This window comes from Staphylococcus sp. CoH_129_LAB_1, assembly GCF_058191515.1.
The window spans coordinates 1-57,671 of sequence record NZ_JBXWKZ010000003.1; the positions used below are offsets into that span (position 1 = coordinate 1).

At 32.8% G+C, this 57,671-nt stretch carries 56 protein-coding genes, 1 pseudogene and 1 riboswitch (1 of these 58 running past the window's edge); of the genes and pseudogenes, 37 read left to right on the top strand and 20 right to left on the bottom strand.

What is annotated here, in order from left to right; translation table 11 throughout:
* Positions 1–298 precede the first annotated feature (298 nt).
* Complete coding sequence (locus AC2FB1_RS01595; protein ID WP_490673528.1) at positions 299–1,465, bottom strand: hydroxymethylglutaryl-CoA synthase; 1,167 nt, start codon at positions 1,463–1,465, stop codon at positions 299–301.
* Positions 1,466–1,577: 112 nt separating this feature from the next.
* Here AC2FB1_RS01595 and AC2FB1_RS01600 point away from each other — a divergent pair, with 112 nt between their 5' ends.
* A complete protein-coding gene (locus AC2FB1_RS01600; RefSeq protein ID WP_490673529.1) occupies positions 1,578–2,732 on the top strand; it encodes a thiolase family protein in 1,155 nt (384 codons plus the stop codon).
* 1 nt (position 2,733) lies between these two features.
* The gene (locus tag AC2FB1_RS01605) at positions 2,734–4,011 is read left to right on the top strand and encodes a hydroxymethylglutaryl-CoA reductase, degradative (protein ID WP_490673530.1); all 1,278 of its coding nucleotides are present in this window, start codon (positions 2,734–2,736) and stop codon (positions 4,009–4,011) included.
* 69 nt (positions 4,012–4,080) lie between these two features.
* Here the strand turns inward: AC2FB1_RS01605 and AC2FB1_RS01610 are convergent, their stop codons facing one another.
* Positions 4,081–4,515 carry a CHAP domain-containing protein gene (locus AC2FB1_RS01610; protein WP_490673531.1) on the bottom strand — a complete coding sequence of 145 codons (435 nt, stop codon included), beginning with the start codon at positions 4,513–4,515 and terminating at the stop codon, positions 4,081–4,083.
* Positions 4,516–4,732: 217 nt separating this feature from the next.
* Positions 4,733–4,948, bottom strand: coding sequence for a sterile alpha motif-like domain-containing protein (locus AC2FB1_RS01615; RefSeq protein ID WP_490673532.1), 216 nt, complete (start codon positions 4,946–4,948; stop codon positions 4,733–4,735).
* Positions 4,949–5,176: 228 nt separating this feature from the next.
* Between AC2FB1_RS01615 and cidR the strand changes: the two genes are divergently transcribed.
* From cidR to ptsG, 5 genes are all read left to right on the top strand, one after another.
* Positions 5,177–6,061, top strand: coding sequence for a cidABC operon transcriptional activator CidR (cidR, locus tag AC2FB1_RS01620; RefSeq protein WP_490673533.1), 885 nt, complete (start codon positions 5,177–5,179; stop codon positions 6,059–6,061).
* A gap of 186 nt (positions 6,062–6,247) precedes the next feature.
* Positions 6,248–6,637 (top strand): CidA/LrgA family protein, encoded by a 390-nt coding sequence (locus AC2FB1_RS01625; RefSeq protein ID WP_490673534.1) that lies wholly within the window; start codon positions 6,248–6,250, stop codon positions 6,635–6,637.
* 2 nt (positions 6,638–6,639) lie between these two features.
* Entirely contained in the window at positions 6,640–7,326 is a 687-nt protein-coding gene (locus AC2FB1_RS01630; RefSeq protein WP_490673535.1) for an LrgB family protein, read from the top strand.
* A 50-nt stretch (positions 7,327–7,376) separates the two neighbouring features.
* Positions 7,377–9,116 (top strand): pyruvate oxidase, encoded by a 1,740-nt coding sequence (locus AC2FB1_RS01635; RefSeq protein WP_490673536.1) that lies wholly within the window; start codon positions 7,377–7,379, stop codon positions 9,114–9,116.
* Positions 9,117–9,410: 294 nt separating this feature from the next.
* Entirely contained in the window at positions 9,411–11,438 is a 2,028-nt protein-coding gene (gene ptsG, locus AC2FB1_RS01640; RefSeq protein ID WP_490673537.1) for a glucose-specific PTS transporter subunit IIBC, read from the top strand.
* Between the two features lie 56 nt (positions 11,439–11,494).
* Here the strand turns inward: ptsG and AC2FB1_RS01645 are convergent, their stop codons facing one another.
* Positions 11,495–11,701, bottom strand: coding sequence for a hypothetical protein (locus AC2FB1_RS01645; RefSeq protein ID WP_490673538.1), 207 nt, complete (start codon positions 11,699–11,701; stop codon positions 11,495–11,497).
* 471 nt (positions 11,702–12,172) lie between these two features.
* Positions 12,173–13,225 carry a zinc-dependent alcohol dehydrogenase family protein gene (locus AC2FB1_RS01650; protein WP_490673539.1) on the bottom strand — a complete coding sequence of 351 codons (1,053 nt, stop codon included), beginning with the start codon at positions 13,223–13,225 and terminating at the stop codon, positions 12,173–12,175.
* A 205-nt stretch (positions 13,226–13,430) separates the two neighbouring features.
* Between AC2FB1_RS01650 and AC2FB1_RS01655 the strand changes: the two genes are divergently transcribed.
* Positions 13,431–13,757, top strand: coding sequence for a thioredoxin family protein (locus AC2FB1_RS01655; RefSeq protein WP_490673540.1), 327 nt, complete (start codon positions 13,431–13,433; stop codon positions 13,755–13,757).
* A 53-nt stretch (positions 13,758–13,810) separates the two neighbouring features.
* Here the strand turns inward: AC2FB1_RS01655 and AC2FB1_RS01660 are convergent, their stop codons facing one another.
* Positions 13,811–14,773: an L-lactate dehydrogenase gene (locus AC2FB1_RS01660; protein ID WP_490673541.1), complete on the bottom strand. Its 963-nt coding sequence runs from the start codon at positions 14,771–14,773 to the stop codon at positions 13,811–13,813.
* Positions 14,774–14,935: 162 nt separating this feature from the next.
* On the opposite strand from AC2FB1_RS01660, the gene AC2FB1_RS01665 reads away from it, so the two are divergent.
* The gene (locus AC2FB1_RS01665; RefSeq protein WP_490673542.1) at positions 14,936–15,913 is read left to right on the top strand and encodes an alpha/beta hydrolase fold domain-containing protein; all 978 of its coding nucleotides are present in this window, start codon (positions 14,936–14,938) and stop codon (positions 15,911–15,913) included.
* 47 nt (positions 15,914–15,960) lie between these two features.
* On the opposite strand, the gene AC2FB1_RS01670 is transcribed toward AC2FB1_RS01665, so the two are convergent.
* Positions 15,961–16,260, bottom strand: coding sequence for a hypothetical protein (locus AC2FB1_RS01670; protein WP_490673626.1), 300 nt, complete (start codon positions 16,258–16,260; stop codon positions 15,961–15,963).
* Between the two features lie 339 nt (positions 16,261–16,599).
* Between AC2FB1_RS01670 and pgsB the strand changes: the two genes are divergently transcribed.
* From pgsB to AC2FB1_RS01725, 11 genes are all read left to right on the top strand, one after another.
* Entirely contained in the window at positions 16,600–17,757 is a 1,158-nt protein-coding gene (gene pgsB / locus AC2FB1_RS01675; RefSeq protein ID WP_490673543.1) for a poly-gamma-glutamate synthase PgsB, read from the top strand.
* 1 nt (position 17,758) lies between these two features.
* Positions 17,759–18,211, top strand: coding sequence for a poly-gamma-glutamate biosynthesis protein PgsC (gene pgsC / locus AC2FB1_RS01680; RefSeq protein ID WP_002488291.1), 453 nt, complete (start codon positions 17,759–17,761; stop codon positions 18,209–18,211).
* A 23-nt stretch (positions 18,212–18,234) separates the two neighbouring features.
* Positions 18,235–19,305 (top strand): CapA family protein, encoded by a 1,071-nt coding sequence (locus AC2FB1_RS01685; RefSeq protein WP_490673544.1) that lies wholly within the window; start codon positions 18,235–18,237, stop codon positions 19,303–19,305.
* Positions 19,295–19,456, top strand: a complete 162-nt coding sequence (locus AC2FB1_RS01690; RefSeq protein WP_490673545.1) for a hypothetical protein — start codon at positions 19,295–19,297, stop codon at positions 19,454–19,456. Before AC2FB1_RS01685 ends, AC2FB1_RS01690 begins: the two co-directional genes overlap by 11 nt.
* A gap of 1 nt (position 19,457) precedes the next feature.
* Positions 19,458–21,056 (top strand): gamma-glutamyltransferase, encoded by a 1,599-nt coding sequence (locus AC2FB1_RS01695; protein ID WP_490673546.1) that lies wholly within the window; start codon positions 19,458–19,460, stop codon positions 21,054–21,056.
* Between the two features lie 190 nt (positions 21,057–21,246).
* On the top strand, positions 21,247–22,728 hold the full coding sequence (xylB, locus tag AC2FB1_RS01700) for a xylulokinase (RefSeq protein ID WP_490673547.1): 1,482 nt from the start codon (positions 21,247–21,249) through the stop codon (positions 22,726–22,728).
* Positions 22,729–22,971: 243 nt separating this feature from the next.
* Positions 22,972–23,265 (top strand): sugar ABC transporter permease, encoded by a 294-nt coding sequence (locus tag AC2FB1_RS01705; protein WP_490673548.1) that lies wholly within the window; start codon positions 22,972–22,974, stop codon positions 23,263–23,265.
* A 390-nt stretch (positions 23,266–23,655) separates the two neighbouring features.
* Positions 23,656–24,699 (top strand): PTS sugar transporter subunit IIC, encoded by a 1,044-nt coding sequence (locus tag AC2FB1_RS01710; protein ID WP_490673549.1) that lies wholly within the window; start codon positions 23,656–23,658, stop codon positions 24,697–24,699.
* 2 nt (positions 24,700–24,701) lie between these two features.
* Entirely contained in the window at positions 24,702–25,388 is a 687-nt protein-coding gene (locus AC2FB1_RS01715) for a serine dehydratase beta chain (protein ID WP_490673551.1), read from the top strand.
* 12 nt (positions 25,389–25,400) lie between these two features.
* Entirely contained in the window at positions 25,401–26,303 is a 903-nt protein-coding gene (gene sdaAA / locus AC2FB1_RS01720; RefSeq protein WP_490673552.1) for an L-serine ammonia-lyase, iron-sulfur-dependent, subunit alpha, read from the top strand.
* Between the two features lie 139 nt (positions 26,304–26,442).
* Positions 26,443–26,646, top strand: coding sequence for a hypothetical protein (locus AC2FB1_RS01725; RefSeq protein ID WP_490673554.1), 204 nt, complete (start codon positions 26,443–26,445; stop codon positions 26,644–26,646).
* 51 nt (positions 26,647–26,697) lie between these two features.
* Here AC2FB1_RS01725 and AC2FB1_RS01730 read toward each other — a convergent pair whose 3' ends face one another.
* Positions 26,698–27,195, bottom strand: a complete 498-nt coding sequence (locus AC2FB1_RS01730) for a GNAT family N-acetyltransferase (RefSeq protein ID WP_490673555.1) — start codon at positions 27,193–27,195, stop codon at positions 26,698–26,700.
* Positions 27,196–27,342: 147 nt separating this feature from the next.
* Between AC2FB1_RS01730 and srtA the strand changes: the two genes are divergently transcribed.
* Together srtA and AC2FB1_RS01740 are read left to right on the top strand one after the other, a co-directional pair.
* On the top strand, positions 27,343–27,948 hold the full coding sequence (gene srtA, locus AC2FB1_RS01735; RefSeq protein ID WP_490673556.1) for a class A sortase SrtA: 606 nt from the start codon (positions 27,343–27,345) through the stop codon (positions 27,946–27,948).
* Between the two features lie 177 nt (positions 27,949–28,125).
* A complete protein-coding gene (locus AC2FB1_RS01740; protein WP_490673557.1) occupies positions 28,126–28,935 on the top strand; it encodes a Cof-type HAD-IIB family hydrolase in 810 nt (269 codons plus the stop codon).
* Between the two features lie 88 nt (positions 28,936–29,023).
* Here the strand turns inward: AC2FB1_RS01740 and AC2FB1_RS01745 are convergent, their stop codons facing one another.
* On the bottom strand, positions 29,024–30,016 hold the full coding sequence (locus AC2FB1_RS01745; protein WP_490673558.1) for a D-lactate dehydrogenase: 993 nt from the start codon (positions 30,014–30,016) through the stop codon (positions 29,024–29,026).
* A gap of 317 nt (positions 30,017–30,333) precedes the next feature.
* Between AC2FB1_RS01745 and AC2FB1_RS01750 the strand changes: the two genes are divergently transcribed.
* The 3 genes and pseudogenes from AC2FB1_RS01750 to AC2FB1_RS01760 all read left to right on the top strand — a co-directional run bounded on the left by AC2FB1_RS01750 (position 30,334) and on the right by AC2FB1_RS01760 (position 33,496).
* The gene (locus AC2FB1_RS01750; RefSeq protein ID WP_490673559.1) at positions 30,334–31,002 is read left to right on the top strand and encodes an NAD(P)H-dependent oxidoreductase; all 669 of its coding nucleotides are present in this window, start codon (positions 30,334–30,336) and stop codon (positions 31,000–31,002) included.
* A gap of 127 nt (positions 31,003–31,129) precedes the next feature.
* Entirely contained in the window at positions 31,130–32,623 is a 1,494-nt protein-coding gene (locus AC2FB1_RS01755) for an aldehyde dehydrogenase family protein (RefSeq protein WP_490673560.1), read from the top strand.
* Positions 32,624–32,824: 201 nt separating this feature from the next.
* Positions 32,825–33,496: pseudogene (locus tag AC2FB1_RS01760) on the top strand (PhnD/SsuA/transferrin family substrate-binding protein).
* A gap of 32 nt (positions 33,497–33,528) precedes the next feature.
* Here the strand turns inward: AC2FB1_RS01760 and AC2FB1_RS01765 are convergent.
* Both AC2FB1_RS01765 and AC2FB1_RS01770 read right to left on the bottom strand, forming a co-directional pair.
* Positions 33,529–34,335, bottom strand: a complete 807-nt coding sequence (locus tag AC2FB1_RS01765) for a VOC family protein (protein WP_490673561.1) — start codon at positions 34,333–34,335, stop codon at positions 33,529–33,531.
* Positions 34,336–34,462: 127 nt separating this feature from the next.
* Positions 34,463–34,744, bottom strand: a complete 282-nt coding sequence (locus AC2FB1_RS01770) for a GNAT family N-acetyltransferase (protein ID WP_002448625.1) — start codon at positions 34,742–34,744, stop codon at positions 34,463–34,465.
* 180 nt (positions 34,745–34,924) lie between these two features.
* Here AC2FB1_RS01770 and AC2FB1_RS01775 point away from each other — a divergent pair, with 180 nt between their 5' ends.
* Positions 34,925–35,881, top strand: coding sequence for a metal ABC transporter solute-binding protein, Zn/Mn family (locus AC2FB1_RS01775; protein WP_490673562.1), 957 nt, complete (start codon positions 34,925–34,927; stop codon positions 35,879–35,881).
* A gap of 63 nt (positions 35,882–35,944) precedes the next feature.
* On the opposite strand, the gene aldA is transcribed toward AC2FB1_RS01775, so the two are convergent.
* The gene (gene aldA, locus AC2FB1_RS01780) at positions 35,945–37,369 is read right to left on the bottom strand and encodes an aldehyde dehydrogenase (protein ID WP_490673563.1); all 1,425 of its coding nucleotides are present in this window, start codon (positions 37,367–37,369) and stop codon (positions 35,945–35,947) included.
* Between the two features lie 79 nt (positions 37,370–37,448).
* A complete protein-coding gene (locus AC2FB1_RS01785; RefSeq protein WP_490673564.1) occupies positions 37,449–38,534 on the bottom strand; it encodes a YkvI family membrane protein in 1,086 nt (361 codons plus the stop codon).
* 282 nt (positions 38,535–38,816) lie between these two features.
* Between AC2FB1_RS01785 and AC2FB1_RS01790 the strand changes: the two genes are divergently transcribed.
* On the top strand, positions 38,817–40,601 hold the full coding sequence (locus tag AC2FB1_RS01790; RefSeq protein ID WP_490673565.1) for a cation:proton antiporter: 1,785 nt from the start codon (positions 38,817–38,819) through the stop codon (positions 40,599–40,601).
* Positions 40,602–40,657: 56 nt separating this feature from the next.
* Here the strand turns inward: AC2FB1_RS01790 and AC2FB1_RS01795 are convergent, their stop codons facing one another.
* The 7 genes from AC2FB1_RS01795 to AC2FB1_RS01825 form a co-directional block, all read right to left on the bottom strand.
* A complete protein-coding gene (locus tag AC2FB1_RS01795; protein ID WP_490673566.1) occupies positions 40,658–42,622 on the bottom strand; it encodes a fructose-1,6-bisphosphatase in 1,965 nt (654 codons plus the stop codon).
* 145 nt (positions 42,623–42,767) lie between these two features.
* Positions 42,768–43,379, bottom strand: coding sequence for an undecaprenyl phosphate transporter UptA (uptA, locus tag AC2FB1_RS01800; protein WP_490673567.1), 612 nt, complete (start codon positions 43,377–43,379; stop codon positions 42,768–42,770).
* A gap of 114 nt (positions 43,380–43,493) precedes the next feature.
* Positions 43,494–44,492, bottom strand: a complete 999-nt coding sequence (locus tag AC2FB1_RS01805) for a HesA/MoeB/ThiF family protein (protein ID WP_490673568.1) — start codon at positions 44,490–44,492, stop codon at positions 43,494–43,496.
* Positions 44,492–45,259 (bottom strand): thiazole synthase, encoded by a 768-nt coding sequence (locus AC2FB1_RS01810; protein WP_490673569.1) that lies wholly within the window; start codon positions 45,257–45,259, stop codon positions 44,492–44,494. Before AC2FB1_RS01810 ends, AC2FB1_RS01805 begins: the two co-directional genes overlap by 1 nt.
* A 1-nt stretch (position 45,260) precedes the next feature.
* A complete protein-coding gene (gene thiS, locus AC2FB1_RS01815) occupies positions 45,261–45,461 on the bottom strand; it encodes a sulfur carrier protein ThiS (protein ID WP_017175036.1) in 201 nt (66 codons plus the stop codon).
* A complete protein-coding gene (gene thiO, locus AC2FB1_RS01820; RefSeq protein WP_490673570.1) occupies positions 45,445–46,560 on the bottom strand; it encodes a glycine oxidase ThiO in 1,116 nt (371 codons plus the stop codon). Before thiO ends, thiS begins: the two co-directional genes overlap by 17 nt.
* Positions 46,553–47,143: a thiamine phosphate synthase gene (locus tag AC2FB1_RS01825; RefSeq protein WP_490673571.1), complete on the bottom strand. Its 591-nt coding sequence runs from the start codon at positions 47,141–47,143 to the stop codon at positions 46,553–46,555. The genes thiO and AC2FB1_RS01825 overlap by 8 nt, the downstream gene beginning before the upstream one ends.
* A gap of 68 nt (positions 47,144–47,211) precedes the next feature.
* A riboswitch (TPP riboswitch) is annotated at positions 47,212–47,321 on the bottom strand.
* 347 nt (positions 47,322–47,668) lie between these two features.
* Here AC2FB1_RS01825 and AC2FB1_RS01830 point away from each other — a divergent pair.
* The 10 genes from AC2FB1_RS01830 to AC2FB1_RS01875 form a co-directional block, all read left to right on the top strand.
* Positions 47,669–48,949, top strand: coding sequence for a pyruvate MFS transporter (locus tag AC2FB1_RS01830; RefSeq protein WP_490673572.1), 1,281 nt, complete (start codon positions 47,669–47,671; stop codon positions 48,947–48,949).
* A 177-nt stretch (positions 48,950–49,126) separates the two neighbouring features.
* Positions 49,127–49,411 carry a putative quinol monooxygenase gene (locus AC2FB1_RS01835; protein WP_490673573.1) on the top strand — a complete coding sequence of 95 codons (285 nt, stop codon included), beginning with the start codon at positions 49,127–49,129 and terminating at the stop codon, positions 49,409–49,411.
* A 91-nt stretch (positions 49,412–49,502) separates the two neighbouring features.
* The gene (locus tag AC2FB1_RS01840) at positions 49,503–51,440 is read left to right on the top strand and encodes an FUSC family protein (RefSeq protein WP_490673574.1); all 1,938 of its coding nucleotides are present in this window, start codon (positions 49,503–49,505) and stop codon (positions 51,438–51,440) included.
* Positions 51,441–51,512: 72 nt separating this feature from the next.
* Entirely contained in the window at positions 51,513–51,926 is a 414-nt protein-coding gene (locus AC2FB1_RS01845) for a DUF2188 domain-containing protein (protein ID WP_490673575.1), read from the top strand.
* A gap of 155 nt (positions 51,927–52,081) precedes the next feature.
* A complete protein-coding gene (locus tag AC2FB1_RS01850; RefSeq protein WP_490673576.1) occupies positions 52,082–52,783 on the top strand; it encodes a GTP pyrophosphokinase in 702 nt (233 codons plus the stop codon).
* A gap of 123 nt (positions 52,784–52,906) precedes the next feature.
* Positions 52,907–53,782 (top strand): alpha/beta fold hydrolase, encoded by an 876-nt coding sequence (locus AC2FB1_RS01855; RefSeq protein WP_490673577.1) that lies wholly within the window; start codon positions 52,907–52,909, stop codon positions 53,780–53,782.
* A gap of 91 nt (positions 53,783–53,873) precedes the next feature.
* Positions 53,874–54,596 (top strand): MerR family transcriptional regulator, encoded by a 723-nt coding sequence (locus tag AC2FB1_RS01860; protein WP_490673578.1) that lies wholly within the window; start codon positions 53,874–53,876, stop codon positions 54,594–54,596.
* 117 nt (positions 54,597–54,713) lie between these two features.
* The gene (locus AC2FB1_RS01865; protein ID WP_490673579.1) at positions 54,714–55,394 is read left to right on the top strand and encodes a GntR family transcriptional regulator; all 681 of its coding nucleotides are present in this window, start codon (positions 54,714–54,716) and stop codon (positions 55,392–55,394) included.
* A gap of 22 nt (positions 55,395–55,416) precedes the next feature.
* Positions 55,417–56,955 carry a gluconokinase gene (gntK, locus tag AC2FB1_RS01870; protein ID WP_490673581.1) on the top strand — a complete coding sequence of 513 codons (1,539 nt, stop codon included), beginning with the start codon at positions 55,417–55,419 and terminating at the stop codon, positions 56,953–56,955.
* 44 nt (positions 56,956–56,999) lie between these two features.
* On the top strand, positions 57,000–57,671 hold the 5' end (the start) of the coding sequence (locus AC2FB1_RS01875; RefSeq protein ID WP_490673582.1) for a gluconate:H+ symporter. The gene runs 684 nt beyond the window's last position; 672 of the gene's 1,356 nt are visible here — the first part of the coding sequence; the start codon lies at positions 57,000–57,002; its stop codon lies beyond the right edge, outside the window.

Here is a 57,671-nt window from a genome sequence, read left to right on the forward strand (position 1 = left end):
TATTCAAAAAATTAAAATTGAACGGTTTAGTTAAGTAATGCTTATTTTATTTGTAAATGCTTGACTAATCGTAGGAAATATAGGAGTGGGGCAGAATTTTTTTGAATTTATTGTTCTTTAGGATCTAACTTGCATTAGGCGTCGACTTTCTTTATGAAAGTCTCTATGTTGGGGCCCATTGAACAATTGATTCATATACATTTTCAATTCAGACCTCGACTGACAACATATTAAAAATGCCTGAGACACTTCACACATTATGTCCCAGGCTTACTTATTAGTATTTGATTGATATAAATTATTCAGGAGTATGGTAGTATCTAATATCATCTTCGATATTTTCTAAGTAAAAGATATCTTTGTCTTCTTCTATGTTTTCAGCTTCGTGATCGAATGATAAATCATCAAAACGTTTGAAGAAAGATTCATATTCTTCTACCGATACTTCTTGACGCTCATTTAATAAAGCTTGATGTGCTTTTTTATCTAAGTGTTGTTCAAACCCTTCCACTACTGTTGCACTAAAGAATTCTCCCACAGAACCTGAACCATAACTAAATAATCCAATCGTTTGCTCTGGCTTTAATGTTTTATTTTCAAGTAATGAAATTAAACTTAAATAAAGGGAACCAGTGTATATATTACCTACATAACGATTATAGTATACAGCATCTTCATAACCAGAAGTTAATCGTGCTTGAGTTGTTTCGTCAGTATCATTAATGATAGAGTCTAGTGCTTTTTTCCCCATTTTTGTAAAAGGTACATGGAAACATAATGATTCAAAGTCAGATAAGGATTTAGATTCACGACGTTTGTACTCATTCCAACTTTCTTGGAATGATTCAATATATGCATCTTTTGATAATGTGCCTGCAACAAGTGGATATTTATGACCAGTTGGTCTCCAGAAATCATACACATCTGCTGTATAAGCAACAGCATCATCATTTAATTGTAAAATACGAGGATGATGTGAAATTAACATTGCAACTGCTCCAGCACCTTGTGTAGGCTCACCACCTGACTCGATACCATAACGTGCTGTATCACTTGCAATAACTAATACTTTTTCGTTAGGACGCTTTGCAAGATAATCTTTAGCAAGTTGAATTGCAGGAGTAGCTGCATAGCAAGCTTCTTTCATTTCAAAACAACGTGCAAAAGGTTGGATATTTAATAAATGGTGAATTTGAACTGCTGCAGCTTTAGCGCTGTCAATGGCAGATTCAGTAGCAACGATAACCATTCCAATATGTTTTTTATCTTCTTCTGATATAATGTCTTTAGCAGCATTAGCTCCCATTGACACGATATCTTGAGATACTGGACTTACTGCCATTTGTGTTTGTCCAATCCCAATTAGAAATTTATTTGGATCAACTTGACGAGCTTCTGCAAGCTTCGCCATGTCTACATAGTATTTAGGGACATAAAAATTGATTTTGTCGATACCTATACTCACAGGCATGTCATCCTTTCGAATAATCTAATTTTAACAATACATTACTCTGTATTTTACCAAAATAAATTACTAAAATACAAATATATATATACTACATGCAAGGAGATAAAGAATGAAACAAATCGCTATTGTAAGTGCTAAAAGAACGCCGATTGGCAGATATAAAGGGAAATTGAGAAATTATTCAGCTGTTGAACTAGGTACAACAGCTTTAAAAGGAGCTATTGAATCGATTGATATCGATCCAGCTCTTATTGAACAAGTTATATTCGGAAATGTCTTACAAAGTGGTGTAGGTCAAAACTCTGCACGACAAATCGCTATTAAATCAGGCATTCCTGAAACAACTCCGGCAATGACGATTAATGAAGTATGTGGTTCAGGACTTAAAGCCATTATTTTAGGTAAACAATTGATTCAATTGGGAGAAGCTAAAGTCGTTGCTGTTGGTGGTGTTGAAAGTATGACTCATGCACCTAAACTTATTTTAAATGAAGGACAAGACCCTGTAGAAAGTTTTATGCATGACGGATTAACAGATGCTTTCCATCATGTTCCAATGGGGATTACTGCTGAAAACATAGCAGAGAAATATAATGTAACACGTGAAATGCAAGATGAGTTTGCTAACCGCTCTCATGCTAAAGCTGCAAAAGCAGTTGAGGAAGGTAAATTTGATAATGAAATTATAAAAATGTTAGATGCTGAAGGTAATGAAATGACTTCTGATGAAGTTATAAGACCAAATAGTAGTATTGAAAAACTATCTACTTTGAAAACAATATTTAAAGAAAATGGTACAGTTACTGGTGGTAATGCCTCAAGTATTAATGATGGATCATCTGCACTTATCTTAATGGAAGTGTCATTTGCAAAAGAACATGGATTTGAAATTCTGGGCATAGTAGGAGATTATGCTGAAATAGGTTGTGACCCACAATACATGGGATATGCACCATTTTATGCAGTAGAAAAATTATTAGAAAAGACACATCTACACATTAATGATATTGATATTGTAGAAATGACAGAAGCATTTGCAGCTCAAAGTATACCTGTTAAGAATCATTTAAAAATTCCTGATAACATTTTAAATATTTATGGTGGCGCTATTGCTTTAGGACATCCTATTGGTGCAAGTGGGGCACGACTTGTTACAACACTTGTGAATGCTTTAGAACAAGAACATCAACATACAGGCATCGCAACAGCTTGCATTGGTGGAGGACTAGGTATTGCTTTAATGATTGAAAAAGGAGCACATTAATATGAAAAGTTTAGATAAAAACTTTCGTCATTTATCACGAGAAGATAAATTACAACAATTAGTAGATTATGGGTGGTTAGATGAAGCGAATTATCAAACATTATTAAGTAATCCACTCATTGATGAAGAAGTAGCAAATAGTCTCATCGAAAATGTCATTGGTCAGGGTACTTTACCAGTCGGCTTATTACCTAAAATGATTGTAGATGAGAAAGAATATGTGGTACCTATGATGGTTGAAGAACCATCAGTTGTTGCTGCTGCGAGTTATGGAGCGAAACTTATTAACCAAACTGGTGGTTTTAAAACTATAAAAAGTGAAAGATTGATGATAGGACAAATCGTATTTGATGATGTTAAAGATACAGAAGACTTAACACAACAAATTCGAAAACGAGAAAATCAAATTAAACACATTTCAGACGAAGCCTATCCTTCTATCGTTCAACGCGGTGGAGGTTATCGTGGTATTGATATAGATGCTTTTCCTAATGAACAGTTATTGTCTCTTAAAGTATTTGTTGATACTAAAGATGCAATGGGTGCAAATATGCTTAATACTATTTTAGAAGCAATAACAGTATATTTGAAAAATGAATTAACAAATCAAGAGATATTAATGAGTATCTTATCTAATCACGCAACGTCTTCTGTTGTACGGGTAGAAGGTGAGATCAATATCAAAGATTTAAATCGTGGTGATTATTCTGGTGAAGAAGTAGCTAAGAGAATGGAACGTGCGTCAGTGCTTGCACAAGTCGATATTCATAGAGCAGCAACGCATAATAAAGGTGTAATGAATGGTATACATGCAGTTGTTCTGGCTACTGGTAACGATACAAGAGGTGCTGAAGCAAGTGCTCATGCTTATGCAGCACGTGATGGTCAGTATAGAGGTATTGCTACGTGGAAATATGATAAAGCACGTGGACGACTTGTTGGCACAATTGAAGTGCCGATGACTTTAGCTATTGTTGGTGGAGGAACGAAGGTATTGCCAATTGCGAAAGCTTCTTTAGATTTACTTAACGTAGAGTCTGCTAGAGAATTAGGACATGTAGTGGCTGCAGTAGGTTTAGCACAAAACTTTTCCGCTTGCAGAGCTCTTGTTTCAGAAGGTATTCAAAAAGGTCATATGAGTTTACAATATAAATCATTAGCTATTGTTGTAGGCGCTAAAGGTGAAGAAATTGCAAAAGTTGCAGAGCAACTTAAACAAGAACCTAAAGCAAATGCCAAAACCGCAGAACGTATTTTAAAAACAATACGCCAATCTTAAAAAAGTCATGAAATTTAGAAATAGAATCTACTCCATTTCTAAATTTCATGACTTATTAGTTTATGTCAATTAGTAAATGTAATTGTAATTACGTGCAGCAGATGCACTAATATAGCGCGTACCATATGCAAGTGGACGATTATAGTTATATTCTGAAACAAGAATTTTTCCATTACTATAAACACGTTCAACGATAGCCACATGACCATAATACCCTGCAGTTGATTGCATAATTGCGTAGCGCTTAGGTCTATGTCCTGTTCTATAACCAGCACGTTGAGCTCTATAGTACCAGTTTTTTGCATTGCCCCATTGATTTGAAACAGGTTTACCTAATTGAACACGACGTTTATATGCCCACCAAGTACATTGATATTTACCATAATAGTTATAACCAGCTGCTTCAGAAGTATGTATATGTTCGACATTTTGATATGTGTAAGTTCCAGTAAAAATAATTGTCGTAGCGAATATTAGACGTAAGATTAATGTTTTAATTTTCATTAAGCTCTCCTCAAAAATTAAATAATTTAAAATCTAAAATAATAATATTATTTAAAAAGTTGCAATACAATATAAGATACAAATTATACAAATAAATGTAATACTTCTGAAATATAAGTAATATATTGTAACTAAACTTTTGCATAAGAAAAGGCGCCACAAGGACGCCTTAGTGAGATGATACTTCCATGTAATGTATAACTACATTTTATTGAAATCATACATTTGTGAATTGGTTAAAAACAGCTAATGCTCTTTTAACACTAGTCACCGGTATGTTTTCAGGACACGGATTTGTACGAAAATATAGCAATATTTCGCTTTGGCTCTTCACATCTTTAGGAAAAGTGTTATCTTGATTAATCCAATTTACCAATTCACCTAATGGTGTGTCATCGCCTATAAAATTTTGCATAAATTCGTAAAAGCTCAATTCATCACCTCATATTCACTTGAGCCGAGTTTGATTATAACATTTTTTACAATTTGAAAATATAGTTTTGTTTTATTTATATGAAAAATAATTTATTTATAAATATTATTTTTCTATAAAGTATATATATTTAAGCACACTTTTTATAAGATTGAGAAGTGAGGAATTTACATTTTCCTTACAAAAATAATGTATAATAAAATCAAAATATTTTAAGAAGGTGAGCAATTGGATATCAAGCATATGAAATATTTTATGGAAGTTGTAAATCAAGGCGGTATGACGAATGCTTCTAAATCTTTATATATTGCTCAACCAACCATAAGTAAAGCAATAAAAGATATCGAAAATGAATTGAATATGCCTTTATTTGATCGACAAAAACGTTATTTAGTTCTGACGGATGCTGGTAAAGTTTTTTACAAAAAATGTGAAGAAATTCTAGCTTTATACGATAACATTCCAAATGAAATTAATGGCTTGCTTGGTTTGGAAACAGGTCATATTAATATTGGAATGTCGGCAGTGATGGATATGCAACAGTTTATTAATATTTTAGCGGAGTTTCATAAATTATATCCGAATGTTACATATAGTCTTAATGAAAGTGGTGGTAAATCAATTGAAAATCGTTTGATTAACGATCAAATTGATATTGGTATTACGACTATTCCAATTGATGAGAATAATTTTGACTATGTGCCTTTATATAGAGAAGACTTAAGGCTTATAGTTAGTGAAGAACATAAGTTAGCTAAACGTTTATCTGTCACTATGGCTGATTTGAAAAATGAAGACTTTATATTATTCAATGAGGATTTTTATCTTAATGATAAAATTATAGCTGCTGCAAAAAATGCTGGTTTTATTCCAAATACAGTATCCAACGTATCACAATGGAACTTTATTGAATATTTAGTAATAGGGCGATTAGGCGTTAGTATTTTACCAGAACATATTGCTAATATGTTAAAAGATAAGGTCAAAAGTATAAAAATCAATGACTCAGGTATGAGATGGGAACTTGGAGCAATTTGGAAGAAAGATAAACTTTTAAGTTATGCAACTTCTAAATGGATAAAATTCATGACAGAAAGATTAGAAAAAAAGTAAATAACTCGTCTTGTTACAAATAGTGAGGTTTCTCACTATTTATTTTAAAAGCGGTTCCATAGAAAATAGCTATAAGTTATATATAAAATCAATATTTTTATAATCAGTCATTATAGATTACAATTTTGAATATAGACTAAAAAATTCGCTGTAACAAATTCGACAAATTTATGGAGGTCAGTCGTTTTGAAAAAAGCATTAAATATTATAGAAATTATTTTTCAAATCGCTTTGGTGGTAGTGCTTAGTATTGTAGGCTCACTGTTGCAAAAATGGCTACATATACCATTAGCGGGAAGTATTATCGGTATGATATTATTTTACATTTTATTACATTTTAACATTATTCGTGTTGAATGGGTTTCTAAAGGGGCCGACTTCTTATTAACCACAATGGTCTTCTTCTTTATTCCTTCAGTTGTAGGAATTATGGATATTGTTTCTAATATCACTACTAATTATATTGTTTTCTTCCTCTTGATTATTATTGGTACAAGTTGTGTGGCACTTGTTTCTGGATATATCGCTGAAACAATGTCCAAGAAAAAACCTCACGTTAAGAAAGGAAATCATTAAAAATGGATATATTAAAAGGCGTTTTAATGATATTATTAACTGTTGTAATGTATAAACTTGCTCAAAAATTACAACAAAAATATAATAACCCATTATTGAATCCAGCATTAATCGGTTCACTTGGAATAATTATTGTTTTACTTTTAACACGACAAAACTATGATGATTACATGATTGGCGGCCAATGGATTAACCATTTATTAAATGCCACTGTTGTATGTCTTGCTTATCCACTTTATAAAAATAAAGATAAGATTGCAGAAAATATTAGTGTCATTTTTTCAAGCGTCATGGCTGGCGTCATACTTAATTTTGTGTTAGTGTTTACTTCGTTAAAGTTATTAGGTTTCTCAGAAGAGACAATCGTAACTATACTACCTAGATCTATCACAGCTGCTGTAGGAATTGAAGTTTCTCAAGAACTTGGAGGCACAGATACAATTACAGTACTGTTTATCATTACTACAGGATTAATAGGTAGTATGATGGGTTCAATGCTACTTAAGGTTGGTCATTTTAAAACATCAATCGCGAGAGGTTTAACATATGGAAATGCATCACATGCTTTTGGAACTGCAAAAGCGTTAGAACACGACATCGAATCTGGCGCATTCAGCTCAATTGGAATGATTTTAACAGCAGTTATTAGTTCAATTCTTATTCCAATTATGATTAAGTTGTTTTACTAAAGGGAATACAGAAAGAAATTGTATATTTAGGAAAGGGGCTATTTAATCAAATGGCGAAGATTAAAGCAAATGAAGCATTAGTTAAAGCACTACAAGCTTGGGATATTGATCACTTATGGGGAATTCCAGGTGACTCAGTTGATGCAGTAGTAGATAATTTAAGAACAGTTCGAGATACTTTCAAATTCTATCATGTACGTCATGAAGAAGTTGCAAGTTTATCAGCTGCAGCATATACAAAATTAACAGGTAAAATTGGCGTGGCTTTAAGTATTGGTGGACCTGGTGTTGTTCACTTATTAAATGGTATGTACGACGCTAAAATGGACCGTGTACCTCAACTTATTATTACAGGTCAAACTAATAGTACATTACTAGGTACAAAATTCTTCCAAGAAACTAATATTTCTAAAATGGTTGATGATGTATCAGTATTCCATCATCAAGTTCAAAAAGGTGACGACTTATTTGAAATTACAAATGAAGCGATTCGTACTGCCTATGAAAAACGTGGCGTAGCTGTTATCATTTGTCCAAATGATTTATTAACTCAAAAAATTAAAGATACTACAAATCGTCCAGTAGATACATCTAGACCAGTATTACCAACACCTTCTTATCGTAGCATTAAAAAAGCAGCTAAATTAATTAATAAAAGTAAAAAACCAGTTATGCTTGTTGGTGTAGGTGCACAAAACGCTTCAACTGAATTACAAGACTTCATTGAAGCTGCTAAAATTCCTGTGATTCATACCTTACCAGCTAAAACTGTTTTACCTGATTCACATCCATATAGTGTTGGTAACTTAGGTAAAATCGGTACTAAAACATCTTACCAAACAATCCAAGATGCTGATTTATTAATTATGGCAGGTACTAACTTCCCTTATACAAGTTATTTACCTAAGAAAAATATTAAAGCGATTCAAATCGATACAAATCCAAACGTAATTGGCGAACGTTTCGATATTAATGTTGGTATTGTAGGTGACGCTAAATTAGCATTCCACCAATTAACTGAATCAATTAAACCAGTACCTCGTCGCTCATTCTTAGACAAAACATTAAAACGTAAAGCTGTATGGGATAAATGGATGGAAAAAGACATGAATAATAATAGTGCTCCAATTCGTCCAGAACGCTTAATGAAAGCAATCAATGATTACAGTAAAGACGATGCTGTATTCTCAATTGATGTAGGTACATCAACAGTTTGGGGTACACGTTACTTAGACTTAAATGTAAATAATAAATTCATTATTTCAGCATGGTTAGGTACAATGGGTTGCGGTCTACCAGGCGCACTTGCTTCTAATATTGCTTATCCAGGCCGTCAAGCAATTGCAATTACTGGTGACGGTGCATTCCAAATGGTAATGCAAGACTTTGCAACTGCTGTTCAATACGATTTACCAATGACAGTCTTCGTATTAAATAACAAACAATTATCATTCATTAAATATGAACAACAAGCTGCTGGTGAATTAGAATATGCCATTGACTTCTCTGATATGGATCATGCTAAATTCGCTGAAGCTGCTGGCGGTAAAGGTTATGTATTAAAAGACCCAAGTCGCATTGATGAAATTGTTGAAGCAGCATTAAATGAAAATGTACCAACTGTTGTTGATGTACACGTTGATCCAAACGCTGCACCATTACCAGGTCAAATCGTTAATGAAGAAGCTTATGGTTATGGTAAATGGGCTTACAGATCTATTACAGAAGATAAAGAATTTGATTTCGATAAAGTACCACCAATCTCTGTAGCTGCTAAACGTTTCTTATAAGAAATAGATTCGACACACTGACGAAAGCAATGCTTTTGTCAGTGTTTTTTTTATTTAATTTAGAAATATAAAACGAGAATCAATTAATGGTTTAAAGGTGTAAAGTTGCATTAAAAACAGTATTGAAAACGCTTTGAAAAATGTATATAATTAATTTGTTAAAAAAGAACTGCGTGTTACTATTCAATTAGGCATAAGCAGATATGTTTCCATTATTTTTGTAATAAATAATGGGCTTATTTGCTTATGCTTTTTTAATGCGTAGATAAGATACATAGAAAGGATTGAAATATAATGTTTAAAAAGCTATTTGGACAGTTGCAACGAATTGGTAAAGCATTAATGTTACCAGTAGCTATATTACCAGCAGCTGGTTTATTATTAGCAATTGGAACAGCTTTTCAAGGTGAAGCATTACAACATTATCTTCCATTTATTAAAAATGGAGTGATTCAAAACATTGCGAACATGATGACAGGTGCTGGCGGTATTATTTTTGATAACTTGCCAATTATTTTTGCACTTGGTGTAGCAATAGGATTAGCGGGTGGAGATGGTGTAGCAGCTATCGCAGCATTCGTTGGATTTATTATCATGAATAAAACGATGGGAGCATTTTTAAATGTAACACCGGGACAATTAAGTGATCCATCGAAAGGATTTGCAAATGTTCTAGGTATACCTACACTTCAAACTGGAGTGTTTGGTGGTATTATCATTGGGGCACTTGCCGCATGGTGTTATAACAAGTTTTATAATATTTCGTTACCTTCGTATTTAGGCTTTTTTGCAGGAAAACGTTTTGTGCCAATCATGATGGCAACCACATCATTTATTTTGGCTTTCCCAATGGCTTGGATTTGGCCATTTATTCAAAATGGTTTAAATACATTTAGTACTGGCTTATTAGAGTCTAATACTGGTTTAGCAGTATTTTTATTCGGATTTATTAAACGTTTATTAATTCCATTTGGCTTACATCATATTTTCCATGCACCATTCTGGTTTGAATTTGGTTCTTGGAAAAATGCAGCTGGAGAAATTATCAGAGGAGATCAACGTATTTTTATTGAACAAATACGTGAAGGAGCACATTTAACGTCTGGTAATTTTATGCAAGGTGAATTCCCTGTAATGATGTTTGGTTTACCAGCAGCAGCATTGGCTATTTATCATACAGCTAAACCCGAGAATAAAAAAGTAGTTGGAGGCTTAATGTTATCTGCTGCTTTAACTTCATTCTTAACTGGTATTACCGAACCATTAGAATTCTCATTTTTATTCGTAGCACCATTATTATTCTTTATACATGCAGTACTTGATGGATTATCATTCTTAACATTGTATTTATTACATTTACACTTAGGATACACATTCTCTGGTGGATTTATAGATTTCGTTTTATTGGGAATTCTTCCAAATAAAACACCATGGTGGATTGTCATTCCAGTAGGTTTAGTTTATGCTGTGATTTACTATGTTCTATTTAGATTCTTGATTGTTAAATTTAACTTTAAAACACCTGGCCGTGAAGATAAAAAAGCTGCTGTGACAAATACGTCTGCCAGCCAATTACCATTTGATGTTTTAGATGCAATGGGTGGTAAAGAAAATATTAAACATTTAGATGCGTGTATTACGCGTTTACGTGTAGAAGTTAATGATAAATCTAAAGTAGATGTTGAAGGATTAAAAACGCTCGGTGCTTCAGGAGTACTTGAAGTAGGAAATAATATGCAAGCGATTTTCGGTCCTAAATCTGATCAAATTAAACATGACATGGCACGTATTATGAATGGTGAGATTACAAAACCAAGTGAAACAACTGTGACTGAAGATACATCAGATGAACCTGTTCAATTGGAAGAGATAAAAGAGACAGATATCTATGCACCAGGTACAGGTCACGTTATTCCACTATCTGAAGTTCCTGACAAAGTATTCTCTGAAAAAATGATGGGTGATGGTATCGGATTTGTTCCTGAAAAAGGTGAAATTGTAGCACCATTTGATGGTACTGTTAAAACAATTTTCCCAACGAAACATGCTATTGGCTTAGAATCAGATACAGGAATTGAAGTATTGATTCATATTGGTATCGATACAGTGAAATTAAATGGTGAAGGCTTCGAAAGTTTAGTCAATGTTAATGAGCCAGTTACACAAGGTCAGCCATTAATGAATATAAACTTAGCATACTTAAAAGAACATGCACCAAGTGTCGTCACACCAGTGATTATTACAAACCAAGACGATAAAACATTAACATTCGATAATGTTGATTCAGTAGATCCTGGTCAGCGCATTATGAAAATTAAGTAATAATAATAAAATCTGCCTGTAGCTTAGTCTACAAGCAGATTTTTTATTATACTGTATTACCATAATTCAATAACACTATAAAGAAGAAGTACCACAATAATGATATTAATCACTTTGTAGAGTTGTTGGTAAAATTGATTCATTAATTGTCCAAATAAACTCCATGTGATTGTACCGACAATGCTTGTCACAATTAATAAAATAGAACGAATATAAGTATGTTCATAGTGAGGTGGCATTAATCCAGTTAAAAAATATAGCATCGCTTTTGAATAAGGATGCTTTTAAAAATGGACGATCTAACGCGTTTTGTGCATGCTTAGGTTTAGAAATAAGTACATGATAAGCTAAATATTATAGATACAGTGTACCTATGATTTTCATAATAATAATAAATATATGCGAATGCTTTAATGGTTCTGAAAATAATAAAGACACACATAAAGTAATCACAATACTAATAAATATACCAAAATTAAAAGGTAACGCTTTTAAAAATCCTTTGCGCTGACTTCAAATATCACCATAATTGTATTAGAGCTTGGTGTAAACGACATAGCGGTTAAAAATAGAATATAAGAGAAAATCATAGGTCAACGTTTTATTAGGATAAAGTATATTCTACTATTAAAAAACAAACGATAATTAAAATTTTAGATAATTTAGAAAGGTATAAATTAATAAAATAGAAAAATCTTGGAAAGTAATCTGCACTTTCCAAGATAAATATATAGTTATTTAGTAATATCATTCTCAATTAATAATTTGATAGCTTTATGATCTGTAGCATTTCTAAACAAGTCATAAGCATTTTCAATTTCGCTTAATTTACTGTAATGCGTTACGAGTTGTTCAGGTTGAATAATTTTAGATTTTAGAGCTTCTAATAATTCTTCAGTGGTATTAGCAGAAACTAAACCAGTTGTAACATTAATATTTTTAATCCATAACTTTTCGATATCAAATTGAACAGGTAAACCGTGAACACCCACATTAGCAATTGTTCCATCGACACCAATCAACTTTTGGCATAAATCAAATGTTGCTGGAATACCAACTGCTTCAATAGCAACATCGACACCACGATAATTTATATCTTTTACTTGTTTAATTGCTTCATTCACATTACTAGAATTAATTGTATGAGTAGCACCAAATTTTTTGGCAGTAGCTAAACGATTATTATCTAAATCAATCATAATAATTTTTGAAGGAGAGTAGAATTGAGCAGTTAATAAAACAGATAATCCAACTGGTCCCGCACCTACAATAGCAACAGTACTACCAGGCTTTACTTTTCCTTTTAAAACACCAATCTCATAACCGGTCGGTAAAATATCTGAAAGCATCACGAGTGCTTCATCAGGTAAAGAAGTAGGGGCATGATATAAAGAATTATCTGCAAAAGGGACTTTCACATATTCTGATTGAGTACCGTCAACAAGATGTCCTAATATCCATCCACCACCATTTTCACAATGAGCATAGATTCCTTTTTTACAGTAATAACATTTACCACAAGATGAGATACAAGACACAATCACTTTATCGCCGACTTTGAAGTTATTTACATTAGAGCCAACTGATTCAACAATACCGATACCTTCGTGACCTAATGTTGTATTTTTAGGAACTTCAGGTGTATCACCTTTAATAATATGTAAATCAGTACCACAAATTGTTGTTTTGACCATTCTAATAATAGCGTCAGTACTTTCCGTAATAACTGGTTTTTCTTTATCGACGAGCTTAGCTACGCCAGGTTTTTCATAGATGTAAGCTTTCATGTTGATTCCTCCAATATATTGTGAATTATTTCACAATATATTATATCATTAATTTAATAAGATGTATTTATTTTGAAGATAAAATAATTGAACGATATTTGTTCTTATTTAAAAAGAGGATTACAGATGAAAAAATAAGTGCAACATCGTAAAATAAATATGTATAAGAGAACCAGACTGTTAATTTAAATAAGTAGGTGAAAAAATGACTCAAAATATTGAAAGTATAGAACAATTTCATCAATTTATTCAAACGTATCGATTAGTGGTTATTCATGTTATGCGGAATCATTGTTCTGTATGTCATGCTGTATTGCCACAAATCGAAGATATCGTAAATGACTATCCTGAAGTACATTTTGCTGTTATTAATCAATCAAATGTAGAAGCAATTGCGGGAGAATTATCTATATTTACTGTTCCAGTGGATTTAATATTTTTTGACGGAAAAGAAATGCATCGACAAGGTCGTTTTATCGATATGCAAGATTTTGAGCGTCAATTAAGTTTAATACATGAAAGTTTAGAATAAGTCAAAAACGCCTAAACACGTTAAATTAAAATATTGTGTTTAGGCTTTTTTAATTATTTATTTAAGATTGATTCAATAATAGTATCAGCACGTTGTTGATGCTCTAAAATAATATTACTTGATTGTTTGAAACGAGTAAGCTCGTCATCATCTAATTTTAGTTCAATCACACGATCAGCACCATTACCATTAATTACTGTTGGTGTTCCAATATATAGATGATTTAAGCCATATTCACCTTCAAGATAACTTGAAACATTCATAATCACATTTTTATTAAATAAAATAGCTTCTACAATACGTACTAGACTAAGTGATATGCCAAAATTAGTAGTCCCTTTTCGAACATAAATATCATAACCCACTTGAGTGGTTTGTGAGGCGATAGATTGTTTGAAGGCGGTTTGGTCTACCCCTTTATTTAGTAAATCAAGTACAGTTTCCCCAGCAATTTGAGCATGAGACCAAACAGCTACTTGAGAATCACCATGTTCGCCAATAACAGGAGCATAGACATTTTGTGGGGCAACATCAAACGTACGACTTAAGAAAAATTCGAAGCGGGCTGTATCTAATGAAGTACCTGATCCAATAATTTTATTTTTAGGAAATTGAGATACGCGTTTTACGACATAACTCATAATATCGACGGGATTAGATGGAAGTACAAAATAACCATCAAAACCATGAGCAATGACTTTTTGAATCATAGGCACAAAGATATTTACATTATCTTCTAATAATTTTAAACGTGTGTCGCCTTTATCTAATTTCGCACTTGCACAGATTACGACGATATCAGCATCATTACAATCACTATAAGAACCAAGATGTACATCTACAAACTTATCCCCAAAAGGCGTTGCATGATTTAAATCCCATACATCTGCTTTCGCTTTATCTTCATCAATATCAATAATAGCTAGCTCATCGACTAGTCCTTTAGCTACTATGGCATGTGCAAAAGTAGAACCGACGAAACCACTGCCAATAAGTACAATTTTATTTCGTTTCATGTATCATAACCTACTTTCTTTGTGTAATTTAAAAATTCTGATAATTAATTTTAGAATAGCACTTCTAATAATTTTTTTAAATCTTTAAAAGTGAAATAAGCTATTTACTAAAAGATAATGTTTTTGAGGTATATAATAATATAAAGTATAGGAGGTTAAAAAATGAAAAAACGACTATTAACCGTAGCAACATCTGCTATTCTTGGTACTTTAGCGTATATTAAAGTAAAAGAAAAACGCAGTTATCAAAGTTTTATTACTGAAAAATATATTCGAATGTCTGGAATGAAAAAAACATTCGAAAATATAAATGATGCTAAACAAGCATTAGAAGAAGTTAAACCGTTAACAGCTGGTAAATATGCTGGTACGAATTATGAATTTAAACATCGTGAGCATACTCGAAGTATTAATGGTTCAGTCACATATATTGTTAATGATAAAAGAGAACGTCATCAAGACGTGGTGCTTTATATTCATGGTGGTGCATGGTTCCAAGATCCATTAGAAAACCATTTTGATTTTATTGACCAACTTGCTGGAGAATTGGATGCTCGAGTAATTATGCCAGTGTATCCTAAAGTACCTCATCGAGATTATCGTACAACTTTTGAATTATTAAAAAATATTTATCAAAAAGAAATATTAGAGGTTGAAAATCCAAAACATATGACAATAATGGGAGATTCTGCTGGGGGTCAAATTGCGCTATCCTTTGCACAGTATCTTAAAAAAGAAACATCATTACCACAACCAGGACATATTGTGATGATTTCTCCAGTTCTCGATGCAACATTTAGTAATCCAGAAGCTAAAACATATGAGAAAATAGATCCTATGTTAGGCATTGAAGGCAGTAAATACTTCGTTAAATTGTGGGCTGGCGACACACCGATGGATAATTATAAAATATCTCCAATTAATGGAGACTTAGAGGGACTCGGACGAATATCTATATTTATAGGTACGAAAGAAACGTTATATCCAGATGCATTAAAACTCTCTAAAATGTTAAATGATAAAGGAATTGAGCATGATTTTACACCTGGTTATAACTTATTCCATATATATCCTATTTTCCCATTACCAGAACGTCAAAAGTTCTTCGCACAACTTAAATCTATGTTGGCAATGAAATAATTTTTATGTGACTTGATAATGAAAATAAAAACAGATCCTAATGTTAACTATTCTTTAACGTTAGAATCTGTTTTTTTATTATTAGAAGTCATAGATTGATGGGAAGAAGTGATTCTTTCATTTTCCACCTCTCCACTCATATGTGAAGCACTGTGGTCTACTTTATTTAAGTCTTGATTTGAATCTTTAGAGACATTGTTTATATAACGATGATCAGTATCTAACACAGAATTACTCATGTCATTTCCTTGTAGACTACCAATTAGAATAAATACGAGATAACTAGAACAAGCCAGTAAAACTAAAGCAAGATAAATGCCGACTGCAATTTTAACAGGTTTAGTCATAGGTTTATCCATTTATGTCCTCCTATGGTTATAGCGATATTTACTTATAAATTAACATGAGATGTTTAAGCGAATGTAAATAAGAAGTAAATATTTATCAAGATATACTTAATAAACGGAATGTAATTTAATTTTCAAAAAATAATTCAAATTAATCAATAAAGTTATATCAAAGATATTTATATTATTTAAAAATTTTTATAATTTTATGCTGTTCTTAACAGTATATTTACATTTTTAAAATTGACTAAATATAAAGATGATAGCATACCCTTATTAAAGTGTTTAACCTATTAATTTTAGTGAATTAAAAATATTTTTAAAGAGAGGGCCAATAACTTGATTCTCATTATAATTTGTATCGTTCTGATACTATGGCTTGGAATTAGAGAGAAAAAACGACATACACACCGCCTAGAAAAGATTCCTCTACGAATAAATATTAATGGTATCCGTGGTAAATCCACAATTACAAGAATGGTTTATAGTATTTTGCGTGAAGACCATTATCACGTAATCGGTAAAACAACTGGAACAGATGCAAGAATGTTATATTGGTTTACTGAAAAAGAGTATCCTGTTATTCGAAAACCGCAAGGAGCAAATATTGGCGAACAACGAGATATTGTACAAAAAGTAGTAAAGCAAAAAGCGAATGCCCTTGTAAATGAATGTATGGCCGTAAATCCGGATTATCAAATTGTTTTCCAAGAAGATTTAGTTAAAGCTAATATAGGCGTTATCGTCAATGTTATGGAAGATCACATGGATGTATTAGGTCCGACTCTTCAGGATATTGCACAAGCATTTACTGCGACTATCCCACGAAAGGGAAAATTAGTAGTAATGAAAGATGAGTTTACAGATTTTTTTGCTAAAGAAGCTAAAAAACGTAAAACAGAACTTATTGTTGTAGATAAAAATGATGTACCTGAATCATATTTGAGAAAATTTAATTATTTAGTATTTCCTGACAATGTGGCTATTGCCTTAGGTGTTGCACAAGCAGTAGGTGTCGATAAAGATGTTGCATTACGTGGTATGTTAAATGCACCTCCTGATCCGGGAGCAGTTGAAATTAAGTATTTCAATGCAAATAACACACGAAATGTATTTGTTAATGCTTTTGCCGCTAATGAACCTCAGTCTACAAAAGCTATATTAAATAAAGTGGAATCTTATGATTATCCTTATACAAAAAAAGTAGTCATTCTTAACTGTCGTTCTGATAGAGTAGATCGAACGAGACAATTTGTTGAGAACTTTATCGAAGATGTAGATTTCGATACATTAATTTGTACGGGAAAAAGTACGCAAATGGTTACAGATTTAATGCAACATCTACCTGAAAAGACATACATAAATCTTGAAAATCATGATTTTTCAGATATAGAAAAAGCGATTCTTAGTGAATCACATCAGGCACTCATATTTTGTGTTGGAAATATTCATGGTCCAGGTGGAAAAATAGCAGAATTTATAGAAGGGATAGAATAAAATGATAGGTTCGGAGTTATACTTTTCCCTATTTGTTGGTATTGTATTAAGTTTAATTTTTGCAGAAAAATTTGGGATTAATCCCGCAGGTCTTGTTGTACCTGGTTATTTAGCCCTTATTTTTGATCAACCCATTATGTTACTATCTGTGTTGGTCATTAGTTGTCTCACTTATTTTATTGTTACGTTTGGTATTAGTAGATGGGTCATTCTTTATGGTAGACGTAAATTTGCAGCGATGATTTTAACTGGTATGGTTCTAAAGTTTATTTTTGATTTAATTTATCCACTCACTCCATTTGAAGTTGTGGAGGTTTCAGGTATCGGAGTTGTTATTCCTGGTATTATTGCCAATACCATTCAAAAACAAGGTGTTGTAATAACATTAGCTACGACAATGTTATTAACATGTATTACTTATGTCATCTTGTTCTTATATAGCTTTATTAATTAATCGCGAGCGAGGAGCGCATAATAATGAAAAAGAAAAAACGATTATCAGCGAGCGAATGGTTACTTAAGCAATCGAAACGACATAAACGAAGAAACTTTTTGTATACGTTTATTGTCTTAGTTATCGCAATAGTACTTCTAATTTTTGCTATTCGAGCTGTTAAAGTTGAACCTGTAGAGGCGATGCCACATTCGGGTAATAGTATTAGAAATACATATTTAGGAAATATCACTTTGAATAATGACATCAGAAAAGTCAATTTAAATGACGTTTTTAAAAGTTTAAGACAGCCATTACAACAAAGTGATTTTTCCACAGCTTCTTTATATGTGAACCAATTTTCTAAAAATCCTAAAGAAAATATAAACAAAAACATAGAAAATATTATGTTTCTGAAAAAACAAAATATCAAAAGTGTGAACTTAATTAATAATACGATTGATAATGTACAAGCTCAAGATTTATCTAAAAAAGTCGAAGCACAAACTGATTATAATTTTTTAACTGGCAATGGTTCGAATCCTATTAATAGTAAAACAGTACAACAAAAAGTTAAAAATAAAAAAGTTGCTAATGTTTCTTTCACAGATATTGAATCATATTATGAAGATCCTTTGAAAAATACGACATCGATTAGTTTAGATCCTAAAATTTTTGTACCTTTAATTAAAAATTTAAAAGAAAATAATGATCTCGTTGTTGTCAATGTGGATTGGGGTATTCCTAACGAACGTAATGTCACAGATCGCCAAAAAGCTTATGCTCATGCATTAGTTGATGCGGGTGCAGATGTAATCATTGGCCACAATACAGTTATACAGAAAATTGAGAAGTATAAGCATTCTAGTATTTTTTATAGTTTGGGTAATTTAACTTCAGATGATTTTCTGTCAAAAAATCAAAAAAGTATAGTGGTTCAACATGATTGGGATGGTCAGCATCATCAATTTCAAATCACACCTGTTCGCTCTGCAGATGGAAAATTAACAAAAGATAAAATGAATGGTATAGAGTCAAAACGTTATTACAATAATATTAAAGATAAAACGATTCATCTGAAAGAAAAGAATGGAGGGTATTCTTTTGAATATTAAACAACATTGGTTGCCTATTGTTACGACACTCATTATTATTGTTATTTTATTAATGATTACGTTTGCTAGGACAAATGAAGGTCTCGATAAGTACGAAAAAAATGAATTAAATAAAGCCACGGAGCAATATTTATCTAAAGGGGCCAAGTAGTATGAATATCTATAACAAAATGACACTATCAGTCATTTTAGTGATTACAATTTTAATCTCATTTACGTTTTATTTTTTTAATAAAGAAGATAAACCTGATAAAGATGATTTGTATGAAAATAAGATTGCTAACCGTAAATCAGCAGCATCTGGTGATAAAAAAACATATGGTGTCGCTTCAAATAATGCTATCGCCACAAGTGTAGGTAATAAAATTATTGAAGATGGCGGCAATGCAGTTGACGCAGCTGAAGGCGTCGCTTACGCGCTTGCAGTAACAGAACCTCATTCATCTGGACTAGGTGGCGGGGGTGCTACACTTACATACGATGGAAAAAATGGAGAAGAACCTCGCATGTATGAATATAAAACGATATCTTCATTTAATTACAAAAAAGGAGATAAGATAGGAACGCCAGGTTTTGTACGTGGTCTACATGACATGCATGAAAAAGAAGGTAAAATGGATGAGAAAAAAATCTTAAACTATGTCATTCCATTAGCTGAAGATGGCTTTGAAGTAGATTCAGAGTTAGAACGCAGCTTAAAATTATTTGGATCTGATATTGATCGAAACTCTCCTTTCTTTAAAGGTAAACGTACAGTTCGTGAAGGTGCAATTGTAAAACAACCTGCTTTAGCCAATACTTTAAAGAAAATTCGAGATAAAGGACCGGATTATTTTTATAATCATATTGGAAAAAGTGTATCTAAACAATTAAAAAATCAACTCACTGAAGAGGATTTTAAACAGGTAAAAACAGAAGAAAAGAAACCTATAAGTACAAAATATTTAAACAATACTGTTTATGCTGCATCTAACCCACTAGGTGGGATCTTAATGGAACAAGGTTTGAAGATTGATGAAAGTTTAAACTCTGAAAATGATCGTACAGACTTTATTACAGGGATTATCAAATCTCGTGATATCATGTATCGAAATAGAGATATTGTTAATGGAAAAGAACCTAGTAGTAATACATACTTGTCTCAAGATTATTTACTAGATAAGATTAACGGTATCAATTTTGATGCACAAGGTAGTGATTTCAATACACAACGTATTGATAATACGAGTACAACACATTTTGTAGTAATTGATAAAAACGGTAAGTTAGCAAGTACTACAAATACATTATCTAGTTTCTTTGGAGCGGGTAAATTTGTTAAAGAAGGTTTTTACATGAACAACTCGCTAACAAACTTTTCAACAGATCCAAGCAGTCCAAACTATGGTGAGAAACATAAAGCACCACGTTCTTATACGTCACCTACCATTATTGTAGGAGCAGACTTTTATATGGGGATTGGTACACCAGGAGGAAATAAAATTCCAACGATTCTTAATGAAGTTATTGTCGACTATTTAAGAGGAAATGGCACATTACAAGAATCTATCAATAAACCACGTTTCTATAATGATGGTGGTACGATTTTCTATGAAAATGCTATGAAAGATGAAGATGTCAATATTTTCAAAAGTTTAGGATTTGGTGTAGAAGAAAAACGTAACGATCCTAACTTTGGTAGTGTGCAAGGTGCCGTTTATAATAAGAATGATAGAACAGTGGAAATTGGGCATGATGTAGGGAATAGATAATAAAAAAGGACAAAAATCAATCGATTTTTGTCCTTTTTTTATTTACTCAAAATAAGTATTGAAATAATTATTTAAAACGCTATCATAAATACATAGATAGCTAAATTTAATTTATTTACAATAGAAAATATAAAAATAATAAATTGTCGTTAATATAATTATATGAATAGTGATATAAAGGGTGAGTCGTATGAAAGAAGCAGTATTAGGTATTGATCTTGGAACTAGCGCAGTTAAAATTATTGCGGTAAATCAAACAGGCCATGTGATTACTTCAACAAGCGTGCCTTTAAATTTAATACAATCCCAACCTGGACATAGCGAACAAGATCCAAAGGAATGGTTTAATGCAGTTAAAACAGGCTTATATCGGTTAAATCATTCTGATGAAATGAAAAGGTATAAAGTGAAAGGCATCTCATTCTCAGGTCAAATGCATGGGCTAGTAGCCCTAGATAAAGAAGGTCACCCTGTACGCCATGCTATCCTTTGGAATGATACACGTAATTCAGAACAATGTAAGCAAATTAGATCGGTTTATGGAGAGCGATTAAATGGAAATCCGATTCTCGAGGGTTTTACACTTCCTAAGATGATGTGGGTACGTACTCACGAGCCTGAACTATGGAAGAAAGTCGATGTGTTCGTTCTTCCTAAAGATTATGTACGTTATTGTTTAACGGGTAAAGTTCACATGGAATATTCTGATGCTGCAAGTACGCTCCTTCTTAGTCCAAAAACGCATGATTGGTCAAAAGACGTTGGAGATACATTTGATATAGGAGATGTTTATCCATCACTTGTGAAATCCACAGACGAAGTTGGAACTATTCAAGAACCCTTAGCGAGTGAACTTGGTTTTAGATCTCCAGTAAAAGTATTTGCTGGGGGCGGAGATAATGCCTGTGGCGCAATTGGGGCAGGTATAATCAATGATAATGATACATTATGTAGTATTGGTACTTCTGGTGTAATCGTAAACGTAGAAAAAAGTAATCAAACGCACTATAAAAATAATATACATTTTTTTGATCATAGTGTTCCAAATACATATTATGCAATGGGAGTAACGTTGGCTGCAGGATATAGTCTTAATTGGTTAAAGAGAACATTTTTTGATAACGATACGTTTGATGAAATTGTTAAACAAGCGAGTATCTCTTCAATAGGTGCAAATCGTTTATTATTTGCGCCTTACCTAGCTGGTGAGCGTACACCATATGGCGATGCATTTATTCGAGGGAGTTTCATTGGTATTAGCGGTAACCATTCTAAATCAGACTTTGCACGAGCGGTATTAGAAGGTATTACCTTCTCTTTATATGATTCGATTCAATTGATGAGAGAAGCGGGAAAAGAAATTACGCATATTACTTCAATTGGTGGAAGCGCAAAAAGTGAATTTTGGCTCCAAATGCAAGCTGATATTTTTAATGCGTCTATTCGAAAATTGAAACATGAAGAAGGACCAAGTATGGGTGCAGCAATGATTGCGGCGTATGGGTTACAATGGTTTGATTCTTTTGATGACTGTGTAGCACAATTTATAGACGTTGAACATATATATGAACCTAATTTGCAACGACATCAACAATATGAATCTTATTACAATATTTATAAACAAATCTATCAACATACACATCAACTTACAGAAGCGTTATTAAAGACTTAAAGCGTTTAGCACATGATTATTTAGAAAGAAACTCGAAGAATCAGATGACAAAGTAGGGACAGATACCATTTTTGTGTCTCTACTTTTTAATAGTAAATTCTCATTGGTATCCCTTGTTATAATTAAAATATTATATTTTATAACAAATATATTGACAAAAATCTAATATAGATATTAAATAATATATATAAATTCCTCATTCCAAATAACACTATCTGTTAAGTATGGAAAGGAGTGATAGTTATGAACGATACTAATTTCATTGATCAACTATCACACGTAAATATGATTGAGAACCTTTATTTAAATTCCAATGATTTAAAACCCTCTATGAATCTTTTCCTAAATTTATTATTTAAACGATTATTACTAGAATACTATTTATACATTCGTACAATTTATAATAAGTATGCATTTTTAGAAACGCCATTTCTATCCTTTCAACTTTTTTTCAACGATTTTCATGATTTATTTTATATCATGTATACACTCATCGATACGCAAAATATAACAACTTATTCTAACGTTTTAGAATAGTAAAACTATATAAGTTAAGTATGCTTGTATGTATAAGAAATCCTCCTCTGTTAAGAAACAGAGTGAGTAAGAAAGCAATAAATAATTGATAAAATTCAAGTAAGTGGTGAACATTCATATTACTAAAAGATGAATTATAATTGAGTGTATTTATAAACATCTTTTTCAGTAGAAGTGAGTATATTTCTCATTTCTACTGTTTTTTTTATGAACAGAATTAATATTTTGAGTCTAATTTTTTTATATAAAAATTAAATTCGTCAAAATACTTAAAATGTGAATTATTTCACAAATAAATTTTGGGTTTACTATATTAGGTGTTGAAAACGTTTTCCGACAGGTGTACTATGACATTGGCTAGGAAATTAGAGAGAAAGAGGTTATTGGGAAATGAATATTATTTTAGGCGTTGGGACTCTTGTATTAGTATTAATTGTAATGACACTTTTCTTAAACTTTGCACCATATGGGAAACAAGGATTACAAGCACTGTCGGGAGCAGCCTGTGCGACTTTCTTACCACAAGCATTCTTAAGTTATGCGATAGGTGGCGTTTTCCATATTCACTTCTTCCAAGTGATTGGAGATTTAGCAGGAAGTTTAGCTGGCGTTGCAGTAGGGATTTTGACATGTGTTAATTTAGGTATTTCCCCAGTATTTGCAGTTATCGTTGGTTTAGTATTACATGATTTTAAATTATTACCAGCATTTATTGCAGCGTATGTTATTTCATTTGGTATTAAATTTATTGAGAAGAAAGTACCAGAAGGGTTAGACTTAATTACAGTTATTTTAATTGCTCCAGCTGTTGCATTTGGCTTAGCAACGGTAATTAGCCCAGGCGTAATGGCTGTATTGCAACAAATTGGTGGCGCAATTACTGCTGTAGGAGATAGTAATCCATACGCTTTAGCAGTGATACTTGGATTAGTAATTCCAGTTACAGGTATGACACCATTAAGTTCAATGGTACTGACAAGCTTATTAGGTTTAACAGGTGTACCAATGGCAATCGGTGCATTAACTTGTACAGGGGCTTCATTTGTTAACTACGTGATGTTTAGTAGATTAAAAATTGGTGGACCATCTAAAGCATTTGCAGTTTTTGTTGAACCGCTCACTCAAATTGATTTAATTGCTAAATATCCATTACAATTATATGGAACAAATGCCTTGATTGGTGTAGTAAATGCATGTATTGTAACATTTAGTGGACTAGTAATAAATGTAAAAGGTATGGCTACACCAATTGCTGGTGCGATTGTATTGTTTGGCTTTAATACGCCTGTAAAAACAGTAATTACAATCATTGCTGTAGCAATTTCAAGTATCGTTTTGGCGTTCATTATCAGTACATTGATTAAAAAATTCAACCTTATGGATTTATCTATCAAATTACCATCTAAACAAAAACAACCTAAGGAGAGTGTTTAAGAATGGCTACTAAAAAAAGTTATGACTATCAAAGTGCATTTGATATTATAGGTCCAGTAATGATGGGACCTTCAAGTTCTCATACAGCTGGAGCAGTAAAAATAGGGAATGCTGCTTTTAATGTATTAGGAAGTATTAAACCAGAAAAATTAGCAATTCATTATTATGAATCATTCGCAAAAACACACCAAGGGCATGGCACAGATTTAGCAATTGTAGGTGGTGCAATGGGTTACAGTACATTTGATAGTCGAATCAAAGACTCATTAACTATAGCTAAAGATTTAGGTGTTCATGTTGATATTATTGAAGAAGATGGAGAAAGCATCGGAGAACATCCAAACTGTGCATATTTAATTGCTGAAGCAAATGGACGTCACATTGAAGTGATTGGTAATTCTATAGGTGGCGGTACCATTAAATTAAGAAGAATTAGTGTTGAAGGTATAGATGTTAACTTTAATCATGGCTTACCCATATTAGTCATGGATGGATCAAAAAATAAGTCAGAAGTGAATCATTTCTTAAATGAAGTAAATGAACTTGGCTTAAGCATAGATGAAGAATTGGTTGAAACAGATAGTGATAATAGTTTAGTTGTTTTACCTTTAATCAAAGCAATCAAAGAATCAACATTAAATCAAATTAAAGAAAAATATAAACACTTAAATATATCCTATATTAAATAGAGGAGGATTAAAATGTTCGATTCAATTAGAGAAACTATAGATTATGCTGTTGAAAACAATATGTCATTTGCGGATATTATGATTCAAGAAGAAATGGAATTATCAGGTCAGTCTCGTGATGAAGTTAGAGATTTAATGAAACAAAATTTACAAGTGATGCGTGATGCTGTAGTTAAAGGAACTACAGGAGATGGAGTAGAAAGTGTCACAGGTTATACGGGACATGATGCAGCTAAAATTCGTGATTACAACGAAAATCATCATGCTTTATCAGGTCATGAAATGATGGAAGCAGTTAAAGGTGCTGTAGCAACAAATGAAGTGAATGCGGCTATGGGTATTATTTGTGCGACACCGACAGCTGGGTCCTCCGGTACGATTCCGGGCGTGTTATTTAAATTAGAAAAGACACATGGTTTAACAGAAGATCAAATGGTTGATTTCCTATTTGTTGCATCATTATTTGGACGTGTAGTTGCAAATAATGCAAGTGTTGCTGGAGCAACTGGAGGATGTCAAGCAGAAGTAGGTTCAGCATCAGCTATGGCAGCAGCTGCTGCAGTATCTGTCTTTGGCGGTGAACCAGAAGCTTCAGGACATGCGATGGCATTAGCAATTAGTAACTTGTTAGGTCTTGTATGTGATCCAGTTGCTGGACTTGTTGAAATTCCATGCGTCATGCGTAATGCAATTGGTTCAGGAAATGCCTTGATTTCAGCAGACTTAGCATTAGCTGGTGTGGAAAGTAGAATTCCAGTCGATGAAGTCATCGAAGCGATGGATAAAGTAGGACGAAACTTACCAGCACAACTTAGAGAAACTGGGCTTGGTGGCTTAGCAGGTACACCAACAGGAGAAGTCATTAAACGAAAAATCTTTGGTAATGCAGAAGACCCAGTAAATAGTTTTTCATAATATTTAAAATCCTAAACCATTCTTGGATGACAACATATTCAAGAATGGTTTTTTTATGCCTTTAATTATCAGAAAATTCCAAAAAGAAATTGCAATATTTCACTTTTAAATATAAAATAACTTAAAAGGGGATGATGATATGCTTAGATTATATATCTTATTTTTAGCCTTCATCATGAATACAACGTTAACACGTGTATGGACGATCGAAGGAACTTGGGAGAATCTTTTACTTCAATCAATGTCTATGAGTATAATGTTTGTATTTCTTTTTTATTACGTACGTTTTGTTATTGAGAATAAAAAACGTAAAGAGTTAGGCGAACTTAGAGACGAAGAATAGTACAACGTCGAGATAACTGTATTTCAATTGTTATCTCGACGTTGTATGCATTTATCTATTTTTATTTAAATCATATTGATAGAAAGCTAAATCAAGCCAACGTTCAAACTTATAGCCTACGTTATTGATAGTGCCAGCGTGCTCAAAACTGAATTTTTCATGAAGTTTAATACTTGCTTCATTTGATGTATCTATGCCTGCAACTATAGTACGATACTGGCGATGTTTAGCATCATCAATTAAATGTTCGAGTAAATGTGATGCCACGCCTCTTCCACGATAATCTTTATTTACATATATAGAATGCTCAATTGAATATAAATAGGCTGGCCAATTTCTAAATTGACCATACGTGGCAAATCCTGCTACTTTATTATCGATTTCACATACAAATATAGGTTCATTTGCAAGCACTTTTGTTTCGAACCATGCTTCTCGTTCTTCAAGACTTTGTGGATGATATGTATATACAGCGGTTGTATTCAATATAGCATCATTATAAATATCTAATATATATGGTAAATCGTTACGTTCTGCTTTTCTAATCATGATAAGCACCTACCTATGTATTTATTGTTCATTTAAACACTTGGATGATATGAAAGCAAATATATGTCATGTAATCTAACATTTTATTTAGAAAAATAAATGGTATACTATGAATTAAGAATTTTTAAATTAAAGGAGTATTACTCAGTGAAAAATTGGACAAGTCGACTCATGACTATTGTTGGTGTGATTTTGATATTAGTAGCAGTATATTTATTTGCAAAACCATATATTGATAATTACTTACATGAAAAAAATAATGACGATAAGATAGAACAATACGATAAAAATGACAAAAGTAATAAATCAAAAGAAAAACCTACGATTCCAAAAGATAAATCTAAAATGGCAGGGTATATTAGTATACCAGATGCGGAAATAAAAGAACCCGTTTACCCAGGTCCTGCGACACCTGAACAACTTAATAGAGGTGTAAGCTTTGCAGAAGGCGATGAATCTCTCGATGATCAAAATATTTCTATTGCAGGACACACGTTTACAGATCGTCCACATTACCAATTTACAAATTTAAAAGCAGCCAAAAAAGGCAGCAAAGTTTATTTTAAAATTGACGATGAAACACGGGAATATAAAATGACAAGTATTCAAGATGTAGATCCAGATGATGTTCAAGTATTAGATGAACATAAAGGACAAACGAATCAGCTTACATTGATTACATGTGATGATTATAATCAACAAACAGGTATATGGGAAAAACGAAAGATTTTCGTAGCTAAACAAATTAAATAAATAATTTAGTTGACCGTTCATTTTCTCATTGATGAGCGGTTTTTATGCATAAAATTTTATTCTTTGTATGTAATTTCTAAATGTGAATATAGTTTCACTCTTCAAGTACTGACTTCAATCCCAATCATAAGGTGGATATAATGGACAATGAAAAGTATTGTAAGGGGGAAACCACTCATGATTAGAGCCATTGCAGTAGATATGGATGGGACATTTTTAGATACAAATAAAGCATATGATAAAGTGCGCTTTGAGACAATTTATCAAGAATTAAAACGAAAACACATTGAATTTATTGCAGCCAGTGGTAATCAATATGCTAAGTTGAAGTCTATTTTTGGAGAGCGAGACATGTATTTCATTTCTGAGAATGGTGCAGTGATTTATCATGGCAATCAATTGTATAATTACCGTAGTTTTGATCAAGCTATATATGAAAAAGTAGTGAATTATATTCATCTTGACCAACACATCGACGAATTCATTGTATGTGGACTTAAAAGTGCATATATTTTAAAAGATACGTCAGAAGCCTTTAAAAAGGATGCTCATTTTTATTATCGTCAATTAGAAGAAATAGATACATTTCAACCTTTACCTAATGATGAATATGTGAAGATTGCATTAAATATTAATCGTGAGACACATCCCACTTTGGATACAGATTTAGAAACAAAGTTTAAAGAAGAAATTAAACTGGTTTCAAGTGGCCATGATAGTATCGATATTATTATGCCTAATATGACAAAAGGCCAAGCGTTAAAACGTTTGTTAAACAAATGGGAAATGTCACCATCAGAATTAATGGCATTCGGTGATGCTAACAATGATAAAGATATGCTAGAATTTGCAGAGCATAGTTATGTTATGGCAAATAGCCATGATCCATCATTATTTGATATCGCAAAATTTGTAGCGCCAAGTAACGATGAACAAGGGGTACTTCAAATTATAGAAGAAAAAGTATTAAAAAGTGAGACAGAATAATACGTCATCTCATTCAGTGGTCGACTGCCAACACATAAAAATGCCTGGGACATCATAAGCTGTCCCAGGCATTTTTATATATCAAATCTTAGTTTAATTGAGTGTCACATTTACCTGTGTTGATGACAGATAATGCAGCGTTTAATCCACCTTCAACTAAATTTCTAACTGCTTCATCTGAGAAGAAAGCAATGTGAGGTGTTACTAAGATATTTTCGTTTTCAATTAATTCAAGTAAAGTTTTATCTTCAATTTCTTTACCTGTCCAGTCATATGTGAAGTAATCAGCTTCATTGTCATATGTGTCAATGGCAGCACCATATAAAGTACCGTCATTTACAGCATTAATTAAAGCTGGTGTATCAATAACAGCACCACGAGCGGCGTTGACTAACACAGCACCTTTTTTAACTTTGCTAAACATGTCAGCATCGAATAAGTGGAAGCTTTCTTTATTAGCAGGTACATGTAAAGAAATGATATCAGCATCGGCAATTGCTTCCTCAACTGAATCTTTATATTCTAAGAAATCTAATGAGTTGTTTGGATATGCATCATAGCCTACTACTTTTGCACCAAAACCAGCATAAATTTTACCAGTTGCAGCACCAATACGGCCTGTACCGATAATTGCAACAGTCATGTTTTTAACAGGTGTAGACATGATAGGTGCAGCCCATTTGAAATTATGTTCTTGAACGCGTTTTTCAATTGCAGGGAATTTACGTACTAATTGTAAAGCGATTGATACTGAGTATTCAGCAATTGTTTCAGGTGAATAACTTGGTACGTTAGAAATTACAATATTGTGTTTTTTTGCAAGATCTAAATCATACATATCAAAACCAGCAGTACGTTGAGCGATTTGTTTAATACCATATTTTTCAAGTTTAGGATAAACAGAATCTGCTAATTTACCAAATTGCATTGTAGTTACGCCATCGAAACCTTCTAATTGATCTACTGTGTCTTCGCTTAAAATATCTTCGGAAGTAACAACTTCTACATTGTGTTCTTTACCCCAATTTAAAGCGTCTTTTTTTTCGTAATCACGAGTTCCGAAAAACATAATTTTTGTCATTAAAATAACCCCATTTCATTTTGTATAAAAAAGTTAAAATTTAATAAATAAGTAAGACTAAAGTTAAAGTAAGAGATTTGGTACAACATCATTGAATGTTATCTCTAACCTAACTTACAACCCTATTATATTGTGAATTAGTTCACAAATCAATTAAAAAGAGTTTTTTATTTCATATAATGTGAAAATATATAAATAAAATATCATTTAAAATGAAATATTACAACTTAGAATTAGGCAAATCATTTTGAGCTAATTATTTTAGCTAAAATAGTTTGTATTTTATAATTTGAGTAAGTTTTTTAATAGAGGAGTGGATGACTATCAATCAGATTCAAAATACAATTATAGATGCATTTAATTTTAGATTTGCTACTAAGGAATTCGATACATCGAAAAAGATAAGTGATTCTGAGTTCAATACAATTCTTGAAACAGGACGTTTATCTCCAAGCTCATTAGGTTTAGAACCATGGAGATTTCTTGTTATTCAAAATGAAGCATTACGTGAGAAATTAATACCTTATAGTTCTGGTGCACAAAAGCAACTTAAATCTGCCAGTCATTTTGTACTAATTTTAGCTCGTAAGAATGTAACACCGACGTCTGATTATGTACAGTCATTTATTAGAGGGATTAAGCAGTATGAAGAGAGCACCATTCCAATGTTTGAAGATAAAGTACAGGGATTCCAAACACGATTTCATATTAATGATAATGCTAGAACAATTTTGGATTGGGCGTCTAAACAAACCTACATTGCATTAGGTAATATGATGACAGCAGCTGCATTAATGAGTATTGATTCTTGTCCAATGGAAGGTTTCGATTTAGATGGCGTAACTGAGTTATTAGAACATGAAGGGATTATTGATAGTAATCACTTTGCACCTTCAGTTATGGTAGCTTTCGGTTATAGAAAAGAGAATCCTACAAAACCTAAAACACGTCAACCACAAGAAGATGTAATTGAATGGATAAATTAAGCATAGTTTTGTAAAAAAAGGGTAAATAATCAATATACAAAACGTATCAATGAATGAAGTGAATTTAACATTACTTTATAGAGAGTTACGTTATGATTTATAAACAAAGAAAGAGGGATGAAAACGTATGGCAAAAGTAAATGTTAGAGATTTTTTAGATGAACAATATGATTTATTTATAAATGGCGAATTCCAACCAAGTGAAAGTGGAGAAACACTTACGGTAACTAACCCAGCAAATGGTGAAGAGTTAGCCAAAGTTGCTAAAGCAAATGAAAAAGATGTTGATAAAGCAGTGCAATCAGCACATGAGGCATTTGATAGTTGGAGTAAAATTTCTAAAGCAGAACGTGCAGATTATTTATTAGAAATTAGTCGTCGTATTGAAGAAAATAAGGAACATTTAGCAACAGTTGAATCACTTCAAAATGGTAAACCTTACCGTGAAACATCAACAATTGATATTCCTCAAGTAGCTGAACAATTTAAATATTTTGCAGGAGTATTAACGACTGATGAAGGTTCGGTTAACCAAATAGATCATAACACTATGAGTTTAGTTGTAAATGAACCTGTGGGAGTAGTAGGTGCAGTAGTAGCATGGAATTTCCCAATCTTACTTGCATCTTGGAAATTAGGTCCAGCATTAGCAGCGGGTAATACAGTGGTAATTCAACCTTCTTCTTCTACACCATTAAGCTTAATTGAATTAGCTAAAATTCTTCAAGATGTGTTACCTAAAGGTGTAGTAAACGTCATTACTGGTAAAGGTTCAGAATCAGGCGATGCGATTTTCAAACATGAAGGTGTAAATAAATTATCATTCACTGGTTCAACAAGTGTAGGTTATGGTGTTGCTAAAGCAGGTGCTGAACGTATTGTGCCAACTACATTAGAACTTGGCGGTAAAAGTGCTAATATTATCTTTGATGATGCAAATTTAGATCAAGTCATTGAAGGCGTTCAATTAGGTATTCTATTCAACCAAGGTGAGGTATGTAGTGCTGGTTCACGTTTATTAGTACAATCATCTTTATATGATAAATTATTACCAAAATTAAAAGAAGCATTCGAAAATATTAAAGTGGGTGACCCATTCGCTGAAGATACAAAAATGGGTGCACAAACTGGTCCAGAACAAATTGAAAAAATTGAAAGTTATATTAAATTAGCAGAAGAAGATGACAAAGCCAATATCTTAACGGGTGGACATCGTATTACTGATAATGGTTTAGATAAAGGCTACTTCTTCGAACCAACAATCATTGAACTTTCAGATAATAGTCATAAATTAGCACAAGAAGAGATTTTTGGACCTGTTGTTGTTGTTGAAAAATTCGAAGATGAAGAAGAAGCAATTAAAATTGCTAATGATTCAGAATATGGTTTAGCTGGTGGTGTCTTCACTACAAACTTACTTCGTGCATTAAATGTTGCAAAAGCAATTCGTACTGGCCGTATTTGGGTTAATACGTATAATCAAATCCCAGCTGGCGCACCATTTGGTGGTTATAAAAAATCTGGTATCGGTCGTGAAGTTTATAAAGATGCAATTAAAAACTATCAACAAGTTAAAAATATCTTTATAGATACAAGTAATGAAACAAAAGGCTTATATTAATTAAAATATGATTAAACATTTTAATAAATGCTTTGAAATGTCGACAAAGGTGTATACTTTGTCGGCATTTTTTATGAAGTATGATTGAGAATTAGAAAAGTATGACAGATTTCATTTTGAAGTTGTATAGGCCTCTCGGTAATCCCAATTTAACTTATATGCAGACGTTCTGGTGAAAATCTAAATATTAAGATCGTTGAACTGAAATCAAAATTTAATATAATAGGAGGTTGTTCAAACATTGACAATGTAAAGCATCCTAAAGAAGCATATACACCTAAGTCATTAACTGTTGAGTTTGTCTCATATCAAAATACTCAAATCCTTAATGCTAAAGTAAATAGTATCTGATGAGCAGGAAGTTCCTGTAAAAGTACATATAGCAACAAATTATAATACAATGGTAGAAGGATTGAAATCGAAAAAAATCGATATTGAATTTATTTCTACTGTTTCTTACACATTAGCTCATGGTGCTCAAGCAGCAGATGTATTGTTAAAGTCAAAAGGTTACCTAGTAGATAATAAAGTGAATCAAATACATCACCTTGTAGATTACTATCGATCTCAAATTGTGGTTCGTAAAGATAGTAATATTAATCATTTAAAAGATTTGAAAGATAAGAAGATCCCAACATTTATCAAGAAACTAAAGTGATTGATCGCACAAAGAAAATTCCTAATGATATCATTTCAGTACGTAATGACATGAGTAGCAAATGGAAAAAGAAAATTAGTCGAGCATTTATTGATATCAGTCATACAAAAAAAGGTAAACATATTATTAGTGATATTTATGGTCATCAAGGTTATGAAAAAGCAAAAGATAGTGACTTTGATACTGTAAGAAAATATCGAGATATTGTAGATTAAAAAAAGATTGGATGATTGTCATCCAACCTTTTTTAATCAGGAACCACACTTACATCTCCATGAACAGTCACACTAAACCCTTCAGGTGATGTTAAATTCGTTTCTTTAGCGTGAGGTTGATAGATATCAATATGTGTTAATCCATAAGTGTTCTTATTGTCTGGATTCACTTGATTAGATTGCCATGTATTCACAGCAATGTGATGATGATAGTGTTGTGTAGAAATAAATAAACTTTGAGGGAAGTTTGAAATATGTTCAAAACCAAGTTGATTAATATAGAATTGACGAGCCTCCATCAAATTATGTGTTTTTAAATGGAGATGTCCTAGTTTTCCATCTGATGGAAAACCTTGCCAACCATTTTCAGTACGATGTGAAATTAAATCTTGTGCATCAACTTCAAGGGTATCCATTTTAATAAAATCATTATCCCATTCCCAACCACTAGAAGGGCGATCTTGATAGACTTCAATACCATTACCTTCTGGGTCATTGAAATATAGCGCTTCACTTACTAAATGGTCACCGCCACCAACAGGCTGATTTAAACGACTCATATGATATAGGAAGTTAGCTAAGTCTTGTCGTGAAGGTAATAAATAAGCGATATGAAAAAGGCCAGCTTCTCTAAATTCAGGATGACGTCCATGTTCTAAAAGAAGAAGCGTTAACGTGTGACCATGTTCTCCAACATTGAAAATGGTTTGTGTTTCAGTTTTCTTTTTAATAGAAAAACCGAGTACTTCAGAATAAAAGTGATTCATTTTGTTTAAATCTTTAACATTTAAAGTGACGTTCGTCACTTGCATTGCTTCTTTTGAATGAAATGCAGTCATGTATCATTGCCTCTCTTTTTTATACTAAGTATATTAAATATACTAGAATAGTTACTAAGAGGCAAGGTAAATAACTTGATAAAAAAATCCTCTAGAGAATGATTCTCTAGAGGATTGTATTTTACTCTTATCCTAAATAAACATCTTGGTAACTATCATTTTTTTCTAATACATCTTTTGCAAATGGACAAGATGCGATAATTTTTAAGTTATTTTGACGAGCATGTTCTACAACTGCATCAACTAATTTAGTTCCTAAACCTTGGCCACCTAATTCATCAGATACACCAGTGTGATCGATTTCAATTTCATTGTTATCTACTTGTTTGTAAGTGATTTCTGCTTTAGGATTATTTTCGTCTTCACCTACATAAAATTTATTGTTACCTTGTTTAATTTCTTCAGCCATATTACTTCACTCCTTATATCATGTCTTAGTATTATTTATCACATTTCCACTAAATTAAAACATTACATAAATAAAATTTAGAATATAAAAATTATAAAAGATTTAAATACAAAGTCATTGCTTTTTTATAAAAGAACAGATATAGTTGAGAACGAAATTATTACGTTTTGGAGGGGTTGTGTGAAGAAGATTATCGCAATTATCAGTTTAATGTGTTTGTGCCTCATATTATCTGCTTGTAGTACAAATCGCGATATCACTCACAAACATAAAAAAGTAACAACTGAGAATAAATTAAAAATTTACACTACGGTTTTTGCATTTGAAAGCTTTACAAAAGAAATTGGTGGTAAATATGTGGATGTAGATACGATTTATCCACCAGGTGCTGATATGCATACATATGAACCTAGTCAACGCGACATGATTAATATTGCAAAAAGTGATTTGTTTGTTTATTCAAGTGACAATCTTGACCCGGTGGCTTCAAAGATTACGAAATCAATGAATAATAATCATATGAAACTTGCTGTTGCAAATGGATTAAGTAGTAATGACTTATTAAATGAAGAGGATCACGATAATCACGACGAACATAATCATGAAGCAACATCATATGATCCACATGTTTGGCTTGATCCAATACTAGATCAACAATTCGCAAAGAAAATTAAAGATGATTTAGTTCATAAAGATCCTGCGCATCGTATATATTATGAACATAACTATAAACAATTAGTTGAAGATTTAAAACAAATTGATCACACATTATCTAATATAACGACGCATCCTAAACGAAATAAAGTAATTATTTCTCATGATTCATTAGGATATTTAGCGCGCCGTTACCATTTCGAACAAGAAGGGGTTAGCGGTATGAATAATAAAGAGCCAAGTCAGAAAGACATCTTAGCGCTCATTAATCAAATAAAAGACACACATGAACCGTATATTTTATATGAACAAAATATTTCTTCAAAAATAACCGATGTGATTCGTAAAGAGACACAAACTAAACCTGTGAATTTTAATAATTTAGCAGTATTGTCTCAATCTCAATCAGAAGATCAAACACTCACTTTTCAATCTATTATGAAAAAAAATATTCAATCCCTCGATAAAGCATTAAATAAATAAAAAAGGAGAGCAAGAAAGAATGTAACGCCATTCATTCTTGCTCTTCTTTTTTATAATTTCAACTTACCATCTAATATAACTTACAGTTGTATTGTAATATTCTTCAAAACCATGAATACCATCTGCACCACCAAGGCCAGATTCTCTCCAACCTGCGTGATAACCATTGACTGCTTCTTCTGCCTCACAATTTGCATATACTTCTCCAAATTTTAAACGTTCAGTAGCTGTCATAATTTCTTTTAAGTTTTCAGAGAAAATATAAGATGATAGACCTGCATTAGTGTCGTTTGCCATATCAATAACGTCATCAAAGTTTGTATACGTAGTTATAGCAAGAACAGGACCGAAAATTTCTTCTTTAAAAGCACTATCAGTTGTTTTTACATGATCTAAAATAGTAGGAGCGTAGAAGAATCCTTCACGATCTAATTTATGGCCACCTAATACTAAATCAGCTCCATTTTTTACAGCTTCTTGAACTTTATCATCAATACTATCTAATTGTTTTTGATTAATGATTGCACCATAATCAGTGTTTTCATCATATGGATCTCCAACTTGAAGCGCATCCATTTTATCTTTCACTTTGTTAATAAAGTCGTCATGTACATCTTCATGAACAAAGATACGTTCTGGACATGTACATACTTGGCCAGCGTTATTAATACGTGCAGTAACAATATAATCAACAGCTTTATCTAAGTCAGCATGTTGTGTGACAAGAACAGGGGCATTTCCACCTAGTTCTAAGTTGAGTTTTTTTATGCTGTCAGACGCATTTTTAAATACAGCTTTACCTGCGCCCATACTACCCGTTAATGAAACAAGCTGAATGTCTTTATGAGTCGCCAATTGTGTTCCAACTGTTTCGCCAGTACCTGGAACGATTTGAATAAGGCCAGCTGGAATAGTTGAATCACGGAAAAGTTCAGCTATTTTTAATGTTAATAATGTTGTTTCTTCACTTGGTTTGATAACGACAGAACAACCCGTTACAATAGCTGGAATCACTTTACGCATAAGTACTAGAATTGGAGCATTCCAAGGTACAATACCAGCAGTCACACCAATTGGTTTTTTTGTCAGTTGAATGGTTTCGTTTACTATACTATTTTGTAATACTTCACCTTTGTTACTCATACTTAAACTTGCCATATAATCAATGAATTCTATTGATTTATCGATTTCACCTTTAGCTTGTACTATTGTTTTACCTTGTTCTTTAACGTATAAATGAGCAATTTCATCTTTATGTTGTTCAAGTAATGGAATTAATAATTTTACATGCTCAGCACGTGTAGGAGCTGGTACTTTTTCCCATTCAAGTTGAGCGTGTTTAGATTTTTCAATTGCGTCGTTTACCTCTTCTTCAGTAGCGAATGTAATCGTATCGATTGTTTCTCCCGTAGCAGGGTTAATCACGTCCATTGTTTCGTTTGACTTACTTTCTACAAATTCATTATTAATAAATAGTTGATTCGTCATTAACGACACCTCCATATCTCTCATTCCCGTAAAGTATTAAATTTAATCTATATATAAAATTAAAAGATTCAAAAGGAAATTAATGTTCTCCTTTTGAATCTTCTTTCTTTGCATATTTAAAATGCTTAATCCCTTTATATAAAATAGGAATGAGTAGAATAAAGCCAAATAACCCCATAATTGGAAATACTTTGCCAATGAGCGAAATAAAGCCGATAAATGTACAAATGAATGTCACGATTGTCATGACAATAATAAGCACAAAATATTGTTTTGAAAACGGTTTTGTGAAACGAGAGGCGAATGCGTACATTAACCCTACAATAGTATTATAAATAACTAGAATCATAATAATAGACATGATAGTTCCCAAAATAGGTGAAATATGGCGTGCCAATAATAAGGTTGGAAGTGCTACGGATTTAATAGCATTAAATTTTGTAATTAAGCCTAAATTAATCATTAAAAGTAAAAATGTAATAATGACTCCACCAATTAATCCACCCCAAATAGAAGCACGTTGGTCATGTAAACGTCCCCCCATTACACTTAGAAAACTGAAAGCAGCAGCAATTTGTAAACTGGCATAATTGAGACCATCAAACCACCATCCAAGTGAAATAGATGATTTATGCTGTGCATATTGATTTGCACTTTCAAAGTCAAGATGGCCAGTTGCAAGATAATATATCGCAATAATTGTGACGACGATAACTAAGAAAGGTGTAACGATACCTAGTACTGCAATTAAACGATCAAATTTTAAAAATAATGTCACCAAAATAAGACCTACGAGAATAAGTGAACTAAGCCAATAAGGTAAATGAAAACTTTCTTGAATTGTAGATGCACCGCCCGCGCTCATAATAATAGCGAGTGAAAACAAAAATAATGTTAGGACAATATCAAATAATCGAGCAATCATAGGGTGCAAATAGTAATGAATAGATTCTGAATGATTATGTGATTTTATGTTGTAACCAGTATTTAAGACGAACATACCGCCAAGTGTGATGATTAATCCTGTAATAATAATACCTAATACACTGAATTGGCCGTTACTTGTGAAAAATTGAAATATTTCTTGACCAGTAGCAAAACCAGCGCCAACGACCACACCTACGAAGGCAAATGCTACAATCATCGATTCTTTTAAAACTTTCATTTTTAAAAATCCTTTCTAAATCAAACACATTAGAATATATTAATCTATTTTAAAGGACATTTTGTTAAAAATAAATATTAAAGTTTACTTGTAATGAACATTGTATTTCTCAAAAATACATTCGAAAGAATTTGTATAAATTTTAAGTTATATTGGGTATATAATAACTTATAGTTCTCATATAAATGTTATTTAAAAAATGTATTTAATATACTATACATGATTCAGTAAAGTTTGATAGGATATTGCAATATATTCAATTTAATTAAGGAAGGTGTAGATATGTTATTTGATTTACCTGTGATGCTAGTTATTGTGTTATTTCTTGCATTAGGTATCTTTAGTCAATGGTTAGCAAATCGAATTAAATGGCCTTCAATTGTAGTCATGTCGATTGTTGGTTTATTAGTGGGACCTATATTAGGACTAGCGAATCCTGAGCATACACTAGGTTCAGAGGTATTTAGTCCAATTGTATCTCTTGCGGTAGCAATCATCTTATTTGAAGGAAGTAGTAATTTAGACTTTAGAGAATTAAGAGGTATTTCTAAGGCGGTTATACGTATTATTACGATAGGAGCCACAATTGCGTGGGTTCTTGGAGCCATTGCCTTACATAAAATTTTAGGTTTTCCTATTTCTATCGCTATTGTTATGGGGGGATTATTTCTTATTACTGGACCAACAGTGATTCAGCCACTGTTAAAACAAGCAAAAGTTAGAAACAGTGTAGATACTGTCTTACGTTGGGAAAGTATTATACTTGATCCACTTGGTCCAATACTAGCATTAGCTGCATTTTATGTGTATCAAATCATTGGACAAGGTTTTGGTTTCCAATTACTCTTTATATTTATTTTTAAAATGTTGATTGTAGCATTAATTGGCTTTGGTGCTTCATTCTTCTTCAATTGGCTTATCCAACGTGATGTCATACCACAAAATTTAATGCCTTCCATTCAGTTGGTGTTTATATTGCTCGTATTTAGCATCTGTGACCAAATTCTCGATGAATCTGGTTTACTGGCAGTAACCATTTTTGGATTAATGATGGCACGTTATAAACGACATGATTTAATTTATAAAGAGTCAGATCATTTTATTGAAAATATGTCTTCCATTCTAGTTTCAACGGTGTTTATTTTAATAACATCATCATTGACACCATCTGTATTGATGAATGTATTATCATGGAAGCTTGTGATTTTCTCACTTGTCATGATTGTGTTAGTACGTCCAATTGCTGTTTTATTATCTACAATTGGCACTGAAATCACTAAAAAAGAACGTGCACTCGTTGCAATGATGGCCCCAAGAGGTATTGTTGTATTAACGGTAGCACAATTCTTCGGTGGATTATTCTTAAATGATAATATGAAAATGGCATCTTATATTACACCGGTAACATTTGGTCTAGTATTTATTACTGTAGTAATATATGGTTTTAGCTTTACACCAATAAGTAAAATGCTTGGTTTAGCAAGCACTGAACCTCCAGGTGTCATTTTAGTAGGTGAGAGCGAATTCTCTTATCACTTAGGTAGACAGTTACAATCGCATGGTATTCCAGTTATGGTATTTAACTTGTTTAGTAACACTTCTGATAAAGCTGAAGAACTCGGGTTTGAAATTTTTAAAGGAAATTTACTATCAAGTAGTGATCGTATGTATGCAGACTTAATTCGCTATAACAAATGCTTATTAATGACTAAATCATTTATTTTTAATAGTCTTGCATTTAATGAGTTAGTTCCAGAATTTGGATTAAATAATGTAAATATGATGCCAGTATCCTTTACAGATGATCAAGCACGTAATAATTTAAATGGACCGCTTCGTAATCATATTTTATTCGATGAAAAGCATAGTCCAAGATGGTTTGACAATGTGATTACCAATCAAAATATTGTCGAAGTTCCAGCCTCTTCATATCATGATATTACAGATAAAGATATGATTATTTATCACATTAGTGACGATAAAGAAGCGACATTCCATAGGAGTACAAAATCAATGGATGAATATGATAATGGAACATATGGTATTTTAAGAAATGTATATAAATAATAAGAACGCCCGGTAATAAGTTCATTTGAACTGCCACCGGGCGTTTTACTATAGATTTATTTTAAATATCTGTCGTGCATTAATAATTTTAACATGCGAATTTGTTCCATAATGTCTTTACCGACATTCGTATCTCTAATTTTTTTACGTTGTAATTCTTCATCAACGACACGTCGTACTGATAGTTCATCAGCACCATCAGATAAGACATTTTCTTTAGAATCAAAGAATTGATGTGCTACAAGTTGCATGCCGAATGAATTGTAAAGTAACGTGTAACCTGCGATACCTGTAGTAGATTGATAAGCTTTTGAAAATCCACCATCAATGACTAACATCTTACCATTGGCTTTAATAGGATCCTCGCCATCGATTTCTTTTACTGGTGTATGTCCATTGATAATACGACCTTCATCAGGATTAAGTCCGAAATCTTTTAGCATTTTGCGAATCATATCTACATCTTCACGTAAGTAGTAATAAGGGTTTTTAGGTTCTTTATGAGACGCTTTATCTTCAATGAAGTAGCGCTCAAATGTAGTCATGGCACGTTTACCAAATAAAGAACTATATTTTCCTGTCCATAAATACCATACAAGATCCGTAGATAAATCATCTGTTTTCTCTTTGTCGTTAAACGCTAAGCGCACGTGACGTTCAAAGACATCTAATAAATCACGGCCTTTATGTTTTACATTTTCAATTTCAAAAGCTTCCATTTCGCCATTATCATCTACAGGAATGCACCCATGAATAAGAAGATTACCATTATAAGGGAGGTATAATTTACCTTTTTGCATTAGAAAGGCCATATGACGTTTTAATTTTTCAGATTGTTGGAAAGATAGTAATAATTTATTAACAACATCTTCTTCTTCTGGTAATAATTTTGCAGGATCTTTAGGGTCCACCGTACTAAAGCAAGTATCTTTTAAAGGATACGTTTTACCATAAATTGTAATTTCGTTTGTATCATAATTTATTTTTTCTAAAACTAAACGGTCTTCCATTTCAAAGCTTGGGCGACGTTTAATAATTGGCATTTCAAGTTTAAATTGAATCATTGCAATGGCTTGGTGAATCTTAGTGATTTGTGCTTCTTCGTGTTTAGATAAGCCCACTTTTTTATCCGGACGTTTTTTCGGTTTGAACGCTGGGTTATCGCCATCATAATGTTTTTCAGCTAAAGTGAGGAGTGGTCTTAAATTAATACCATATGCATCTTCAATAATATCTAAGTTATCGTAGCGTGCACATATACGTAGTAAATTGGCTAAACATACTTTAGACCCTGCATAAGCGCCAATCCAAAGTACATCATGATTACCCCATTGAATATCAACAGAATGATAGTCAATTAATGTATCCATAATTTTGTCAGGTTCTGGACCACGATCATAGATATCACCCACAACATGAAGATGATCGACGACAAGACGTTGGATAGTATAAGATAATCCAATGATTAAATCATCTGATTGTTCAAGCTTGATAACTTGGTCTAAAAGTGTTTCATAATACGATTTTTTATTATTAAATTCGTTATTTTTATAAAGCAACTCTTCAATGATATATGTATACTCTGAAGGTAGGGCTTTACGTAGTTTTGAACGTGTATATTTTGAAGAACAATATGTGATTAAATCAATCAAACGTTCGATTGTCAGGATATACCATTCATTTAACTCCTGTTTTGAATTAAAGTCATTCTTAATGAGCTTTAACTTTTCTTCTGGATAATACACTAGCGCAGCTAAATCATCTATTTCTTTTTGAGATATGTTACCTGCAAAGATATCGTTAATTTTAGCACGGACATTACCAGAGCCATTTCTTAATACGTGTTGGAACGATTTATATTCACCGTGAAGATCGCTGACGAAGTGTTCAGTACCTTTTGGTAATTCTAAAACGGATTCTAGATTAATAATTTCTGTTGCAAGTTTTTCAGGACTATCAAATTGCTGAGATAGTAAATCTAAATACTTTTTCTTTAATTCACTTTCCGTAGATTGAGACATTTGATTTCACTCCTGTATGGGAAATTTATTAGATAGTAAGCAGAGTAATAAAACCGCTTACATAAATTATCGTTAAAAAGCATCACTTTTTCAACAGTGATGCTTAAATTGTTGTAAATTTAATTTGAAAGTAAAATTAATGTACTTATTTAGCGTTACTTTTTTTGAAGAATAGACGATAGAGTACATAAAGAATAATAATGATAAGAATCACATACATAAAATAAGAATATGTATGGATACCAGACATTAATACATCGAAACTATCGCTAAGAAGACGACCAAGTAAAATTAAGGCAAAGTTCCAAATCGTTGTGCCTAATAAAGATAAAGTCGTAAATGTTGCAACGTTCATCTTATTAATACCTGCTGGAATAGTGATTAATACACGTAAAACAGGAATGAAACGACATAATAGAACTGCCCATGCGCCATAACGTTTAAACCAGTCGTTTGCACGTTTAACATCATTCCCTTTAAGTTTGAACCATTTACCATACTTATCAACAAATCGATAAATACTTTCCTCTTTAATTAAACGACATAAATAATACAAAATAAGTAAACCGATAAATGAAGCAATTGTTGAAATAATAAATAAGACTAAAATTGAAAGGCCTGATTTCACTGACATTAAACCTGCAAATGTTAATATAATTTCAGAAGGAACAACAGGTAAGACATTTTCTAATAAAATAAGAATAAAAATGGCTGCGTAACCCCATTGTCCTATAAAGTTGGTAATTATTTGTTCCATTATAAAGTTAAACATCCTTCGAAAAAATTTACTCGAATAAAAAATTCATAGTAAGTTCATTATATAAGAATTTACTATGAATTGCTTGTTATAACAGTATATGAATTATGCAACCTATTTTAAGGATTTTAAATATTGATGATACAAATGTTCTGCTTCATCATCATCTTCAATGCCATAGACATTCATTCTACCATCTTTAAATAAGGTAATCTCGTAATTACCGTCTTTAATCAACTTTGCAAATGTAGTTGACTTTACGATATCGCCCGGGAAATGTTCAGCGTAGTCGAACGCAGTAGGTTGATATCTGAATAGGTAGGTCTTTCCACATAAACTTTCAATATTCTGTTGTTGTTTCGTTTCTAATAATTCATAATGACCTTTTCCACATACCTCACAGCCATTATCTTTCAAGATATCGACGTTCATCGCTTTATAATCGATATTAAATGTATCAAGAGTAATTAACTTATGAGAAAATCCATGACCAGATAAATAACGAATCGCTTCTGTGACCTCATAGCTTGCTACCTGTGTAATCACAGGCGGTAATACGCCATTAATAGCACAACTCTCTGCACTGGTTGGAATTTGTTTTAATAAACATTTCAAACAAGGTCCTTTAAAATCGATGCCATAAACGGTACCTTTACTGCCTACTGCAGCGCCATATACCCATGGAATATGATGTTTATGACAAGCTTCATTAATAAGGTAACGAATCTTGAAATGATCCATTCCATCAATGACGATATCGGGATTGGCCTCTTTTAAAATGTCCTCAATATTTGTAGAATCAATTTCTTGATAATACGTTCTCACGTCTACATTTGAATTAATGTGTGCAATCTGTTGTTTAATGGCATGAACTTTAGGACTCATATGGTTCGCATCTTCTTCGGTATAAAGAGCTTGACGATGTAAGTTGGATAAATCAACGATATCCATATCAACAATTGCCAAATGATGCGCGCCCATACGGGCTAAAATTTCCGCCACATGACTTCCTAATGCTCCTGCACCAAGTATTAAAATCTTTGCGTTGGATAGGGCAGTTTGGCCATCTTCTCCAAAAGCATGATAACGCAATTGACGATGATAACGTTGCATTATAAAAATCCTAAGCCTTCAGTAGGACTTGAAGCCTGTGCAGTATATTTTACTGGAATACGTCCTGCTTCATAAGATAAACGACCGGCATTAATACCGAGTTTCATTGCTTCAGCCATTTTGACTGGATCTTTGGCACCTGACACAGCAGTATTTAACAGAATAGCATCTGCACCTAATTCCATCGCATGACATGCATCTTTTGGAGAACCAATACCTGCATCAACAATAACTGGAACGTTTGAATTTTTAATAATATAACTTAAATTAAGTGGATTGTTAATGCCACGTCCAGTTCCAATTGGAGATGCGAGTGGCATGACAGCGTGTACGCCTAATTCTTCTAAACGTTTCGCTAAAACTACATCGTTAGAAACATAAGGACATACAATGTAGCCTTTGTCTAATAACACTTTACATGCTTCATATGTTTCAAATGGATCAGGTAGCAATGTTTCATCGTCGCCAATCACTTCGACTTTAATCATGTCACATACTCCAGCATGTTTTGCAATTTCAGCGATGCGAATCGCTTCTTCAGCAGTTTTGGCGCCAGCTGTATTTGGAAAAGTAATAAAGTCTTTAAGATTAATATTTGCTAATGGATTAGGCAAGTTTTTATCATATAAATTCATACGTCTTACGGCAAAAGTCAGCACATTGGCCTCTGCTGCTTCAATCGCCTTTGTTTGTGTAGCTTCATCTTCAAATTTACCTGTACCTAATAATAAACGAGATTTAATTTCTAATGGTCCAATTTTAAACATTTTATCCGCCTCCAACAAATTCTAATAATTCTAATCGATCATCTTCACGTACTGTATGTTGATCGTAGTCTTCTTGTTTAATTAAAGTTTTATTATGTTCGACAATGACACGTTTAGGATCTAATTCAAGAGATTCAAGTACAGATGTAATAGATTGTTCTGAATCAAAGTTAAACGTGTCACCGTTAATGATACACTTCATGATCTAACCTCCTTGAAACACTGAATGAGTCATACCGACGTGGCTTAACACCGGTGAGTATCCAATTGGCGATATCACGACCAATAATAGGTGAAAGTAAAATACCGTTACGATAATGACCAGAAATCACATATAAATCTTCATCAATACGGTCCATTATCGGTATTTCTCCTTCAGTATATGGACGTACGCCAGACCACTGTTTAATGACTTTGCCGTGTGCAAGTTCTGGTATACGTTCATTTGCACAGTGGTGTAACCAAGAGATACCATCGTCTGTATTACCAACTGAATAGTTATCAAATTCACTTGTGGCACCAATTAAGAAACGATTTGGATACTTTGGTACGATGTAACAGCCATTGGTCATAAATACGGTTTCTTTTAAATCCAAATGGTCATTTTCAATAAGTAAGACTTCACCTTTTACACCGACGACATCTCTAGGTAGTGAGTATTGAGTTAATAATTTAGATGTCCATGCGCCTGCTGCCACAATGACTTTCTTAGCTTGTAATGTGCCTTGTGACGTTTCAACATCGTAGTACCCATTTTGGCGCTGAACAGATTGTACCTCTGTATTGACATATCGCTTAATTTGACGTTGCTTTAAAGATGTAAATAAAGCTTTAGTATAGTGATTTGCATTAATTTGACCATCATTTGGAATGTAAATAGCCATTTCGCTTGATATCACTGTACCATGCGTTAAACGGGCAAGCTCATTATCAGAAAGGATAATTACGCTAGAATCTAGTGAACTTAAAAATTGATATTGCTTCTCTAAACTTTCAACATCTTCAGGACGATTAGCCACTTTAATTAAGCCAGAATTTTGAAACTGAATATCGATGCCGGTTTCGTCTTCTAAATCTTGGCATAATTGAGGAAAGAGACTTCTTGATTCAAGCGCTAATCTAAATAAATCAGTATCTTCAGTAAATTCATTTTGAGCACCTAACATACCACCTGCTTTATATGACGCGTGTTTACCTGGTACGTCACGATCGATAAGTGCAATGTCAAGGTGAGATTGACTTAATTGGCGTGCAATAGACATGCCAATGACACCAGAACCTATGATTAAAACATCATGCATCTTTCAACCACTCCTTTCTCAACAGTTCAATTTGTTGTAAAGATGCGTTCATAAAGAAAGAAATTGCACAAATTCCTTTAAACCCTTGAGGTAATTGAGGAATCGTTTTTTCAGTGATACCTCCAATGGCATAAATTGGAATAGGAATCTCTAACACACGTTGAATCTCTGCTTTTGATCGAGGCAATTGATTAGGTTTTGAAGACGTCTTAAAAATGTGTCCGAAAAAGACATAATCAAGATCGTGTTCATAAGCTGCTTTAACAGAGTCAAATGAATGTGTAGACATACTGACCTCAATATTTGGATGAATAGATTTATAGTTAAATGCATCGTCATCCATTTCTCGAAAATGAATTCTAGAGAGGTGAAGTTGTTCTAACAAGTGAATATCACTATGAATAATGATTTTTGATTTAGGAAATCCTTGTTCTATAAGTGATTTTAAAAATGAAGATAAGTCACTTGGTGTCATGGGAGTGCGAAACAATAACCCATCTATTCCATCTGAGATATCAAGAAAATGTTGTAAATCATCATTGGTTAACTCTTTATATTTCGTAATCGCTATAAAAATGAACATCACTCCTTATTAAACAAAAAAACGCTATGTCCCTGTCGTAGGGAAATAGCGTTTTGCTTAACTTTACGATATCCTAGTCGCCACTTTCCTACGCCAGTACAAACTGGATCAGGTTCCAGGAATTATAAAGTTCGTTCTTTACTCTCAGCCTTAAACAAAGGCACTTCCAGTGGATTGTTTATTCGGTTGTTTTTAAAATAAACATTAGCATTTTTGCTTCATTTTTATTCTACAACCTTTTCTAATAGAGTTCAATTACAAAAAAGATTAGATTTATAGCAATATACTTTTCATAACACATACCGCTTTTTATATAGCTATTTATAAATTAAATGAAAAATATTAAAAAAAGTAATTGTAAACGTTTACAAAAACTGTTAATATTATAAAAAATATATCAGAAAGCCTATGAGAAGGGGCTCGAAAGGCGGTTAAAAATAAAAGGGAACGACATGATTGGGAGTTTTCATTTTCAACTTGTAAGTAGAATCAACACAACTTTAAAGGGAAGCAGGAAAAATAATTATGGTACAAAGACAAAAGAAAAGTAATGTTCGTTGGTATTTCGCTCTCGCATTTTTTATTATTGGGGTAATTGCATATATGGATAGATCTAATATCTCATTTATCGCACCTCAAATGATGGAAGATCTTCACATGACAAAGCAACAATTTGGTTTATTAGCTTCATTCTTCTCACTAGGTTATGCATTGATGCAAGTACCTTCAGGTATGTTAGCAGAGAAATTTGGTCCACGTAAGATGATTTCAATTGCATTATTATGGTGGAGTGCATTTACAATTTTAACGGGAATGATTAAACATCATGGTCTATTATATTTAGTACGTTTCTTATTTGGTGTCGGAGAAGCGCCAATGTATCCATCTAATGCAGTATTCAATTCAACTTGGTTTGCTAAGGACGAAAAAGGGAGAGCATCGAGTGCGTTGTTAGCAGGATCATATTTCGGTCCAGTATTAGCACCAGTAATTACCATCGCAATTGTTAATGCATTTAACTGGCAAGCAGTATTCTATATTTTCGGTGCAGTTGGTATTGTGATTGCAGCACTTTGGGCAATTATTGCAAAAGATTTACCTGAGCAACATCGCATGGTCAATGATGCAGAAAAACAGTATATCATGCAACATCGTGATTTAGTAGAAACAACTAAATCCGTAGCACCTTGGAATCAATTTTTCAAACGCGTGAGTTTCTACGCAATTGCAGGACAATATTTCGTTGTTCAGTTCGTTATCGCTTTATTCTTAATTTGGTTACCTACTTATTTAACTGAACAATATCATGTACAATTTAAAGATATGACAATTAGCGCTTTACCATGGTTTATTATGTTTATTTTAATTTTATCTGCGGGTGCGATTTCAGATAAAATTTTACGTAGTGGCCAAAGTCGTTTTGTAGCGAGAGGATTAATTGCAATTGTTGGCTTTATCGTATTTGCTATCTCAATTTTCTTTGCAGTTCATACAGAAAGCTTATATGTAACCATTTTCTGGTTATCACTTGGCTTAGGTGGTATGGGTATTTCAATGGGAATGAGTTGGGCAGCAGCAAATGATATTGGACGTAACTTTGCTGGTACAGTATCTGGTTGGATGAACTTATGGGGAAATATTGGTGCGTTAATCAGTCCGTTTTTAGCAGGTGCATTAGTATCATCACTTGGCTGGACAATGACATTCCAATTATTAATTATTCCAGCGGTGATTGCAGCCGTATTATGGTTCTTCGTTACACCAGACAAACCATTAATTAAAGACGAAAGTAAACATATTAAATAATATTTACACATTATCCACAAAAGTGAAAGCCTGGGACATCATCAGTTGTCTCAGGCATTTTTAATATATTGACTGTCGATGACTGAATTAAAAATAAATGCGGCCTCTCTTCTTACTATCGTTTTCTTTTTATCATAGCCGGGTAAAACGTTATAATAATATTTGGAAGGTGATTATATGATTATTATTAATGCAAAACTTAAAATCAAAGAAGACGTTCGTGAAGATTATTTAGATTTAATGAATAAATTAGTTCAAAGTTCACGTCAAGAACCTGGTAATACATTTTATTCACATTATGAAGATGTAACTGAACATAATACCTTTGTTGTTGTTGAAAATTATAAAGATCAAGAAGCGGTTCAAGCACATAACCATTCAGATCACTTTAAAACATTTAGTGAAAACATTGGAAAATATGTAGCTGAAGAACCTGTCATTGATGTAGCAGAAACAAAATAGAAATTAAAAGATGCCTTGTCTAAGTATTGCTTGGGCAAGGCATCTGTCATGTTATCATGTAATGGTATAGATAAAGAAAGGAACGATAACATTGGGACATGTCATAAATTCATTAATCAGGTTTGATAAGTCAAAAATTAATATTTGGAAAGGTATACGCCAAGGCTTATTAATGATTATTCCAGCATTAATAGGTCATTTATTAGGGCATTTTAGTTTTGGATTGCTCGTAGCAACCGGAACTTTGGCACATACTTATGTATTTAAAGGTTCTGCACAATCCATGCTAAGAACAGTTATCATTTGTACACTTTCATTCACTGTGTGTATGATACTTGGTACCTTAACTGTCAGCCAGCCTGTCTTATACGGCGTATTATTATTATTTGTTACGGCTATTCCGTTTTACGTATTTAACGTATTAAAAATTGTAGGGCCATCATCCACATTCTTTTTAGTCACATTTTGCTTATCGAGTAATCTACCCGAAGCTCCAGAACAAGCACCGATTCGTGGCTTAGCGATTTTTATTGGAGGAATGTTAGCGACATTAGTCGTCATTTTAAATATTCTCTTTCAAAAGCAAAAAGCTGAAGATCGAGCGATTACTGCTGACTTTAAAATTATTAATAACTTAATGCATAACTTCAATGATGCCGAAAAATTTAAAGCAATTTCTCAAGATACGGTCACACAATTTAAGACGTCAGAAAAGTTATTGATAACGTCAACTACAGCAATGAGTGAAAAATTGAGTTCACATTTTGAAAAGCTATTACTTCTTCACACCTCAGCACAAGGAATTTATGCTGAGTTATTGGAATTAAATGAAAAAAATATTCGTCCTATTCCACAAGAATTAATTGAAATGATGGATATGATTACAAGAAATGCCTATAAATTATCTTCAAAACGAGAAAAATGGACAAAAAAAGTCGATGTGGATGAACCATTTGAAAGTTTAATGCAACATATACTGAAAATAGATGAAATTGCGCATTTACAACCTGAACAAATTGAATCTGAAGCAAGTATTCGTAAGCCTTTGTATAGTAAGCGTATTGTTCAAAACTTAACATTAGATTCAATCATTTTCCGTAATACATTAACTTATGCAGTGATTATGGGTGTGGCTATTTTTGTCTCATTATTTTTCAATATTCAACGATCCTATTGGATTCCGTTATCAGCACATACTGTCTTGTTAGGATTAACGACAATTCGTATGTTAGACCGTTCGTTAGCTCGTGGTCTCGGTACCATTGTAGGGACATTATTACTGTCAGCTATACTCTTTTTCCAACCACATTTAGTTGTCGCTGTCACATTAATGGGTCTATCTGCCATGATGACAGAAGGATTCGTTGCAGCTAATTATGCTTTTGCGGTCATTTTTATTACGACACAAGTCATCCTGTTAAATGGTTTAGCCTCTGGTAATCTATCAATTGATATTGCGTATACGCGTATCGTTGATGTATTGATTGGTATTGTAATTGCAGTGATTGGCATTTTAGTCATTAACCGAAAAAATGCTTCAACCATGTTACCTACAGTGATAGCAGAGGTGGCACGAAAAGAAGCTGTTATTTTCCAATATTTATTCTCTGAAAATAACTATCAGGACACAGAGCGGGATAAAATTGAAAGTTTATCATTATCTGTAAAAATGAATAATATGACGCAAGTGTACAATTCAGCAAATGGTGAATTATTCTCGAATAAAGAAGCTATTCGTTATTATTATCCAAGTATTTTTGCATTAGAGGAAATTAGCTTTATGTTAATGCGCGCAATGCAAGACCAACATCGTCAACGTATTTCAGAGGACCAAATGGGAGAATATCTTGTTACATTTGAAAACGTAGCAAAACACTTTGAATTGCGTGGTAGTCTTAATGAAAAAGAATTGACTGATTTACCACAGTATAATTATTTAAAATCTGCACTCATGAAATTACAAGATAATTGTGTGGCGACACGTAAAGATATTAATCATACAGAAAATCAAAAAACGGTGGAAGCCTAATATCAATGTATGACGTTTCATCGTAGAGTATGGTGGTAAAGCTTACTAAACACTTTAGAGGAGCGTGACATCATGCCTTGGACAATGGATGATTACCCACAAACTTGGAAAAACTTGGACGAATTAGAACGTAAAAAAGCAATTGATATCGCAAATGCGATGTTAAAAGATGGGTACAAAGAAGGAGACGCTATTCCTATTGCAACAAAACAAGCGGAAGAGTGGTACAAAGATGCTAGCAACGAAGAACTAGAAAAACTAAAACACAAACATATTACACAGCATCAAAAAGATCCATCAGCACGCCCTGAACTGAATGATGAAGATGTTCATGTATATTATGAAGATCATGAATGGAAAGTAAAAACAGAAGAGGCAAAGCAAGCTTCAGATACGTTTAGTACTAAAGAAGAAGCAAAACAACGTGCCAAAGAAATTGCTAATAATCGTGGTACACAAGTGATTGAACATAAAAAAAGTGAATAATCTATAAAGTCCGAGTAGCAATTAAACCTGCTATTCGGCTTTTTTTATGACTAAATAACTCAGACTAAATGAGTAGAGTAAAGTCTAGGTTATCATTTTTAGTTCACTTAAGAGTTAGCTATAATATACAGTGATGATTAAAGGAGGCAACAAATATGTACGTAGAGAGAAAACCATCATTGTACATTGAAGATTTACGAAGTGAATTTAAAAAGAATCTTCATCAATTTAAAGATGGAGATGAAGCATTCGATAAACTAGTTGGTTTTGTAGAACTAGATCATCTATATTCTTCTGCATTAAAAGAGATTAGTACGAAATTAGATATTTTAGATGATAATTTTAATCATATTTATAAACACAATCCTATTCATCACATGGAACGTCGTGTTAAAGAAATGACGAGTTTAGTTAAAAAGTTACAACGTAAAGGTTTCAATGTAGATGCAAAAACAGCGAAAGCTAATATTTTAGATATTGCTGGTATTCGCGTGGTATGTAATTATCTTGAAGACATTTATGTCATTGAAAAGTTATTGCTTAAACAAGAAGATGTTAAATTACTTAAACGTAAAGATTATATTGAACATCCAAAAGAAAATGGTTATCGTAGTTTACACTTAGTCGTGACCATCCCAGTCTTTTTAGCCGATAGAGTGGAAGTTACACCAGTAGAAATTCAAATTCGAACAATAGGTATGGATATGTGGGCGAGTTTAGAACATAAAATCCGTTATAAAAATAATACCAATACAGAGGACTATAAAGATAAACTTAAAGAATGTGCAATCGAGATCTCAGATGTCGAAGCAAAAATGCAAACCATTCACTCAGAGATTCAAGATAAAGATAAATAGTTTAGTAATATAGCGAAACGATAGAAACGTATAGCTATTGTTTCGCTTTTTTATGTAAGATGAAATGATATATTTTTATGATAAAGCAAATTAATAGTAATATATGTATTTTGGAGTTTTAAGATGATGGAGCAGAATTTTAAGTCACAACGATATGAATTAAAACAATTTAAGGGTGAACACATTGAAATTGCATTTGCCGGAAATATGGATGCAGATAAAACCATCGTATTTATACATGGAGCAATGATGACATATCGCATTATGTTGTTGTTTGAACCTTATTTTAGAGAGAATAACCTTATTTTTGTTAACTGTCCGAGTAGAGGCAAAAGCTCTAACATTGTAAGAGAACAACATACGTTAGATGATTATTCTGAGCGTATCAATGATGTACTTTCACAAGTTATAGAAACATACGGTATTAAAAATTTAGTTATCATAGGTTATTCTATGGGAGGGATGATTGGCACACGCTTATTAAAATTTAATACTTTACCTATTTCACATCTGGTTTATTTAAACAGCGCCGCACGCATTACACCAAACCAAAGCATGTTGTCACGTTTATTTACTTCAAATAGTAAAAGAGATCATTTTAAAGATGAGATGATTGCTTTTAAAAATTTACCGCAATATATTTTAAAAAAATCTTTTTATAACAAAAATAACAGCATTCGTAACTTATTTTCATATATTGCACCAATTAAAACGATTATTACAGACATCATTTATTCTACAAACGCAGATTACCTTCCAGATATAGAGAAAATAGAGCAATTTCCTAAACTTTTATTTATTTCGGGAGAAGATGACGAAATCATTCCTTACACTGATTCACAAGAAACAATGAAAATGTATAAAAAATATGGCGGTGAAGTAAATGAAGTTATATATTCTGGTATCGGGCATATCGACTTTCCTGCTGTCTTGGATAATCTTCCTAATGGAACAATAGGTATTATTGACCACATTAAACAGTGGATTCAAGAAGAATAAGACGGACGGCAGACTGAATAAGCAAATGTTAAAATAATACTTGCTTATGACGTAGCGTCATTAGCTATGTTAACAGTAGGAGGTGAATGATATGTCACGTTATACGATTGGAGAATTAGCAAAACAGAGTAAAGTCACGATTCGAACACTACAATATTACGATCGAAAAGGATTACTTATAGCTCATCGACAAAAAGACTCTAATCGCAGATATTATACTGAGGAACATGTAAAGCAACTTGAACTGATTTTAGTATTAAAACAATTAGGATGTACGTTAGATGAAATAAAGACATTACTCGGTGAAGATACAAATATGAACACTCTTAAAACATTACTTTCATTGAGAAAAGATGAGTTGCATTCAAAAGTAGAGGTGTACAGTCATACATTAAATCAAATTGAAAAAGTCGAAACATACATTTCTGAGCAGTCAAGTGCGCCTATTAACCATCTTACTGACATTGATGTTGCTATGAAACAAGAATATAAAATAACACACTTTAGAAAAAAGATTTGGATAAGTGCTGGAATCTTAGGGATAATACAATATAGTAGTTTACTATTAAGCTTATTAAGACGTTCAACTAAGCCATTAGTAGTTATATTCCCCATCTTAATCACATATACCATTGTGCTTATAGCAATATATTTAAAAAAAGTGTCATATCTGTGTCCGAATTGTCAGCATACATTTAAACCTACATTAGGTGTCTTCATGAAGGCGAAACATACACCTAAAACAAGACAACTCACATGTCCCAACTGCCATCAAACATATTATTGTATCGAAGTATACCAAAACGAATCGTAATAAACGCCTGGCTTATAATGAGCTAGGTGTTTTAAATTACAAAAAAGTAAGCGCTTGCAAAATTAAAGTGAGTGTATTACTATACTTGTATACAAGTTAACGTATTGAGGTGAAAAGATGGAAGAACATTATCCGAAACAATGGAAAAACAGAATGACTACAGGGGAAAGTATCGCTGCGGAACTTAGGTTTCAGATTGTTAATAGTACACTTGAACCCGATACATTACTAACTGAAAATCAAGTGGCTAAACAATTCGATGTAAGTCGTTCTCCAGTTAGAGATGCATTTAAATTGCTACAAACGAATCAACTCATTCACCTCGAACGTATGGGTGCAAGGGTTCTTGAATTTGGTGAACAAGAAAAGAAAGAATTATATGATTTGAGATTAATGCTTGAATCCTTTGCATTTTCAAAGTTAAAGCATATTGATAGAAATAAAGTTATTAAAGAAATGAAAAAACATTTAGAAATGATGAAAGTCGCTGTTCAATTTGAAGATGCTGAATCATTTACGCAACATGATCTTCAATTTCATGAAGCATTGATTCACGCCTCTCGACATCATTATCTTCAAACATTTTGGAACCATTTGAAACCAATTGTAGAAGTACTTGTATTATGTTCAATGAGAGAGCGAATGAGAATAAATAAAGAAGATTTTGACAGAATACACCGTAATCATTCGGTATTTATAGAAGCGGTAGAACGTTATGATACTGATACTTTAAGAGAAGCGTTTCATCTAAACTTTGATGATGTAGGTAAAGATATTGAAAACTTTTGGTTACAATAAATAGAAGGAAGAAGGAATACGTATGAAATACATGATTGGAGTAGATATTGGAACAACAAGTACGAAGTCAGTACTTTATGATGAACATGGTCAATGTGTTACAAAGCATAATATTGGCTATCCTTTACATACGCCAAATGTTGATGTTTCAGAAGAAAATCCTGACGAATTATTCGATGCCGTATTAATGACAGTCAAACATGTGGTTCGCGAATCTGGAGTGCGCAAAGAAGATATTAAACTCATTTCTTTTAGTGCACAAATGCATAGCTTAATTGCACTAGATAGCCAACACGAGCGCTTAACTGAAAGTATCATTTGGGCAGATAATCGTGCGAATAAATATGCTGATTTGATTAATGAACAACATAACGGACATGATATTTATAAACGCACAGGTACACCTATTCATCCTATGTCACCACTCTCTAAAATCTTTTGGATGAAACATGAACAGCCAAATATTTATCAAAATACGGCAATGTTTGCGGATATTAAAACGTATATTTTCTATCAGCTTTATGGAGAATACGTGATAGATCACTCTATGGCTTCAGCGACAGGTATGTTTAACTTACAGCAGTTAGACTGGGATCAAGAAGCTCTTGAATTACTCGGTATTTCAAAATCTCAATTACCTCAACTTGTACCAACGACACATATTTTAAGAGGAATGAAAAAACGTTATGCCACATTGATGGGTATCGATGAACAGACACCAGTAGTCGTGGGCGCAAGTGATGGGGTGTTATCTAATTTAGGCGTTAATAGTTATAAAAAAGGGGAAGTTGCCGTCACAATTGGGACATCAGGTGCGATTCGCACAGTCATTGATAAACCTCGTACAGACTACAAAGGTCGTATTTTCTGTTATGTCTTAGATGAAGAGCATTATGTGATTGGTGGACCGGTTAATAATGGTGGCGTCATTCTTCGATGGTTAAGAGATGAATTGCTCGCCAGTGAAGTTGAAACAGCCAAACGTTTAGGAGTAGATCCTTATGATGTGCTTACCAAAATAGCAAGTCGTGTTAAGCCAGGTGCAGATGGTTTAATTTTCCATCCATATCTTGCAGGGGAACGTGCACCATTATGGAATGCGAATGCTCGCGGCTCATTCTTCGGCTTAACGTTATCACATCAAAAAGAACATATGATACGCGCCGCACTTGAAGGAGTCCTTTACAACCTTTATACCGTCTATTTAGCACTAATTGAAGTAATGAATGAAACACCAAATACGATTAAAGCAACAGGAGGTTTCGCGAAAAGTGAAGTATGGCGTCAAATGATGGCAGATATTTTTGATACGGATGTCATTGTGCCAGAAAGTTATGAAAGTTCTTGTTTAGGTGCATGCGTACTTGGTTTAAAAGCATTGGGAGACATTGAGGATTACTCAGTTATTGAAAATATGGTCGGTACGACACATGCACATCAACCAAATCAAGAAACAGTAAATATTTATCAACAACTTGTAACGATATTCATTAACTTAAGCCGTACACTTGAAGATCGCTATGCAGAAATTGCTGATTTTCAACGTAAACACATTGATTAATCGACGTATCTAAACAAATTAAACGCCAAAAGGGGAGAAGACAAATGGGAACAGTATGGACACTAGCAAGTGTAGTCATTGGAATCGCATTATTATTGACACTAATTATTTTCTTAAAACTCAACACATTTATTTCCTTAATTATTACATCTATTGTAACTGCTATCTTATTAGGTATGCCTTTGAATAAAGTAATGGAAACGATAGAAGCAGGTATGGGTGGCACACTAGGTCATATTGCACTTATCTTTGGATTAGGAGCAATCCTTGGTAAATTACTTGCAGATGGCGGGGGAGCCAACCGTATTGCAGATACACTGATTGATAAATTTGGACAAAAACATGTTCAATGGGCGATGCTGATTGCAGCTTTTATCGTTGGTATTGCATTATTCTTTGAAGTAGGACTAGTATTACTCATTCCACTTGTTTTTACAATTGCTAAACGTGCGAAAGTGTCACCACTGAAACTAGGATTACCCATGGTCACAGCATTATCTGTTACACATGGCTTTTTACCACCTCATCCTGGTCCAGTAGTCATAGCTAAAGAATTAAAAGCGAATATTGGACATGTGTTATTATATGGCATTATTATTGCCATTCCAGTGACGCTCATTGCAGGTCCAATCTTTAATAAATTTGCACAAAAACTTATCCCATCTGCTTATACACGTGAAGGGGATATTTCAGCACTTGGTTCACAAAAAGAATTT

Coding starts and splice junctions, on each gene's coding strand:
- AC2FB1_RS01755 (WP_490673560.1), top strand. CDS start 31,130: ATGGCAAAAGTAAATGTTAGAGATTTTTTAGATGAACAATATGATTTA.
- AC2FB1_RS01705 (WP_490673548.1), top strand. CDS start 22,972: ATGAACGATACTAATTTCATTGATCAACTATCACACGTAAATATGATT.
- AC2FB1_RS01740 (WP_490673557.1), top strand. CDS start 28,126: ATGATTAGAGCCATTGCAGTAGATATGGATGGGACATTTTTAGATACA.
- AC2FB1_RS01795 (WP_490673566.1), bottom strand. CDS start 42,622: ATGTCTCAATCTACGGAAAGTGAATTAAAGAAAAAGTATTTAGATTTA.
- AC2FB1_RS01825 (WP_490673571.1), bottom strand. CDS start 47,143: ATGTTCATTTTTATAGCGATTACGAAATATAAAGAGTTAACCAATGAT.
- gntK (WP_490673581.1), top strand. CDS start 55,417: ATGAAATACATGATTGGAGTAGATATTGGAACAACAAGTACGAAGTCA.
- sdaAA (WP_490673552.1), top strand. CDS start 25,401: ATGTTCGATTCAATTAGAGAAACTATAGATTATGCTGTTGAAAACAAT.
- AC2FB1_RS01855 (WP_490673577.1), top strand. CDS start 52,907: ATGATGGAGCAGAATTTTAAGTCACAACGATATGAATTAAAACAATTT.
- uptA (WP_490673567.1), bottom strand. CDS start 43,379: ATGGAACAAATAATTACCAACTTTATAGGACAATGGGGTTACGCAGCC.
- AC2FB1_RS01605 (WP_490673530.1), top strand. CDS start 2,734: ATGAAAAGTTTAGATAAAAACTTTCGTCATTTATCACGAGAAGATAAA.
- aldA (WP_490673563.1), bottom strand. CDS start 37,369: ATGACGAATCAACTATTTATTAATAATGAATTTGTAGAAAGTAAGTCA.
- thiS (WP_017175036.1), bottom strand. CDS start 45,461: ATGAAGTGTATCATTAACGGTGACACGTTTAACTTTGATTCAGAACAA.
- AC2FB1_RS01650 (WP_490673539.1), bottom strand. CDS start 13,225: ATGAAAGCTTACATCTATGAAAAACCTGGCGTAGCTAAGCTCGTCGAT.
- AC2FB1_RS01835 (WP_490673573.1), top strand. CDS start 49,127: ATGATTATTATTAATGCAAAACTTAAAATCAAAGAAGACGTTCGTGAA.
- ptsG (WP_490673537.1), top strand. CDS start 9,411: ATGTTTAAAAAGCTATTTGGACAGTTGCAACGAATTGGTAAAGCATTA.
- AC2FB1_RS01695 (WP_490673546.1), top strand. CDS start 19,458: ATGAATATCTATAACAAAATGACACTATCAGTCATTTTAGTGATTACA.
- AC2FB1_RS01860 (WP_490673578.1), top strand. CDS start 53,874: ATGTCACGTTATACGATTGGAGAATTAGCAAAACAGAGTAAAGTCACG.
- AC2FB1_RS01660 (WP_490673541.1), bottom strand. CDS start 14,773: ATGAAACGAAATAAAATTGTACTTATTGGCAGTGGTTTCGTCGGTTCT.
- AC2FB1_RS01845 (WP_490673575.1), top strand. CDS start 51,513: ATGCCTTGGACAATGGATGATTACCCACAAACTTGGAAAAACTTGGAC.
- AC2FB1_RS01710 (WP_490673549.1), top strand. CDS start 23,656: ATGAATATTATTTTAGGCGTTGGGACTCTTGTATTAGTATTAATTGTA.
- thiO (WP_490673570.1), bottom strand. CDS start 46,560: ATGCATGATGTTTTAATCATAGGTTCTGGTGTCATTGGCATGTCTATT.
- AC2FB1_RS01765 (WP_490673561.1), bottom strand. CDS start 34,335: ATGACTGCATTTCATTCAAAAGAAGCAATGCAAGTGACGAACGTCACT.
- AC2FB1_RS01830 (WP_490673572.1), top strand. CDS start 47,669: ATGGTACAAAGACAAAAGAAAAGTAATGTTCGTTGGTATTTCGCTCTC.
- AC2FB1_RS01635 (WP_490673536.1), top strand. CDS start 7,377: ATGGCGAAGATTAAAGCAAATGAAGCATTAGTTAAAGCACTACAAGCT.
- AC2FB1_RS01610 (WP_490673531.1), bottom strand. CDS start 4,515: ATGAAAATTAAAACATTAATCTTACGTCTAATATTCGCTACGACAATT.
- AC2FB1_RS01725 (WP_490673554.1), top strand. CDS start 26,443: ATGCTTAGATTATATATCTTATTTTTAGCCTTCATCATGAATACAACG.
- AC2FB1_RS01850 (WP_490673576.1), top strand. CDS start 52,082: ATGTACGTAGAGAGAAAACCATCATTGTACATTGAAGATTTACGAAGT.
- AC2FB1_RS01805 (WP_490673568.1), bottom strand. CDS start 44,492: ATGCAACGTTATCATCGTCAATTGCGTTATCATGCTTTTGGAGAAGAT.
- AC2FB1_RS01665 (WP_490673542.1), top strand. CDS start 14,936: ATGAAAAAACGACTATTAACCGTAGCAACATCTGCTATTCTTGGTACT.
- AC2FB1_RS01730 (WP_490673555.1), bottom strand. CDS start 27,195: ATGATTAGAAAAGCAGAACGTAACGATTTACCATATATATTAGATATT.
- AC2FB1_RS01745 (WP_490673558.1), bottom strand. CDS start 30,016: ATGACAAAAATTATGTTTTTCGGAACTCGTGATTACGAAAAAAAAGAC.
- AC2FB1_RS01715 (WP_490673551.1), top strand. CDS start 24,702: ATGGCTACTAAAAAAAGTTATGACTATCAAAGTGCATTTGATATTATA.
- AC2FB1_RS01865 (WP_490673579.1), top strand. CDS start 54,714: ATGGAAGAACATTATCCGAAACAATGGAAAAACAGAATGACTACAGGG.
- AC2FB1_RS01645 (WP_490673538.1), bottom strand. CDS start 11,701: ATGCTATATTTTTTAACTGGATTAATGCCACCTCACTATGAACATACT.
- AC2FB1_RS01655 (WP_490673540.1), top strand. CDS start 13,431: ATGACTCAAAATATTGAAAGTATAGAACAATTTCATCAATTTATTCAA.
- AC2FB1_RS01630 (WP_490673535.1), top strand. CDS start 6,640: ATGGATATATTAAAAGGCGTTTTAATGATATTATTAACTGTTGTAATG.
- AC2FB1_RS01810 (WP_490673569.1), bottom strand. CDS start 45,259: ATGTTTAAAATTGGACCATTAGAAATTAAATCTCGTTTATTATTAGGT.
- xylB (WP_490673547.1), top strand. CDS start 21,247: ATGAAAGAAGCAGTATTAGGTATTGATCTTGGAACTAGCGCAGTTAAA.
- AC2FB1_RS01785 (WP_490673564.1), bottom strand. CDS start 38,534: ATGAAAGTTTTAAAAGAATCGATGATTGTAGCATTTGCCTTCGTAGGT.
- AC2FB1_RS01685 (WP_490673544.1), top strand. CDS start 18,235: ATGAAAAAGAAAAAACGATTATCAGCGAGCGAATGGTTACTTAAGCAA.
- AC2FB1_RS01670 (WP_490673626.1), bottom strand. CDS start 16,260: ATGACTAAACCTGTTAAAATTGCAGTCGGCATTTATCTTGCTTTAGTT.
- AC2FB1_RS01770 (WP_002448625.1), bottom strand. CDS start 34,744: ATGGCTGAAGAAATTAAACAAGGTAACAATAAATTTTATGTAGGTGAA.
- AC2FB1_RS01600 (WP_490673529.1), top strand. CDS start 1,578: ATGAAACAAATCGCTATTGTAAGTGCTAAAAGAACGCCGATTGGCAGA.
- AC2FB1_RS01750 (WP_490673559.1), top strand. CDS start 30,334: ATGACTATCAATCAGATTCAAAATACAATTATAGATGCATTTAATTTT.
- AC2FB1_RS01790 (WP_490673565.1), top strand. CDS start 38,817: ATGTTATTTGATTTACCTGTGATGCTAGTTATTGTGTTATTTCTTGCA.
- pgsC (WP_002488291.1), top strand. CDS start 17,759: ATGATAGGTTCGGAGTTATACTTTTCCCTATTTGTTGGTATTGTATTA.